Genomic DNA, 57,671 nt, shown 5'->3' with positions numbered 1-57,671 from the left:
ATATTAATAAAACCAATATTGCCATTATGTCGCTGAAATACTGTTCTGTTAGTCGGAAAAGAAAGAGTTATCTGAGCAAAAGTGGTTGTGCTGAGGAGGGTACAAATACACAAGAAAATGAATCTTTTTTTCACAACAGTAATATGGCTGAAAGGTATCTTATTTATTTACAGGTGGGTACGTTGCAAAATTAAGATTTTTGAACAATATAATTATCAATCGGGTATCATTATTAGTAAATAAATGAGTAGCGAACCCCAGCGAAAAACGCTAATTTTGCAAAAAAAAGTGAAATATTGGAAACATCATTTGCAGTAATTTTTGATATGGATGGTGTCATTTGTGACACTAACCCCCACCACTCTCTAGCTTGGAAGTCTTTCCTGAAAAAATACGAAATCGACGCTACCGAAGAAGAGTTCATTGCCCACATGTATGGCAAAAGTAACAGTTATATTCTGAAATACTTTTTGAAGCGCGATGTGATAGGAGAAGAGTTTATGCAGATGGAATATGAAAAGGAAGCACTTTTCAGACAACTGTACGAACCCGAAGTAGTGCCTATTAATGGGCTACTTACCTTTATTGATGACCTGAAAGTAAATGGCATAAAAACAGGCATAGCCACTTCGGCCCCTGTTGAAAACCTGCAACTGATTTTAAGCAAGCTGCCTTTAGCCGATAAAATGCAGTCGCTGTTGTCAAGTGCCGACGTACTTCATCATAAGCCTAACCCCGAAGTATACCTTAAATCAGCCTCGAATCTGGGTATTTCTCCTCAAAGATGCCTTGTTTTTGAAGATTCTCACTCAGGGGTATCAGCCGGAAAAGCAGCAGGAGCAAAGGTAATAGGGGTATTGAGTACTTATAAAAAAGAAGAACTCCCCGTTTGTGATGACTATATACTTAATTACGAAGGGCTAACCTTTGATAAAATAAAAACCTTATTCGATACATGAAAATTGAACACGTGGCTATCTGGGTCAAAGACCTTGAACTGATGAAAGGTTTTTATGAAAAGTATTTCGCAGGAAAAGCAAACGAAAAATACCGGAACGATAAAAAAAACTTTGAATCCTATTTTATTTCGTTTGAGTCAGGGGCGAGGCTTGAACTCATGCAAATGCCCGGCATAACTGAATCTTCTCAGGGTATTGCTCAGCAATTTATGGGGCTTACCCATTTTGCTGTTTCGGTCGGTAGTAAAGAGCAAGTGGATGCACTTACTGAAATATTCAGGAATGATAGCTTTGAAATTGTAGGAGAACCCCGCTGGACGGGTGACGGCTATTATGAAAGCGTAATACTCGACCCCGAAAAAAACAGAATTGAGATTACAGCATAAAACGCTGATTAAAATAATTCTGGTTCAAAAGCGTATTATCAGGCAACCCATAAGTATATAACAGAGTATACTTACTATGGATGCCTTTCTGTACTTTAATTTATGTTTAAACACTTATCTACTTTTTTCTTTCACCGTCAGAGCCTTGCGGTTGCTATGGTTTTTACGGCTATGGGTATTTTATTTGGTAGCTGGGCAACACTTATTCCGTTTGTAAAACAGAAATATGCCCTCGACGATGCACAACTAGGGCTTTTGTTGTTGTGTATGCCTTTGGGTGCCGCTGCCATGAATCCTTTCACAACCATTCTGATTAATCGTTTTGGAATGCGTAACACTACTATTGCAGGCTTAATTTTCATGTCAATAGTGTATGCCATGCCCGTCAGTATGGACTACCTGCCGCTAGTGGGTTTGAGCTTATTACTGGTAGGTATCAGTATTTCTACCACTAATGTAGCCATGAACACCTGTGTTACCAGTCTGGAGCATCAATATAGTATCAATATTATGTCAACTTGCCACGGAATGTTCAGCGGTGGGTTAATGCTGGGTTCTGTACTGGCAAGTTTTACACAAGGCATGAAAATTCTGCCATCTTACCACATGTGGCTGCTTGCAGGTGTTTTTATTCTGCTGGCTTTTTTTATTCGCCCTACGGTGCTGAGTATCCATGAGGAGAAAATTGAAAATAACGAGGGTGCAAAATTTGTTTTCCCGAAGGGCCCGCTACTTCTGATGATTCTGATAAGCCTTTGTACAAACATCACTGAAGGTACAATGGCCGACTGGACAGCCGTTTATATGCGGGACGTAGTAAAAACGCAGGATTATTTCATTGGCTGGGGCTTGGCCGGATACTCATTTTGTATGTCGCTGGGGCGTTTTGCGGGCGATGCGCTCATTCCGCGTTATGGTGGTAATGCCGTGTTGCGAGTAGGAGGTATTATGGCCTCGTGCGGAATTCTGCTGGCTATTGCAGCCCCGTACACGCTTACCGCCATTTTAGGTTTTGCAATGGTAGGGGCAGGGGTGTCATGCGGAGCCCCGATTCTCTACGGAAGTTCGGCAAGAGTACCCGGTATGGCAAAAGGCGCAGGTCTTGCAACCATGAATACATTTAGCATGGGGGGCTTTCTGGCAGGGCCAGTATTAATCGGGTTTGTATCAAAGAGTATCAGCTTGCCGTTTGCCTTTGCTCTGATAGCTATTTTAGCATTGGTCTGGACATTCATGGTAAATAAGGTAAAACTGTACTAACGAAAAATAAATTTTGGCACACAACCATTATGGAATGATTATTGTACTGTAAAATGCAGATAAACAACGATACACGAAGAATCTTATGACTAAATTACACACAAACCATTACCTGCCCAATTACTTATTTACCATTTAATAAAATTTAGAAGAAAAATTTTTTCTTCTAGCCAACACTCATTAATTTTATAATCGGAAAACAGAAAAAAGCAGGATTATATGAAAAAAATCATCTACTCTCTTGGAGTATGCCTTGTTGCTACTCAGCTACAAGCACAGGTAGTTAGCAATGCTGAGTTCTTTGTAAGCGAAGGGGCAGTTGTAAGCTTTAATACAGATGTAACCAACGAAGGAAAATTTACCAACAAAGGTAAAGTCCACTTTCAGAAGAATTTCGACAACCTTAGTACAGTAGAATCATCAGGAACCGTTGTTTTTGATGGCAACTCTCCTCAAATTCTTAAGAGTTCAAAAGAATTGACATTTGGTCAGTTATTTCTAGATAATGATTTAAAACTTGAAGCCCCTCTTCGTATCAACGAAGGATTATCTTTCCGTAGAGGTGTGCTTGAGTCGTCTTCATCAAGCCCACTGGTTTTCAGTAATGGAAGCAGATACAGCGGTGCTTCAGACTTTTCGCACGTAAAAGGAGTAATAAGCAAAGAAGGAAACGAAGCATTTGAGTTCCCTCTTGGCGATGGTACTAATTTCCGCTCTTTTTCAGTAGCCAGAAGCAACGAAAATCAGGTTCTAACTGCCTCATATCTTTACAGAAGCCCGCTGAATGTATCAGAACAAGTTTCGGAAGGTATTGATGACATAAACAAAAACGAATACTGGTCGCTTAAATCAGAATCGATGAAAGCATCGGCTCAGGTTTCGTTCAATAACAACTCAGACCTTGATGGCGTTGCTTATCTGAACAGAGGAACATGGGCTATTGCAGAAGGTTCAGAGCTTTCGTCGGCAACAGACCTTAAAAGCGGTACGCTTTTCACATTAGCCAGAAGCCGCAATGTTCAGGCTGCAATTGGGGTGTATCCGAACCCGACAGAGGGCGAGTTCTTCCTGAAACTTACAGGAATGGATGATACAGAAAAAATCGTTGTAGATATTACAAACCAAGATGGTGGCAAAATTATGCACAAAGAAGGTACCGTAAGAGAACTTCGTAAAGCATACTTACTACCAGAAAACCTCCCAGCTACTGAATTAACAGTAAGAGTAATGAGAGAAAACTCGAAAAAAGTTTTATTCCAGAAAATGATTCTGAACAAATAATATTTATTATTTGACCAAATAAAATATTCTTAAAAGCTGTCCTTGTAAAAGGATGGCTTTTTTGTTTTGTTAGATTCGCAATGGCTGAAAAGTTGATTTACAAAAAAACACACAATACAAAGCAGTGCAGATATTCGGAAAGCAAGAATATATGAGAGAAAATAATTTCGGGCTTCTGTGCAACCTTTTTCTATTTTTATCATCTATTGTATTGTACGTACATAAACTATACCAAAATCATGAAAAAGCTTTTTATTTTACTTGCCTTTTTTGCTTCGGCTACTTTTGCACAAGAATCGAAACGTTCGTTTGATGTTTCAGGTTTCGACAAAATTGACCTCGGAAGTGCTTTCGTTATTACTGTATCAAAATCAAATGATTTTAAGGTGGATGTTGCCGGACGTGAGCAAGACCTGAAAGACCTCATCGTAAAGGTATCGAATGGTAAATTAAGTGTTGGGTATCCTAATAACTGGGGTGGCTGGAAGAACCGTAAAGAAGTATATGTAACCATTACCATGCCTAAGCTGGTGGGTGCTAGTTTTTCTGGTGCTAGTAAAGCAAAGGTAACAGGTTTTAGTGGAGAAAAACTTGCGCTTGATGTGTCGGGGGCATCGCAGGCTACGGTTGATGTAGATGCCAAAAATCTTTCGATAGATTGTTCGGGCGCTTCGAGCCTGACCATTACGGGTAACGGAGACCATATAAATGCCGATGTATCAGGTGCATCTACCATTAACGCTTTTGACTTTAAAACAGCCGTAGCAAACGTAGATGCGTCAGGTGCCAGTGGTGTAAAATTATATGTAACCAGTAAAATTGTTGCAGAAGCCAGTGGGGCAAGTAGTGTACGCTATAAAGGCGGGGCTTCGTCGGTAGTAGCTAATACCTCCGGAGCAGGTTCGGTGAAATCGACTAATTAAAAACTTTTAAATCAATACAATTACAAGGGATGGTTAATGGTAGCCATCCCTTGTAATTTTTTATTACATTACAACTTCTCTTTCTGTCATAATTGTCAGTACTTCTGTGTCTGTCAGGCGAGTAGCCAAACCTAGCGTTTTAGGTAACTCATAATGGAAGAAGTATTTCATGGTATGAATTTTACTTTCATAAAATTCTTCTTCATCGTTATTTCCTGTGCCAGTTAATAACGCCTGTTTGGCAACAATAGCCTGTTTCAGCCATTGCCATGCTACTACGTTTAAGCTGAACATCTCCATATATAAAGTAGCATCTGACAAGAATTTTTCTATGTCGCCCGTTCCGGCAATCTCCAGTAAGTGTTTGGTTACAGCCTGTAAGCGGCTGGCGTTTTCCTGAAGCAGATTAGCGTATTTCTTTAATTCATCGTAGGCCGAAGCTGCCGTAATAGTTTTACCAAACTCCTGTGCCAGTAATTGCAGCGTTTTGCCACCAGCTAGCGTAACTTTACGCCCCAGTAAATCCTGCGACTGAATCCCCGTAGTACCTTCATAAATAGGTGTAATACGTACATCTCTGTAATATTGCTCTACCGGAAAATCTTCTGTAAAACCATAGCCACCAAAGCATTGCACCGCATCACTAATAGCTTTCATGCCGTACTCACACGGGAATGTTTTAGCAATAGGAGTAAGTAGCTCGAGTAATAAATGCGCGTTTTCTTTTTCTTCGGGGTCGTCAGAGGCTTCAGCCAAATCGAAATACCTCGATGTTTCCAGTAATAGAGATAATGACCCCTCCACGACCGACTTCTGGAAAAGAAGCATTCGTTTCACATCAGGATGCTGAATAATAGGAATCTGTGGGGTATCCAAAGCCGTTTTGAGGTTGAGGCGGCGGCTTTGCGGGCGTTCTTTGGCATACTCTAAAGCAGCGTAATATGCGGCCGAAGTAATGGCGGCCCCTGTAAGCCCTACGCCAATGCGTGCTTCGTTCATCATCTGGAACATATATGATAAGCCCTTGTTTGGCTCACCTACCAGAAATCCTATGCAGTTGTCGGCATTGTCGCCAAAACCCAAGTGCATGGCTGGCACGCCCTTTTGCCCCATTTTATGGTAAATACCCATTGAGGTAATGTCATTCTCGGTACCGTCGGCATGGTATTTTGGTACCACAAACAACGAAATACCCTTAGTGCCTTTGGGGGCACCTTTAATACGCGCCAGAAATAAATGAATGATGTTCTCGGTGGCGTCGTGGTCTCCGGCCGAAATAAATATTTTTTGGCCTCTTATTTTATAAGTGCCATCTTCCAGAGGTTCGGCAGACGAAGTAATATCTGATAACGAGCTACCGGCTTGTGGTTCGGTCAGGCACATAGTGCCTTGCCATTTGCCAGAAATCATATTATCGATATACTTTGCTTTTAATTCATCAGACCCAAAATTAGCAATCAAACGAGCTGCACCGGCTGTCAGGCCTGTATACATCATGCCGTTATTGGCTGCCATCAGAATATACCCTACGGTGCTGGTAATAGTCATGGGCATTTGGGCTCCTCCGTTTTCATAACTGAAATCGGCCCCGATAATACCCGATTCGCCCACGGCTTTCAGGTAATTTCTGATAGCGGGGTGTACCTTCACTTTGCCGTCTTTTAGTTCAGGCTGGTTTTTATCGACCTCCTTTAAAAACGGAAACATAAGGTTTTCGGCAATCTGGGTAGCTGCATCGATAGTCATATCGAAGGTTTCCCGGTTGTGGTCCGAGAAATACCCATGCTGTGCAAGGTCTTCTGCTTTGTGTACCTCATAAAGCAGAAAATTTACATTTCTTTTATTGAAAAAATTCTTTGCCATAATACACTATACCTTTAAACGAGTTCAAGACAGTTTTTTACTAATACAAAAGCCAATTACTGGCTATTACATAAGCCCTAGCATTTTGGCATATTTCATCATAGCCCCCGGATTCGATATTTTTAGTTTACCCATCATCATTGCCATCATAGGGTTCATATCTCCGCTCACTATTTTTACAAAGTCATCGGCGTCAGCTTTCACTACACATTCAGGGCTTCCTTCCAGCCCTTCTTTAAACTCGGCTTTGCCGTCAGCTACAATCATTGAGTACTGTGCATCATTGCCAAATTCAAAATGTAAAGTGGTGTTCACATCGCCAATTTCTGCCGCAGTTAGTCGGGCAGCCGTATTCTGTAAATATTCTTTTGCAGACATAGTTTTAATAAAATTTAAAAGAAGAATTGAATGCCGAAAGTTAATAAAAATAAGCAAATATTATGCAAGCATACTATTTTTATTTATAAAATATTTGTCTTTTTAAGTAAAAAAATAAATATTTGATTCATAAATGCCAATTATTTCGTAATACTTTCGTATATTCTTTTAAAAGCGAAATAAGGGTATAAAAAGCTTTTCGTTTTCTGTAATTTTATTGAGCCAAATTAAAATTCTTACCATATAGTTACTTTTTTTTAATCGCACCGTCAAAATTGAAAAACAAAGCTTTTAAAGTAGTAGCAGACGAAGAGTTAGTTCGTTTATACGTCGAGACTCAACGTAATATTTATTTTGAAGAACTTTATGACCGTTATGTTGATAAAGTTTATAGAAAGTGCCTCTCCTTTGTTAAAAATGAAGCCCATGCTGAAGACTTCACACATGATATTTTCTTGAGAGTAGTTTTAAAAATCGGTAGTTTTAAAGAACATTCTAAGTTTTCGACATGGCTGTATTCTATTACCTACAACTATTGTATGGACCAAGTGAGGCAGTCGAAGAAGCAAGCCGAAATTGCTCTTGATGAAAACTTTGACCTCGAAGACGAAAACTACGACCTTGAACTGGCTGATATGCAAACACAAGGTTTGAAAAAAGCTTTACAGAAAATCGATGCCGACGAACGCGCCATTTTATTGATGAAATATCAGGATGATTTCAGTATTAAAGAAATTTCAGATACGTTAAAAATTACTGAAAGTGCTGTGAAAATGCGTTTAATGCGAACTAAAGAAAAATTAAAGAAAATTTATAAGGAGAACATTATATTTCTGCTTATTATTATCATCAAAGCTATTTGGTTTTGGAGAAAATAGCTTAACGTCAAACGCTTTATTGTTTCAGGGAAAAGCCTATTACTAAAACCAATATCCTTGAAATGTAAATTTTATTCCTATAAAATGGTTTTGATATGAACGATACATTTCAAGAAATTGATGATGATAACGCTCAAGCCCCTGAGCATTTAAAGGGAATGTTAACAGCAGAAATAGATGCGATTCGGGATATAATGCAAATTGTGCAGATGTTTCTAGGAGAAACAATGGTGGCAGGAGTGAAGTTATTGCAGGAATTGGAACAAAAAGAGACCAAAGACGAATAGTATTGAAAATTTTGAAATAGAGAGTGTCTATGAACCAACGAGTACCCACTTTTGTAGAAACCCTGATGGAAACCTTTAATAGCCTGATTAAAAGTTTTATGGGTTTCATCTATAACTTTATTGGTGCTTTAGCCATACTGGTCATTGGCTGGGTGGTAGCCAAAATTGTAGCGGCAATTACTAAAAAAATGCTTCAACAGGTTGGAGCAGATAGAGTCGGAGAAAAACTAAATCAGATTGACCCTATCAAGAGTATGAGACTAGAGATAAAAGTAAGCACAGTTGTGTCGAAAATTCTCTATTATTTTATTCTGATATTTATCTTGCGCCCGGCTGCTGATACCTTAGGTGTACCTGCCATTTCGGACATGGTAAAACTACTTGTTGAGTTTATACCAAAAATGATTTCGGCTGGTATTATGTTATTTGTAGGTATATGGTTGGCCGATACTCTCCGTAATTTTGTGGTTTCGTTGTGTAAATCGTTTAATATTGCCGCAGGCAAGTTAATCGGAACCGCAGTTTTCTTTTTCCTGCTTATTATTTTCGTGATTCAGGCAGTAGCACAGGTAGGTATTAACACAAGCCTGTTAGAATCAAGTTTTAATTTGTTTATCGGAGGTATTATTCTGGCATTTGCCATCGGTTACGGCTTTGCCTCAAAAGAAATATTGCTTAATATTATTTCGTCGTTTTATACAAAAAATAAATACAAAGAGGGGCAGATAATAGAAATAGACGGTGTAAAAGGAGAAATTATCAGCATGGACAATACGTCTATTACGCTTCAGACCGAAGAATCAAGAACGATTTTTCCGTTACAGGTACTTCAGTCGAAGAAAATTGTAATTTTTGATTAATTACTAGTACAGCCAGCTTTTACTCTTGGCCTACAAGCTACGCAAGAGTCCTCATTAGTTCTTCCGGTATTTATCAGCCTGTTGTTTCACAGTTATACTAATCGCATAAAATGATTAGCCATACTTGTTTTTGACCAAACATAATCTAACCCAAATTTGCAATATGAATAAACTACTAAGTTTCGTCGTAGTTATGCTTACCACAACTACACTATGGGCGCAAGACACACTAAAAGTTAAAAGTCTGGCAGATGCTAAAACACGTGCCGATTCATTAAAAATTGGTTTCTGGAAACCCAGAAATACACAATTTGGTATTAATTTCAGCCAAGCGGCCTTTAATAACTGGCAAGGCGGTGGTATTAATAACTGGTCTATTGGCGCACTTTTTAATAACAGAGCCGAATATAATAAAAACAAGGGCGTTTTTGTGAGTGACATCCAGTTTCAGATTGGTACTGTTAATAACAAAGGCCAGAGAAGTGCCAAAAGCATTGACCGCCTGTTTATGGAAGCCAAATATGCACATAAAGTAAGCCCTAAGCTAAACTGGTTTGGGGGTATTAACTTTCTTTCGCAGTTTGCACCCGGGGTGGTATATGAAAACGATGGCCTGCCTACCCAACAGAAAAGAACAATATCCAGCTTTTTATCGCCAGGGTATTTATCAGAAGGTTTAGGTATTGAATATAAGCCAGTATCATATTTTGTGCTACAATTAGGTGGTGCTACCCTGCGCCAGACCTTCGTAGCGAGCAACAAAGTCTATACTGATTTTACAGAATATAACAAAGTTGAAAAAGCATACGGTGTAGCTAAAGGTAAAAAGGTATTGGTTGAAACAGGGTTTCAGTTAGTAGCAGCCTTTGATAAAGACATTGCAAAAAATGTAAACCTGAAATTCCGTTATCAGGGCTTTTTGGCATATAGCCCCAAGAAAGAAGCCCCACAAAAAAATGCTATCGACCATAACATTAACGTCATTGCCACGGCTAAAGTAAATAAATACCTGAACATAAACTTTACACTTTTAGGAATTTATGACAGAGACCAGATTGATAAGTTCCAGATAAGCCAAGGCTTTGCCGTAGGATTACTCTTTACTTTATAAAAATTAATAAACTTTTAAACGCCTGAAAAACAATGCTAAAAGAATTTAAAACTTTTATTGCGCAAGGCAATGTTCTTGACCTCGCCATTGGGGTAGTAATAGGTGCAGCGTTTGGTAAAATAACTACATCGCTCGTTGATGACATTATTATGCCTGTTGTTAATTTTTTTACTAATGGTGGTATAACCGGAGGTATAGTACTAAAAGCCGCTACCGTAGATGCCGCCGGCAAGGCTGTTCCTGCCATTGTTATCAATTATGGTAACTTTATTAGTGTTATTATTAATTTCTTTATCATTGCTTGGGTGCTTTTCCTGATTGTAAAAGCCGCCAATAAACTCAAACTGACTGATAAATAAAAAGTATAAAGCAATAGGTCTAAGTCTCTTTAAGAAATTAAATTCTTGAAGAGACTTACTACATTATAAACCATAACCGGTTACATTGATAGAAAAACCCACCAAAGAAAATTTTGTTTATCTTAATAAAATGCTAATAAAAAAGCCATTAAACAGTTAAAAAGAAGTCTTTAAATAAATTTTCATTGTTTTCTTTTTCTTTGCCGTATAAATAATTTACATTTGTTATGACTTTAATTCTGGGTAATAAAATCCCCTTTTTAAAAGTTATTATCGTGCTTATATCCTTATAATCTTTATTCGCGGTGTTTCCGCTTTTAAGTCATGGAAACGTGGTTAAAAGACAAACTGCGTGGCGACTGGCAAATCTGGTTTATTATCGCCGTGCTTTCATTGTTCAGTATACTAGTAGTATACAGTGCCAGTTCTGCTCTTGCTTACAAAAGAGCCGGTGGTAACACCGAAAGCTACCTCCTTTCACATACCGTTCATTTACTCTTAGGCTTAGGGGTAATCTGGTTTATGCACCGCATTAACTATACCAACTTTGCCGGTATTTCAAGACTATTACTCTGGATAACCCCCATTATACTATTGTATACCTATTTTTTTGGTACTACTGTGGGTGGAACCAAACGGTGGATTAACATCTTTGGTATTTCGTTTCAGTCTTCTGACCTTGTTCGGCTCGTATTAATTACCAATCTGGCGGCTATGCTGGCACGTCGGCAAAATGTCGAATACAACCCGAAAACCCTTGTAGGGCTGATTTTCTGGTGTGGGTTGCTTTGCGGAATGCTGGCTGTTACCAACTTTTCAACGGCTGTTATACTGGGCATTACCTGTTTCATTATTATGTGGGTAGGGCGTGTACCGGGCCGGTATCTGGTCCGAATGGCGGCTTTTGTTATAGGCACAATGGTAATAGTACTGGGTATCAGTATATATCTTTATACCAAAGGTGTTGACTTTGGGCGTGGGCAAGTAGTGCTTGAGCGTATTGAAGCATTTGGTAAAGTAGATTTGAATCGTGATGGCGTAATTGGAAATCCTGACAGAGATGATAGCTACCAGCGCGACCAAGCCATGATTGCCATTGCCAGAGGTGGCCCAATTGGTATAGGGCCCGGTAAAAGTTTCCAGCGGAATTACCTGCCAGAGGCTTTCTCGGATTACATCTATGCCATTATTGTGGAAGAATATGGGCTTATTGGGGCAATATTAGTAATGTTTATGTATCTTTGGTTGTTGTATCGGGGGCTAAAAAATGTCGAAAATACTAACAGGGCCTTCGGGGGCTTACTCTGTGTTGGGCTAACGTTTAGTATTGTCTTTCAAGCCTTTGTACACATGTTCATTAATGTTGGTTTAGGGCCGGTTACAGGCCAGACCCTACCATTAATGAGTATGGGAGGAACTTCAATCCTGTTTACCTCGGTAGCCATAGGTATTGTATTGAGTGTAACCAAAGGCGAACACGACGAAGGTCGGGTAGTAGCTTAACCATACTACACAAATAAACTGTTTGATTTGTAAACTTTCTGAATGAAAAAAGGTGCTAAAATAATTATTTCGGGCGGTGGCACAGGCGGGCATATTTATCCTGCTGTGGCTATTGCCAACGAATTAAAAGCAAAAGACCCTGACGTAGAAATCCTGTTTGTAGGAGCCGAAGGCAAAATGGAAATGGAAAAAGTGCCAAAAGCAGGGTACCAGATTATTGGGCTACCCATTGCAGGCATAAACCGTTCTAATATGCTGGCAAATATAGGGCTTCCATTTAAACTGATAAAAAGCCTCTGGAAAACCTACAAGGTTATCAAAGGCTTTAAGCCCGATATAGCCATCGGCGTAGGAGGGTATGCCAGTGGGCCAACGCTTATTATGGCCAATTTTTTGGGCGTACCTACGTTAATTCAGGAACAAAACTCGTTTGCAGGCGTAACTAATAAATCATTGGCCAAAAAAGCCAGAAAAATATGTGTGGCGTACCCGAACATGGAGCGTTTTTTTCCGAAAGAAAAAATAGTTCTTACCGGAAATCCCGTCAGAAAAGATATTATCGAAACAGCCTCGAAACGCGAGCAGGCTTTAAAACATTTCGGGCTTGACCCCGAACGTAAAACCTTACTCATTATAGGTGGGAGTCAGGGAGCAAAAACAATTAACGAATCGATAGCAGCAGGTTTGAACGACCTCATTGCCAATGATTTACAGGTAGTATGGCAAACAGGCAAACTGTTCATCGAGCAGGCCAAAGCAGCGGTTGAGGCCCTACAAACCAAACGAGTTTTTGTTTCAGACTTTATTTATGAAATGGATTTAGCCTATGCCGCTGCCGACTTGGTGGTGTCAAGGGCAGGAGCTTTGTCAGTATCTGAATTGTGTCTGGCGGCTAAACCTTCTATACTGGTGCCGTTTCCGGCTGCTGCCGAAGACCACCAGACAGCCAATGCACTCAGTTTGGTAAATGCCAACGCCGCATGGTTAGTAAAAGATGCAGAAGCAAGAACAATACTGGTCGACAAAGTAGTTGAGCTAGCAGCCAACCCTAAGGCCATGGATGACCTCAGCAAGAATATCCATCAATTAGGAAAGCCTTATGCAGGGCGGGAAATTGCAGAAGAAGTAATTAATTTAATCGGATAGCCTGAGACAAAAGTCTTTTATGAAAATATTCTTTTCAGAAAACAGAGTTAATTATTCAAACTATACTTTCGACTACGCGATTTACTGTTTGAAAGAATCGCAAAGCGAACTGGCAGAAATCTATGAAAAAGGTTTTTTGCCCTATACAGGCGACTTGACAATTGAAGGCGATATTTTTTATCTGGCCAGAAGCCTTAGAGTAGAACTGGATAGTTTTGATGATACCTCCGAAAACCGTCGGGTGAATCGTTTGGTTGAACCTTTACAAATAACGTTAGAAGTAATCAGAAAAGAAGATTTCGACCTGAACGACCCAGCGTTTGTAAACTTTTGTCAGGAATATATCTCACAGCGTATTGGCGATGATAACATGAGTCTCGAACGCTGGCAATATATTCTTTCAAGAGAAACAGGAACACACATTTTGCGTTTTACGTCTGAGGGTAAATTCTTAGGGTTTATTCTGGCCGCGTTAGATAACACCGTGTTGCATTACTGGTTTGCGTTCTTTGATACAGAATATATGCGCACGCACTCGTTAGGAAAATGGATGATGTGGCGGGCTATCAGGTGGGCTAAAGATAATGGCTTGCAATATGTGTATCTGGGTACTGCTTATAAACCCGGAGCACTCTATAAAATCAGAGACCACAAGGGGCTTTCTTATTTTGATGGATATAAGTGGAGTAAAGACATAGAGAAGCTGAAAGAACTTTGTAAAAATGACCTCGAATTAAAAGAAGCCGACCATTTTAAATTGCTCGATGATAAAAACACATTTTTGAAAAAATTATAATTTATCTGGAAAACATAATCCATTAGGTTCAATAATCAGATATTTATTTAAAGACAATATTACGTGCTACCTGAAATGGACAAGAAGAATAATTTCAAAAAAATAGGCAAATGGGTCATGGCCGGAAGCGCCTTGATAGCAGTTGTTGTGCTTGTAGTTTTTTCAAGCAATACTTTTTCGGCAGAGCGGTGTAAAAAAATCGAAGTAAAAATAAAAAACGCAAACGAGCAGTTTTTTATCGATACAAAAGAAATAGAAAATCTGGCAACCAGAAACGGCAGTACTCAGTTAGTAGGTGAATTGTTTGAAAAGATTGACCTTCGGGAAATTGAAAAAAGAATACTAAAAAACAAACAAGTAAAGACTTGTCAGGCATTTAGAGGCATTGAAGGAAACCTGAATATTGATATAGAACAACACATTCCGGTAGCGCGTATTCTGATGAATAATGGCCGTGAAGATGTATATGTGGATAAAGAAGGAGCCTTTTTTCCGTTATCTGAAAGATATTCCGCAAGAATTATATTGCTTTCGGGTGAATATTTCCGAAATTTGCCGAGTTTAAAACTAAAACGTCAGGAAAAATTATTAAATTTCATCAATTTAATCAACGACGATACCTTCCTGAAAGCACAGTTTACACAATTAGAGATAGATAAAACAGGAAATATCAACATTGTTCCGTTATTAGGTAAACATACAATAGAATTCGGCGAACCTGAAAATGTTCAGAACCGGCTCAACAGACTGAAAATATTTTATAAACATATTTTACCCGTGCAGGGTTGGGATACATTTACAAGCGTAAGTGTTAAGTACGATGGGCAAGTTGTTTGTAAATAAAAAAACAACTGGTGGCAATTATTAGTATATATTTATAAAGCCCTTTTAAATAGATACATACATGAAAATAAATGCCCTAAAAAAGTAACGAGATGAGTAAAGGCGTAATAGTAGGTATTGACATTGGCAGCACAAAAATATGTGCCGTTGCTGGCATTATGGATAGTATCGGGAAAGTTAAAGTTCTTGATATAGTGGAAGAGCCTACCCAGAGAGGTCGGGTATCGAACGGTACCGTAGTGAATCTTGAGTTTACAGCAAAAGACATAGACCGGATTCTGAATGTCCTTTCTGATAAAGCAGAAATAAATATTCATAATGTAATTGTTAATATCTCGGGCGAGTACGTTGAAGGAAAACCACACCAGAGTTTCCTTACCCGTGACGATAGCCGCAGTACTATCCGTAAAGAAGAAATTGAAAGATTAGCCGTAGATGTTCGTAAATCGTTTCGGCCTACTGCGGGCAATATCATTATTCATACATTCCCGCAGGAATTTATCGTAGACCGCGCCCATGTGCCAGATAATCCGGTGGGGCGTTTTGGTATTACATTAGGCGGAAATTTCTTTCTTATATCGACACCTAATGACCCTCATCTGGCTTTACGCCGCACAATTGAGAGCGTAGGTGTAAAAGTACAAAACAACAGAAGATTTGTACCTTTAAAAATTGTACATACTTTGTTTACTCCGCTGGCCGATGCTTTAGCCGTTTTGAGCGAGATAGACAAAAAACTAGGGGTAGCCGTAGTAAATATCGGGGGCGATACCACCGAAATTGCTATTTTTCATGAAAGCGGCCTACGCCACATTGCCGTTATTCCGTTTGCAGGCAAAAGTATCACAAACGATTTGGTAAAAGCCTTTCAGATACTGCCAGACCATGCCGAAAAACTGAAACTCATTATGGGGGCTGTGCCGCCTGACGAAGTAGGCAAGAACGATATTATCAAGATTCCGGGTGTAGAAGGTTTGCCAGATAAAGAAATCGTAGCCAAGAATGTCAGTATTATTATTGAAGAGCGTATGAAAGAAATTGCTTCAATGGTAATGGCTGAAATCATGCACTCAGGCTATGACGGCCAGCTAATCAGTGGTATTGTATTAACCGGAGGTACGGCCAATATTGCCATGATTAAAGAAGTTTTCACGATGGTAACCAATGGTATGAATATCCGTGTAGGAAATACAGTCAGAAACATTGGCGAAACCTCGGTGGGCCGTATTACCGACCCCAAATACTCTACGGCAGTTGGCTTGGTGCTATCAGGCTTTTTACCACTCGACGAACGCGTGCCGGAAGAAGTAATCTGGGGAGAAGTACCCGAAAGTCAGGTTTCGATGGGTAATAACCACGGATTCGACACCCGTGTGAATGGTAAAAAAGAAGAACCACCGCAAGAAGAAGAACAAAATGGGGGTGGAATTTTCAGTTGGTTTAAAAAGAAAGTCTCTTCGGCTGGAAAAATAGTCAATACCGATATGGGAGACGATAAAAATTATACGAATTAATACGATTATATCCCGAAAATAAATATATTTAAACGAAAATTAGCCATAGCTAAAAATTACCGATATTTTTACTAGACGTGCTTTATTCGCGTGCCAAACCCATAAAAATGAATTCCTCCTCGTGGAGTAAAGGTCGCGTTTACTCTAATATCTGGTTTTTTTTAACGGAAAACGAATTACTTTCCTAATTAACCTACATAAATTCATACGAACATGTCTCCAGAGCCAGAATTTGAGATTGTTTCTAGTAAGAACAAGTTTAAGAACATCATCAAGGTGATTGGTGTTGGTGGTGCAGGCTGTAATGCTGTGAAGCACATGCATCACTTGGGTGTGCGTGACATAGGGTTGGTTATTTGTAATACCGACCAGCAAGCCCTCGAATCTGCGCCGACAGAAATCCGTCGTTTGCAGATAGGGATTGAACTTACTAAGGGCTTGGGTGCAGGTACCGAAGCCAGCATGGGTAAAAAAGCAGCCGAAGAAAGCGAAAAAGCTATTCGTGAAGTGCTTAAAGAACCTACCGAAATGGTATTTATTACAGCAGGTATGGGCGGAGGAACCGGCACAGGTGCTGCTCCGGTTATAGCCCGTATTGCCAAAGAAATGAAACTGCTAACCGTGGCTGTTGTAACTGACCCTTTCACTTTTGAAGGCGAAGACAAAATAATTCAGGCCCGAGCAGGTATTGAAGAACTGAAAAAGTTTAGTGATACCGTACTGATAATCAAGAATGAACGCCTTGAGTTGCAGTACGGCGATATGGATATTGAAGATGCCTATGCCAAAGCAGACGACGTACTGGCAAATGGTGTTAAAAGTATAGCCGAACTCATTACACGCCCGGGTATTATTAATCTTGACTTTGCCGATGTAAAGAAAGTACTAGGTGGGGCAGGGCAGGCAGTAATGGGTACCGCAGAAGCCGAAGGAGATAAACGCGCAGAAGATGCCATAAAACAGGCTCTTTCGTCGCCTTTGCTCGAAAGCAATGGTATTGGTGGCGCACAAAGGGTACTTGTAAGCATTGCTTATAGCCCAGACCACAAAATCAAGTTATCAGACCAGACCCTCGTAACCAAATTTATCGAAAGCCAGATTCAGAGCAAAGCACGTTTGTTTAAACACGGCTTTGCCGTTGACGAAAAACTTGGTAAAAAAGTGAGGGTAACCATTGTGGCTGCCGGTTTTGATTTGCCCGTAGAATTACAACCGCAAGAAGGCCCTAAAACTACCAGTACAGCAGGGCTTAGAACAGAAGCAACCGTTACCAGCAAAACAAGCGAAACCGAGGTTGCTTTGCCTCCGGTTGTGCCTGAACCTCCTAAAAAAGACGATATGGAGCAAATCAGAACCATGATTCAACGCTTCATGAGAGAAGGTTACCGGAATCCGGCTCTGAATAATCCGGCTTATTCGCGTAATGGCGTAGAGTTGCAAGATTTGAAAAAACTTAAACAAAGCGGTAAAGTACTAGAATATGAGCTTGATTATTTGCTCAACATGATGGAATCTGCCAGATAATTTTTTTGTTATAGCCTGAAAAAACCTCATTCAAGTAAAATGAATAATGAACTTTTTAAGTAAATGTTCGTTATTCATTTTACTTTTTCTGTATATAAATGAATTTATCAATTAACCTGTTGTAGCTGATTTTAACTATATGATATTAGACCGCACCCTTGCCCCTCCTTCGCAGACAATTGAATATGTGACCATACCCAAAGCAGAAAAAACCTTGCTTGATAATGAGGTGCCAGTCTATATGATTAAAGCCGGCGAACAACCCGTAGTTCGTCTTGAACTGATTTTCGATGCCGGAAGCCGGTATGAAAAAAATGCCGGAGAATCGTTTTTTACTTCAAAAATGCTTTCAGAAGGCACATCTAAACATACAGGTGTAGAAATAAGTGAATTTTTCGACCAGTTCGGAGCATTTCTTGAAATCAGTCAGGCCGTTGAGCGTTTAAGCATTACGGTACATGGGCTTACCAAACACCTGTCGAAACTTTTGCCGCTATTGCAAGAAATGATTACAGACTCCGTAATACCCGAAGAAGAATTACAGGTACAGAAAAATATTACATCGCAAAATCTTAAAATTAATCTCGAAAAAAGTTCTTATGTAGCTGCACAGGTTTTCAGAGAGCAAATATTCGGTGCAACGCACCCTTATGGTAAATCTTTGAATCTGGAACTAATTGAGCGCATTAGCAGAGACAACGTTAAAAGTTTTTACGAAGGCCGTATCAAAGGTAAAGCATTCAGGGTTTTTATTTCGGGTAATTTTGGCGATTACGAAATCAGGGCTTTGAACCAATATCTGGGGCAAACAAAACTTGAAACTCAGGAAATACTATCTTCAGACGGTACAACTACCGTTCTGCATCCTGAAAATAAATTAATCGAACGACCCGACAACGTCCAGTCAACTATTCGCTTAGGCCGTCGGCTTTTTGGCCGTACCCACCCCGATTTCTTCAAATTTGTTGTAACCAACACTATTTTTGGTGGGTATTTTGGTAGCCGTCTGATGAAAAATATTCGGGAAGAAAAAGGCTTTACTTATGGTATTTCGTCGGGCTTTATTCCTCAAAAAGGTGGAGAATATCTGGTAATTGGTACAGACGTAAAAAAAGAGTTTACGCAGCAAACACTCGATGAAGTAATAAAAGAAATCAGAGTCTTACAAACGGAACCTGTGCCAAACGATGAGCTTGAAACAGCAAAAAACTATATGATTGGTACGCTGGTAGGGTCTTTGAATACACCTTTTGAAGTGGCCGACCGCCAAAAGATATTATTGCTTGATGGCCTTCCGGTCGATTTCTATGATAATTATATTCAGCGGATAAAAGCCATTACGCCGATGGATGTGATAGAAATGGCCAATACTTACCTGAAAACAGAAGATTTATGTGAAGTAGTAGTAGGAGGTAAATAAGCCTGAGCTATTAAGAGATAACACCCCCGTTCTGTTAAAAGAGCGGGGGTGTTTCGTTATAATTAAAAGCCTGCTCCAACGGTTTTGGTCTGAATACGTAACAAGTACATATCAGCCGTAATGTAAAGCGTCGAGCCATCGTTTCCCCAAGCACAATTAGCCGTAGGCACGCCTGTTTCAATTCTGCCCAGTAGTTTACCTTGTGGCGTCAGAATCAGGATACCTCCAGGGCCTGTGGTAAAAATATTACCCTTTTTGTCGATTTTTAAACCATCGGGCAAACCCTGTAAGCCTTCTTTCACCATAGGGGTGGCATCAAACAGAATTTTCCCTTTACCAACTTTTCCATCAGCCAGTACAGGATACGCCATAATATAAGCCCTGTCAGGGTCTGACTGTGCTACGTACAGCGTTTTCTCATCAGGCGAAAAAGCCAGTCCATTCGGGCGTGTCAGGTCTTTTATTATCAAGGTTACGCTGCCATTAGTGGCCCTTCTATATACCCCGAAAAGTGCTGTTTCACGAGTAGAGTCGTTTTCTTTCTGAGCCAGCCCATAAGGAGGGTCAGTAAAATAATAATCTCCGTTCGACTTCTGAATAATATCATTAGGGCTATTAAACCGTTTGCCTGCATAATTATCGGCAAGTGTGCGTTTGCCGCCTACTGTTAAAGGCATTTCTGAAATACGGCGGTCGCCGTGTTCACAAGCTACTAGCATTCCTTGCTTATTGATAATCAGCCCGTTACTACCGGGTTCGTCGCTATAAACACCCAACCCCGTATAGCCTGAAGGTTTCAGGAATGCTTTTGCTCCTTCGCCTTCTTTCCAGCGGTAAATGGTATTCATAGGCACATCCGAAAACAACAGATAATTGCCATCTTTCACCCACGCAGGGCCTTCCGACCACTCGTAGCCCTCGCTTAATACTTCAATTTTAGCGTTAGTATCAATTAAATTATCCAGAGCAGGGTCAATTCTGTTGACCTTCCCAATGGTTTTTTGCTGGGCTGCGGCAGTATAGCTCATCATAGTAAATAAAACGAATAAGGATATGTTTTTCATAGAATAGTTTTGAATAGGATAACCAGCGAAATTTAAAGATTTTTTCCTGAATGTATGTAAATTTATCTCAAGAATATCCCGAATTGTAATAGATAATTAATATTTCGGAAGTCTTTGATACAGAATCGGTTATAACTTTTCATTCTTTCTTTATCTTTGCCTCTAAGTGGGGTCAGAACCACTTCCTATTTTCAACCTTAATTTATAATACTACTTATGCGAACCTTTTTTCAGATGCGCGCCCTGCCCGTTATGGCAGCGGGGGTGCTTCTACTTTCTGCTTACAATTATGACGAAACCCCTGCCCCTGCTATTAAAGTGCCTGCCGGATTCACGGCTACTATTATTGGCAGCGATTTAGGTGCTACAAGGCACATGGCTGTTACCAGCAAAGGGGGCATTTATGCTAAATTATCGAAACTAAAAGAGGGTAAAGGCATGGTTTACCTTTATGATTCTGATGGAGATGGTAAAATTGATGCCCAAAAAAACTTAATCGATTATAAGGGTACAGGCATTGTTATCAAAAATAATTATTTGTATTCGTCTTCTAATACAGGTGTGTATCGTTACCAACTAGATGCCAATGGCGAAATCCTAAATATTGAAAACCCTGAACTGATTGTAAGCGGGCTGGTAGCCAAAGGCCGTGATGAGTCCAAATCTATTGCCCTAGATAATAACGATAATATTTACGTAACAGTAGGCTCTTATGATGAAACCTGCAAAGAAAAAGGTACCAACAAGGGAATTTCACCTTGTGCGTTGCTCGATTCGGTAGGAGGGGTATGGCGTTTCAAAACCAATAAACTTAACCAGACTTACAGCGACGGCGTAAGGTATTCGACCGGATTAAAAAATATTGTAGGTATAGACTGGAACACCAAATCTGACAAGCTGTTTGTAATGATGCACGGAAGGGGGCAGTTTCATGAGGCTTTTCCCAATTATTATACACCGGAAATGAGTACCAAATTGCCTGCCGAAACCATGTATGAATTGAAAGAAGGGGCAGATGCCGGCTGGCCTTATGTATATTATGACCATTTTCAGAAAAAGAAAATATTATGCCCCGAATACGGCGGCGATGGTAAAAAAACTGGCGGCGAAAAAGCTCTCGACCCCGTAGCAGCTTTTCCGGCGCACCTCGGGCCAAATGGCTTGTTGTTTTATACAGGCACTCTATTTCCGGCCAAATACCGTAACGGAGCTTTTATTGCTTTTCATGGGCAGTCGCCGGAGCTTAAAAAAGGCTATATGGTAGCTTTTGTGCCTTTTAAGAATGGTAAGCCTTCTGGTCCGTGGGAGATTTTTGCCGATAACTTTGCAGGTATTGACTTAGCTAAACCTACTGGCCCTGTACAACACCGCCCGTGTGGTCTGGCGCAAGGCCCTGATGGTTCTTTGTACGTTTCTGACGATTTAGGCGGTACAATTTATAAGATTAGTTATACGAAATAAACATTTTTGCCCTAATAGAGATTTGGCTTAGAAGAATCTCTATTAGGTTTATATAGACATTCTCCTTCATTTATTAGATAATTAATTAGCTCTTCAAAAGATAAGTTTTTATCCCTCTTGGCTGCATGAAGTAGGTTAAATCTAAAACTTATCATTATTGTGGGAAAAGTATAATCAAGTTTTATGTATGCCTTTTCATCAAATACTCCACTGTGAATATAGAAATTTCTCTGAGCATAAGCTTCATTAATAATCGAGTGAAAATATTCATAAATAAGTTTATATAAATTACTATCCAATTCTTGATTATATATAGAACGGATATAAGATAACTAATAATTGAGTCCAGAGATTTTTTAAAAAGGTTTTTTTGAAAATCTTGCTTTAGAGTTTTTAATTCGATTAAAAGTTGGGGGTTATCTCTAATCCAGTCTTTCTTTTGCTGAGAATTTTTTGATGTTTATATTGAATTAGGAGAGATGTTACTTTGTTGAATTGATTAAATTTGCACAAAAAATCATCATTTATGAAGTAATTGCTTTTAAAATAATCATCTATATATGGAATACACTTATCGAAATTATTTTCAATTTGAAATATTATTTTTTCGATGAGAGAAGAGGGATTATCAAGTTCAAAATCATATAATCTTCCTACTTTATTCGCATAAAATAGAAACCAGTCATGAAAAAAGTTTACTTTTTTCTCGATAAGAGGACTTGAATTTTGAAGGGAATATAGAAGTGACATTATATAATCAATTGTTTTGAATATACATCAAATATAATGAAGAAAATAATTAGAGTTTAAAAAATAGAACACTTTAGCCCTTTTCTAAAAATAGTCCTACTTTCTTTATCTTTTTTTGCTTAAAATATGGGAATTGTGAAAAATGTGTCGTACTTTTGCACCCGAAAAATGAAGGTATAAACCTGTTTTTCGAATCTACATTTAAAAACTCATCAAAATATAATATGGCATCAGTCAGACCAGATGAAGTTTCGGCTATTTTACGTGAACAACTAGCAGGTTCAAAAACCGAAGCGGAACTCGAAGAAATAGGTACTGTGTTACAAATCGGAGACGGTGTGGCACGTATATATGGTTTATCAAAAGTACAAGCCGGTGAATTGCTGGCTTTTGAAAACGGCTTAAAAGCCCTTGCATTGAACCTTGAAGAAGATAACGTAGGTGCGGTACTTTTAGGAGACGCAACAGGTATCAAAGAAGGTGCAACCGTAAAACGTACTGGCGAAATCGCTTCTGTGAAAGTAGGTGATGGTATTGTAGGCCGCGTTGTAAATACATTGGCAGAACCAATTGATGGTAACGGCCCGATTCAAGGTGAAACATACGAAATGCCTTTGGAACGTAAAGCTCCGGGTGTTATCTACCGTCAGCCTGTAACAGAGCCGCTTCAAACAGGTATCAAAGCTATTGATGCAATGATTCCGATTGGTCGTGGTCAACGCGAATTAGTAATTGGTGACCGTCAAACCGGAAAAACGGCGGTTTGTATCGATGCCATTATTAACCAAAAAGAATTCTATGACAAAGGCGAACCAGTTTTCTGTATTTATGTAGCTTGTGGGCAAAAGGCTTCAACTATTAAAGCCGTTGAGCAAACATTACGTAAATACGGTGCTATGGATTACACTGTAATCGTAGCTGCTGGTGCATCAGACCCATCTCCGATGCAGTTCTTTGCGCCATTTACAGGTGCTGCTATTGGTGAGTATTTCCGTGATACTGGCCGCCCTGCACTTGTAGTATATGATGACTTATCGAAACAAGCAGTTGCTTACCGTGAGGTGTCACTACTGCTTCGTCGCCCTCCAGGACGTGAAGCCTACCCAGGAGACGTATTCTATTTACATAGCCGTTTGCTGGAACGTGCCGCTAAAATCAATGCCAATGATTCAATTGCACAAAACATGAACGACCTTCCGCCTTCATTGAAAGGAAAAGTAAAAGGTGGTGGTTCATTAACGGCTCTTCCAATCATTGAAACACAAGCAGGTGACGTTTCTGCATATATCCCAACCAACGTAATTTCGATTACTGACGGTCAGATTTTCTTGGAGTCAAACCTATTCAACGCAGGTATCCGTCCGGCTATCAACGTAGGTATCTCGGTATCTCGCGTAGGAGGTAATGCTCAGATTAAATCAATGAAAAAAGTAGCTGGTACCTTAAAACTTGACCAAGCACAGTTCCGTGAGCTTGAGGCTTTTGCCAAGTTTGGTTCTGACCTTGATGCAGCTACTAAATTAACAATTGAGCGTGGTCGTCGTAACCAAGAGATTCTGAAACAAGGACAGTTCTCCCCTTCACCAGTAGGCGAGCAGGTAGCTATTATCTATGCTTCTATTAACGGGGTATTAGACAAAGTTCCTGTAAACAGAGTGAAAGAATACGAATCAGAGTTTGTTACATTATTAAAAGCCCAGAACCCAGAAGTACTAGATGCACTTGCTGCTGGTAAACTTGATGATGCAACAACTGCCACTATCAAGAAAGTTGGTAAAGAATTAGCTGAAAATTATGCTTAATATCATAGACTGAAGAAAAAGGCTCGCCTTTTTCTTCAGTCTTAATTTTATAGAAAAATGCCTTCATTAAAAGAAGTTAGAAATAGAATTGTCTCGGTAAACTCTACGACGCAGATTACAAAAGCCATGAAAATGGTATCTGCAGCGAAGTTACGTCGGGCCCAAGATGCAATTCTTCAGATGCGCCCGTATGCTACCAAACTAAACGAGCTAATTTCTACTGTATCGGCTAATACTGAAGTAGGAGCAAATAGCCCTTACACAACTGTACGCCAAGTAGAGAAAGTGTTGGTAGTAGTGGTAACATCTGACAGAGGACTTTGCGGTGCATTTAATTCAAATATCATTAAAGCAGCTTTGGCTGTAATTAATGAGAAATACCCTTCGCAGGCAGCTAAAGGCAATGTAGAAATACTGGCACTAGGAAAGAAAGGGGGCGAATCGCTGGCCCGTCGTAGCTTTAAAGTGAACGATACTTTCATGGGTATCTTCCAGAACCTGAACTTTGCTCATGCTCGTTCGGCTGCTGAAAGCATCATGGCGGCATTTGAAGAAGGTAAGTATGATGTAGTAGAACTTATCTACAATGAGTTTAAAAACGTAGCTACGCAGATTATCCGCGTTGAGCAGATGTTGCCATTGGTAGACAAGAAAAATGACCCATCAAAAGCCAGTAAAATTGACTACATTTTTGAGCCTTCAGAAGAAGAAATCGTATTGGAACTGATTCCTAAGGCAATCAAAATGCAATTGTTTAAGGCTGTGTTGGAATCTAACGCTTCTGAACACGGAGCTCGTATGACTGCAATGGACAAAGCAACTGATAACGCAAATGAGTTGTTACGTTCATTAAAAATTGAGTACAACCGTAGCCGTCAGGCCGCAATTACGAAAGAAATTCTTGAGATTGTAGGTGGTGCCGAAGCCTTGAAAGGAGAATAATCTCTTGATTAGATATAAAAATGAGAGGGGAGTCGTTCGGCTCCCCTCTCATTTTTATATACTGTCACGTTACATTTCTGTTACGCTCATAGCCCCGAGGCTCTCAAACAGTTTCTGCCAGTAATGTGTAACGGTTGGGTTATTTTCTTTAGACGAACTGGTAGGTTCAAAAGGAAGAATCATAGAAATATCAGGCCCGTTTAACTGAAAGTTTTTCAGTTTATCAGCATCAATCTTTGCCCATTCTTCGGCCTCTGTGTCATCTTTCGGCGGGCGTATCTGGAAATCACGACCTTTTTTTACGCTTTCAACCATATCGCTCAAGTAATACACTTTTACATTACCGGGTATTTCGGCCACTTTAGCAATTACAGGTATACTGGCCGTGATATTGGTTTCAAGGTTAGAGGCATCATTGTTCTGCGTTTTTAAACGATTAAACGACTGTTGCAATACGTAGTTCCTTTCCTTACGGATAGACAAATCATAAGAGGTCTTGATAGCTTCTAGGTCGGTCGCATTTACGCCTTCTGTATCTTCCATTTCAGTACGGCAAACCAACGAAAGCGTACGGGCTTTAGAGGTATTCTCATGGATGTAGTATATCTCAAAGGTATCGCCTGATTTCCTGAAATTTTCTTCTATAATAGAAGTTAGTGCTTGTTTGTATTTTTGTTCAACAAAGGGTTTCTGAACATCTACACTAGCAGTTTTGTCAATAAAAATAAGTGTATGAATACTTGGGCTATTGGCTTGGTTATCAGGCTTTTTTGTTTCACTACCGCCACACGAAACCAGAAGTGAGGCAAGAAAAAAAGAAGTAAATAGAGAATAAACAAATCTGGAGTTTTTCATCAAAATCGAATTATGGTAATCAAATCTTGGATATGAACCGAATACAGAACCTGAACGTAAAATACTCAACAAAAGTATAAAATCAATACTTCAAATTTAACTTTTTTCTATAAATGGTATCAGCAGGCATATTTTTCTCCCAATACGGATTTTGAATGGTAGCCTTCAAAACGGCTCTTGAGGTTAATACCTGATTCTGAGCTTGGTAGCTTTCTTCCCAGCCCGTAATTTTATGAGGGAAATGCTTCTCGAATATAATTCTAAGGCTACGTTGGCTTTCAGCATATTTTATTCTGTAATCCATCAGAGAATCTCCTTTAAAGGTAGAGTCGCCTTTATAGGGTTCCAACGTAATGTCAGCAATAGAAGGCATTGCCTTTTCGCGTCTTAGGCGCAACGATGCAAGGCCAGGGACCAGAATTACTTTTCCGACTGGTAATTCATTGCACGAAACCAAACGAATACGGTTCCATAATTCATCTTCCAGCATTGCTTTATCAATATGGTAGTCGTCCTCGATTTCTTCTTCAAAGTAAGATTTCCCTAAAACCTGATACCCGTTTTGGCGGAAATTCAGTTGCAGAAAAGTTTGTCCGCTCCAATCCTGATTGGTATTTGATACTTTCAGGGTAGACGAAAAAACGGTTGTTTGTACGGGAGTAAACACAGACGTATACATCGAAAAATCATGTATCCCCGTCACGAACCGTTTAATAAAGTTAAGTTTCAACACCTTTATGGCTTTATCTCTAGCGTCAGACTCTAACTGTACATGTTTATCTTTTCTGAAGTCTTCGGTAGCGAACACCATAATAGCTTCGCCGTTATTAAGATGCCCGAACTGAGCCTGCTGTAAACTGTAACTGCTTATTTCGGCATTGCCTCTGTTCCAATATTTTTTAAAAATGTCACTATCACAAAGCTGTTCTTTACTATCAGATTTACTGTCGTTGCAGGAAATAAAAAATACAGCAACAGCAAGCATACACATATACCTCATAAGTATCAGTTTAATGAAAATATTCCTCAAATTTATGAATTAAATCTCTTTTAGATGTTTCGTTTACATTATTTTTTCCCTTTCCAGCTTACCATAAATACGCCTGCCAGTACCAGAATGGTACCAATAATCTGTTCGAGCCAGATGGGTTCTCCCAAAAATAGAGTTGCCAGAATAATGGTAAAAATAGGGCCTATACTGGCAATAATGGAGGCATTGCCAGAACCTACACGCTTAATACCTTCCGAAAATATATAAGTTGGCAGTACCGTAGAAAAAATGGCCATCGATAAAGAAATAACGTAGACCTCAGCAGGAAATTGGAAAATATTTAATCGGTTATAGAAAAAACTATGGATAAGTGTAGGCACTAAAGCCGATAACATTGCCCATGAAGTAAAGCGTGTTGTGCCTAATTTACTGATGAGTTTATCGCTCCCGACCAGATAAAACGAATAAGTAAGCCCACTCAGAATAACAAAAAAAGACCCTAAAGCAATGTTTTTTTGCTGGTGTGCCTCAAAGTGTTTCATAAAGGCAACCATAATACCTGCATAGGTAATCAGCAAAGCCAACCATTGCAGACGTGTTACTTTTCTTTTAACCAGAAAAGCATTAATCAGTAATACAAAGGTCGGATAAATGAAAAGCAGGATACGCTCCAAACTGGCTGAGACGTACTCTAAACCCAGAAAATTAACATAAGCCGAAATATAATAGCCAATAAAACCTACAAAGATTACCTGCCACCAGATTTTTTTCGGAATATAAGGGTGTGTTGCTTCTTTGGCACGTGTGCGTAATATAATAATAATGTAAAAAGGAGCTGAAAACAAAAATCTCAGGGCAAGTAAGGAAATGGAATCTATGCCATATTGGTATGCCGACTTAATAAAAATACCCTTTAAGGCAAATCCAAAAGCCGCACCAAAAACCAAAAAAGCCCCGATTAAATATTTTGTGCGGTCTGTCATAAAAAATAACGTACCTTCTTGTTAGCCAAAAGGTAAAAATGATAGTTTTGTTTTTATTTTTTACACCTGATACAAAGGTTTAGTTCAGGGATATTTGAAAAGTTAAACTTTTTATTGCTATTATTAAAAATTATACACTAATTCACTCTTTCGGAACAGATTAAATAAATAACCCACATGGTAACGTCCAAAAAACTTAAAAAAGAATCAGAAGAAACTGTTAGTATTCAGCCTCGTGAGCAAAAAAAACCTTTATTAATGGAAATAGCATGGGAAGTATGTAATCAGGTTGGAGGAATTTATACTGTTATCCGTTCAAAGGTGCCATCAATGGTAGAAGAATGGGGTGAAAATTATTGTTTGATAGGCCCTTATTTTCATAATACCGCTGTGGTTGAATTTGAGCCGATAGAAGACCTAGAAGAATCATACTTTGGCCGGATTGTGAAACGAATGCGTGAAATGGGTTATGATGCACATTACGGACGCTGGTTGGTAACAGGAAAACCTAAAATTGTTTTATTAGACTTCAAAAACTTATTATATAAAAGCAACGACCTGAAACATAACCTTTGGAACAGGCATCAGATTTCGACCCTGAATGCTGAAACACTGGTAGACCAAGTAATAGTACTGGGCGAAATGATAAGGGTTTTTCTGACAGAATTTGGTGAAACCTACGGGCATAAAAATGATATAATAGCACATTTTCATGAATGGATGGTGGCAACAGCCCTGATTGATATTCGTACAGATAACGTGCCGGTTTCAACCGTTTTTACTACACACGCTACCATGCTTGGCAGGTACATTGCTGGAAATGAGGGTGACTTCTACGAAAAACTGCCACATTATAACTGGGAGCAAGAAGCGCAGCATTATGGTATTGAAGCACAAGCAAAAATTGAACGTCTGGCTGCTCAGAAAAGCCATGTACTTACTACCGTAAGCGATGTTACGGCTAAAGAATGTGAGGTGTTTTTTGGGCGTAACTGTGACCTGATTTTACCTAACGGCCTGAATGTAACCCGCTTTGCTGCTACGCATGAGTTTCAGAACCTGCATTTGAAGTATAAAGAAAAAATACACCAGTTTGTAATGGGGCATTTTTTTCAGAGTTACTCATGGGATTTAGACAATACGTTGTACTTCTTTACTTCGGGGCGTTATGAGTTCAGAAACAAAGGCTATGACCTGACACTGGAGGCACTAAAACGTTTGAATTTTAAAATTGTGCAGGCTGGGCTCGATACCACAATTGTAATGTTTATTATTACGAAGAATCCGGTTTATTCTATTGACCCCGAAGTGTTGCAGTCAAGGGCTGTAATGGAAGAGATAAGAGAAACCTGTGAGTCGATAGAAAAACAGGTAGGAGAACACCTCTTTCATGCTTCTGCTGCAAATGAAAATCCTAATCTGCCTGATTTGAATGAGTTTGTAGACGAATACTGGCGTTTAAGATTACGCCGTACTATTCAGACCTGGCGAACCAAGAAACTCCCTCATACAGTTACTCACTTACTAAAACAGGAAGACGAAATTACCCGTTACCTGAAATTTACAAACCTTCAGAACCACCAACAGGACCGTGTGAAGTTTGTGTATCATCCTGACTTTATTTCGCCTACCAACCCATTGTTTGGAATGGAATACAGCCAGTTTGTAAGAGGTTGCCATCTGGGTATTTTCCCAAGCTACTACGAACCGTGGGGGTATACGCCGCTAGAATGCGTTGTAAGGGGAATTCCGACTGTTACGAGTGACTTGTCGGGCTTTGGTGATTTTATGATTCAACTCATGAAAGATTACGACAGCGTAGGGGTATATGTGGTTAATCGGAAAACCAAAACTTATGACGAAGCCGCCGACCAACTGGCTGATATATTGTTCAATTTCGTAACCATGAATCGCCGCGACCGTATCATGCAACGTAATAGGGTTGAAAATATCTCTGAGATTTTCGACTGGACAAACCTACGTTCTTACTACGATACCGCCCATGACTTGGCTCTGAAACGTAAAGGCATTAGCCGGCTCTGATAAACAAAAGAGGGAAGATTTTTAAAAATCTTCCCTCTTTTGTTTTACTTCCCTGCTTCGTCTATCCACTTCGTCATTTCCTGAACTATCAGCTCGCTTGAGCCAAGAAATCCAGTACTTTTAAATTTGATTTTCCCTTCTTTGTCAATGCAGAATTTAGCCGGAATTCCATTTACCCCATAACTGCCAGCCACTGTGCCGCCAATATCTAAAATAATAGGGAAGGTATTAAACCCGCGTTGATTAACAAACGAATTAACGGTTTCTTTCCATTGACCCTGCTCAACTCTTTCGTAAGTATTTACGAATAAAAACTGCACATTAGGGTTGTTTTTATATTTGTCCATTGCTTGTTTCATGCCCGGAAAAGACATAATACAAGGCCCACACCAAGTAGCCCAGAAATCCAGAATTACTACTTTCCCTTTCAGGTCTGATAGCTTTACGTTTTTGCCGTTCATGTCTACTAACGAAAAATCAGGAGCTATTGAACCTACCGAGCCCGCACTTCTGCGTTTTACATCTTGTATAAATAACTTGGCAAAGAAATGGTTTTGGCCATCTTTTTCTAATTGCGCGGCAGCGTTGGCAAAAACTTCGAAGTCTTTCTCAGGATTCAGAAAATTATTGATAGCTATTAAACCCGCCAATGATGTACCCAATTCGGCTATCATGGGTTTAATGGTGTTATAGTAGCTTTCTTCTGCGGTTACGTATTGTTGTTGTAGCTCTTTCTTCCTTTTTTCGTCTTTTTTCTTTACAACTGCACTGAATTGCTCCTCAAGGTTTACCTGTACTTGGCGAAACTTCTGTGCTTCGGCAACAATCTGGTTAAATTTAGACATTTTTGCCGAACCATCAACGCTGAAAGAAGCAGCCTTATCAGGAGTACTTACGCCGTCGGCTACGATACTGAGGTTTTCACCGCCATCTAAAATAAGACCTATTAATTGTTGATTGGCAATATTTACCTGATAGATACCCGGTTCTGGAATATCGCCTTTAAATGAGAATGTCTGGTCAGCAGCAATAGTAACCGAATCTATTTTCATAGGAATGTTTCTGTCGTTCATCCTTTCCAGATAAACTTTTCCCGAAACCTGATTATTCAGCTTCCCTTTAATAGTAAAAGTTTTTTCAGTTGAAGTGCTTGCTGTTGCTTTGGCTGCACCTTGTGGCTGCGATTGGCAGGCAAGGCCGAACACCAAAAAGCATATAGCAATAATTGACTGTTTCATATATTGTGTTTATTGTATTGTTCTTTATTAAATACTGGCTTATTTCAATGCTTCCAGTAATAACTGGTTGGTAAGTTTAGGGTCGGCAGAGCCTTTCGATTTTTTCATTACCTCTCCAACAAACATGCCAAGTAAGCCTTTTTTTCCGTTCTTAAATTCTTTTACTTTATCAGGGTAGGCAGACAGAACCTCGTTGATTAACGTTTGTAAGGTATCAGTATTGCTTTGCTGAATTAAATTGTTTGCTTCTGCGAGTGCCAAAGCACTTACGGCAGGTTGTTCAACTAATAACGGAAATAACTTTTGTGCTGCTGCCGAGCTACTCACTTTATTGGCATCAACCAACGAAATAATTTCGGCTAGTTTATTTGGTTTTAGCGGTAACTCGCTTATTTCGATACTTTTTTCGTTGAGGTATCCCTTAATAGTTGAGGTCAACCAATTAGCAATAGCTTTATGGTTTTTAATAAACTGGGTTGTTTTCAAGAAATATCCCGCTAAGTCTCGTGTGTCGGTAAGCACAGCTGCATGTTCTTCCAGTATACCATATTCTTTTGTAAACTGCTGATATAACTCATTTGGCAAGGCAGGCATCTGATTTTTAATTTCCTGCATCCATGCTTCTGATATGCGTAAAGGAGCAAGGTCTGGTTCAGGGAAATAACGATAGTCGTTCATTGTTTCTTTTACACGCATTCCATAAGTTTCGCCGGTATCAGCATCAAACATACGTGTTTCCTGAATAATGGTTTCGCCAGCTTCAAGCATTTTTACCTGTCTTTTAAACTCAAACTCTACGGCTCTTTGCAGGTTCCGAATCGAGTTCATGTTTTTGACTTCTACTTTGGTACCTAGTTTTTCAGAGCCAACAGGGCGAATCGAAATATTGAGGTCAGCACGCATTGAGCCTTCTTCCATGTTTCCGTCGCAAATATCCAAATACCGCACTATTTTTCTGATTTCTGTCAGGTAAGCACCTGCTTCTTCGGCACTTCTCATGCAAGGTTCCGACACAATTTCAATCAATGGCGTACCGGCACGGTTATAGTCCAGACGAGTATATGCGCTTTCGCCTTCATGCACCGATTTCCCTGCATCTTCTTCTAAATGAATATGGTGTAATTCAAGAAACCTTTCTTTAAAACTTTTGCCGTCTTTGATACGCACATTTACACCGCCCCCTTTGCAAATGGGGTACTTATCTTGTGAAACCTGATACCCTTTTGGCAGGTCAGGATAAAAATAGTTTTTTCGGTCGAAATAATTATTGCGGTTTATTTCGCAACCGCAAGCCAAGCCCATTTTTATGGCATATTCAACGGCTTTTTTATTTAGTTTAGGCAAAACACCAGGGTGCCCCAATGTAATTACACTAATATTGGTATTTGGCTCGCTGCCAAACTGGTTTGAATCTGAGGCAAATATTTTGCTTTCGGTCGAAAGCTGGCAATGCACTTCTAATCCTATAACGATTTCGTATTGCATGAACTAAGGTTAAAATATGAAGGCTTTATTCGTCTAAGCCCGGTCTTACAAATTTACGAGCATTAGGGAAATCTTTCTCAATTTGTCTGCGTAGTTTTTCAAGTTGAAACAAGATTTCGGTTATTTTATTAACTTTTTCAGGAAAATGCACCTGCAATACCAGCCATGCCGCTATGCTACGGTCAATGCTAATGAGTGTTAGCTTGGCTTTTCCGGTGTAATACTCTACCATGAAGTCGCTCAGGTTTTCTTCAAAAAACAGCTGGCAAGCGTTACGTATTTTGATATAAATCAGGCTCTGATACCAGTTAATGACCTCGAAGGCATCTTCAATCTGTGCCAATGCCTCTTCGGCTTCGTCAACCGAAATAATACCTTTGTTTAAATCGTTCTGAAACTCAACTCCTTTACCTTTCATGAAGCCCTGTTCGTTTTTTAAGAAAGACCCATACAGATGAGTATATTCCTGAGCGGTTCTTACATTTTGGTGTTTATCGGCTTCTTTATGAGGGTCAACCTGAGGGGTTTCGGGTTCTGTCTGGTTTACAACTTCTTCCCAGCTTATGCCTTTGGCTTCAATAATCTGCTTGATTATATCGGTAGTTTGCCTGAATACCTCTGATAAACTATCTCCGGTTTGCGGGTCAGTTTCAATGTTTTCTTTGTACTTGCGCATGGCAAAATTCATGCACTTGGAAGTAAATGCACAGCGTTCGCACCAACTATCACAATAGTTGTAAATCCCGTCTATGAAGTCAGGATTCTTCAGAATTTTCAACATATTTTCTGATGTCTGGCTGCTCATTTTCAGCGGCTTAATTTTGCAGGAACCAATTTTACTTCAAACTTAAGGCTATTTTTCAAGAAGTTCAAACCCTAAAGAGGTAAGTCTAAACTTTAATAAAACCGTTTATCCATTTCTTGTAGCAGGCATATAAAATTGTTTCGTAAGATTGTCTTATCAAAACTCGTATAAAGCCTTATAAGTTTCATCGAACTGATTCATAGTAAATGAAAAAATTTTTCCCTCATGAAATTTGTTAAAATCTTATTACCTACGCTATTACTAGTTAATGTCTTTGTGCAGGCACAGCAAACCACGGCTGTCAGTACCAGTAGCAATGATAGTCCGTCAGAAAAAGTCGGATTACAGGAAGCTATCGACGTAGCACTAAGAAACAATCTTTCTATCAGACAGAGCGGGCTAACAGTCGAAAACAGTCTGAACACCCTCGACCAGTCCAAATGGGCAAGATACCCCAACCTTAATGGGTCTTTTAATCTTAACCTTTTTTCGGGTCGTAATATTAACCCCTATACCAACGGTATCATTACCAATACGGTAGGGTCTAATAACATGGGGCTTTCGTCGGGAGTAACGTTATTTGACGGTTACCAAACCCGTAATAACATTGCTTTTAACCAGACAAATCTGGAAGCATCAAGGCTCGACTTGCAGGCCATGAAAAATCAGGTTACTTTAAACGTAGTAGTGGCTTACCTGAATGTGCTTTCGCAGGAAGATTTACTGGCTATTTCTCAGCGGCAGGTCGATGTGTCAAAAATCCAATTGGAGCGCACACAGAAACAGGTAAATGCGGGGTCGGTTCCAGAGGTTAATTTATATGATATACAAGCCCAACTGGCTAATGACGAGGTTCAGGTAGTAAATGCCGAAAATGCTATTTTATCGGCTAAACTGACTTTAAGACAATTAATGAATATTCCTGCCGATAAAAATATCGACGTAGTAAGAATAGAAGTGCCTAACCCAAATATTCAGCCTTATCCGAACTCGCCGGAAGAAGTTTACCAGATTGCACAAAGTTTTCTGGCCGATGTACAGGCTGCTGATATGCGTGTAAAAGCTGCACAAAAAAGTGTTGCTATTGCAAAGGGCTTGCGGTCTCCGGTAGTTACAGCTTTTGGCAACATCAATACCTCTACTACAACAGCAGCAGAAAAGGTGCTGGTAACGCAAAAAATAATTGAACAAGAGGCTGGTTACGTAAATGTGGGCGGAGTAAGGTATCCGGTTATTGCGGTGCTTCCTAGTACCTCAACCACTTCCGAAAAAATAGGCTATTTCCGTCAGTTGGGGGGTAACATAAATACTTCGCTGGGAATAAGTGTGAGAGTTCCGATTTTTAATGGCTATAATGCTAAATTCCGTACAACAGGGGCAGTTATTCAGCAAAAACAGGCCGAAGTGCAAGCCGAAAACGTACGTTTGCGTTTACGTCAGGACATAGAGCAGGCTTATGTAAATATGAGCAACTCGGCTAAAAAATATTCAGCGTTAAGTAATCAGGTTCGTGCTTTGGAAGAATCATTCAGAGCAGCAGAATCGAAATTTAACGTAGGCTCGTTGAACTCTCTGGATTATAGCATCTCTAAAACGAATCTTGACCGCGCAAGAGCTAATCAGATTCAGGCGAAATATGACTACATATTCAGAATCAAGATTTTAGATTATTATCAGAATAAACCACTTAACTTCTAATCCTGCGCTTACTTAGGATAAGAACCCAATAGTTACCTATATTACCAATTGTTACAAAATATTTTCTCAATGAAAAAATCAAATAGAATCTGGTGGATTTTGGGCGGTACAGCAGCCCTGATTATTATATTTCTGTTAGTCGCTAAATCGGCAGGCTGGATAGGTAAAGAAAAACCTACCGAGGTTGAACTGGTAAAAGTAGGCAGAACAGACATTATTGAAACGGTTTCGGCATCGGGTAAAATACAACCAGAAGTCGAAGTGAAAATTACACCTGACGTACCCGGTGAAATTATCGGGCTGTATATAAAAGAAGGTGACTCTGTCAAAAAAGGGCAACTTTTATTGAAAGTTCAGCCTGAAAACTATATTTCTATTACACAACGCGCCGAGGCCGTTGTGAACCAGTCAAAAGCAAGTGCAGAACAGGCCAAATCGGCTATTTCACAAGCAGAAGCTCGTTTAATCAGAACACAAGCTGAGTATACACGTCAGAAAAAACTTTTCGATGATAAAGTAATTTCAGCCTCTGACCTCGAAATTGCAGAAACCAACCTGAAAGTTGCCAAACAGGATGTGGCCGCTGCTAAAGCTAATCTGGAAGCCTCAAATTTCAGTATCAAAAGTGCAGAAGCAGGCTTGAAAGATGCTTCCGAAAACTTGCGTAAAACAAGCATATATGCGCCAATGAATGGAATAGTTTCAAAATTGGGTGTTGAACTCGGAGAGCGCGTGGTGGGTACGTCACAAATGGCGGGTACCGAAATGCTACGTATTGCTAACCTGAATAACATGGAGGTAAGAATAAATGTAAACGAAAACGATATTGTACGCGTAAGCCTCGGCGACACTGCCAATATCGATGTAGATTCATACAGCCTTACAGGTAAAAAATTCAAAGGGGTGGTAACTGAAATTGCCAATACAGCCAATGGTGCTGGCGGCACACTGGCAGCGGCATCGACCTCGACCGACGCTGTTACGGAGTTTGAAGTGAGAATCAGAATCCTGCCGGAATCATACCGTGATTTGGTTGATAGAAAATCGAAAAAAGTGTATCCGTTCAAACCCGGTATGACCGCAACTGTTGATATTATCACCGATAAGAAAACAAAAGCCCTGAGTGTTCCGATTGCCGCTGTAACTACCCGTGACGGTAACACAGAAGAAAAGAAAGAAGGGGAGGGAGATAATAGCCAGAATCAACCTGCTAAACCTAGCAAAAAAGAATTGCCAAAAGAGGTTGTTTTTGTGCTTGACAAAGACAATAAAGTAAAAATGCGTCAGGTTAAGACGGGTATTACCGATACTATGGCTGGCACTATTGAAATCTTAGATGGTTTGAAAGAAGGAGAAGAGGTTGTGTCGGGGCCATACATTGCCGTTTCTAAAAAGCTGAAAGAAGGCGATTTGGTAGCCAAAAAAGTAGAAGGGAAAGACAAACCTAAGAAATAAAAACTGCAAATATATAGAGTTAGATTATTGCCTTAAAAAGAGACCGCCGGTAAGGGGTCTCTTTTTTTATTCAGGGCTTTTGGTTTACTTGCATGATAAAACCTGATTCAGCAACAGATAAACTTTTAAAAAAAGTCGATGAAAATAACAATTATAGGCGGCGGAAGTTGGGCAACAGCTATTGTGAAAATTCTGAGCGAAGGAAATGTACATATCAAATGGTGGATGAGAAGCAGCGAAGATGTAGAGCATATAAAAAAGCTACATCATAATAAAAACTACTTGAGTAGTGTCGAGATTCATCCGTCAAAAGTGAAGCCCTACACCAACCTGAAAGAAGCCCTCCGAGATACCGAATGGGTAGTTTTGGCTGTACCGGCGGCTTTTCTTACTGATGCCTTAAAAACCATCACTAAAACTCATTTGCAAGGTAAGAAAGTGATTTCGGCCATTAAAGGAATGATACCTGAAACAAACCAGCTCGTAACCGACTGGATAGAAGAAACATATCAGATTCCGGCACAACAGATAGGAGTAATTGCAGGCCCCTGCCATGCAGAAGAAGTAGCACTCGAAAAACATTCTTACCTTACTATTGCTTCGCCTAACCTTCAATTGGCTAATGATTTTGCTGCACTTCTACGTTGCAGGTTTGTGAGTACCTCGGCCTTAGGAGATTTGTATGGCGTAGAATACGCCGCCGTTATGAAAAATATTGTAGCTCTTGCCTGTGGTATTACTCATGGTTTGGGTGGCGGCGATAACTTTCAGGCTGTAATGGTGGCTAATGCCATGCAGGAAATCCGCCGTGTGGTTGATGTAATTGCCCCAATGGAACGAGACTTGAGTGCTTCGGCGTATCTGGGCGACTTACTTGTAACGGCTTATTCGCAATTTAGCCGTAATCGTACTTTCGGAAACATGATTGGGCGTGGATATAGCGTAAAAGCCGCTCAACTCGAAATGAATATGGTGGCCGAAGGCTACTATGCCGTGAAATGTATTTACGAAATGCTGAAAGGATACAAGGTTGATATACCTATTACTAATTTTGCTTATGAGGTATTATATGAACAGGCTCCTTTGAAAAGAGAATTTGAAAACCTGAAAGCAAAACTTAAATAATAGGGGCCTGATACACAAACAGGCCCTTTAAAGTACCTTCGGATTGCCCCTATATATTACTTTACTTATGTGTTGCCACAAACCAGCGCGCCATCACTTTTGCTAGTTCGTAGTTATTAGGGGTATTTTCACAAACCCACGCAATAATTCCATCGGGGCGTACCAGCACAGTGCTTAAACCCATCTGTTCCTTTGCTTTGCCTGCCACATATTTTATTTGAGGCTGATATATTTCTGCCAGAGATTTTAGTGAATCGTTTACAGCGAAATCAAGCAGTAAGCCCTGCCCGCTGTGCATTAATGTGCCAATGCGGGAGCCATCTTCTAATTCAAAGTCAGGAACACTACGCCCTATAATAGGGTGCTCGTAGCCTAAATCGTATTTTGTATAAAGGCCCCATATTCTTCCGGCTATGTAGGTAGCGCCGTCAGGTGTATGTATTAGGTCGGCAATAATTGCATTCAGCGCACGGGCTTCGGGGGTGGGTTTCATGGCTGCCACCTGAGCACGCGACCATTCAAGCACTTGCACACCAACGGGGTGTCGTTCGGTATGGTAGCTGTCCAGCAAACTCTCAGGAGCTTGATTCCGAATAGTTGAAGCGAGCTTCCAACCTAAATTCATGGCATCGCCTAGTCCTAAGTTCAATCCTTGCCCACCCAGTGGCGAATGAATATGGGCTGCATCACCAGCCAGCAATATCCGCCCATTACGATACCTTGTGGCTTGTCTTGCGCGGTCTGTCCAAGTAGTGGCAATATGCAATGCGTTAACGGTTACGTCTGTTTCTGAAACACGGCGTAGTAATGCCTGAATATATTCAGATGTAAGGGCTTTACCTGAATCATGGAAGGCCCCGCCATCAAATTCCTGCATAAGCACATATCCGGGCTGTGACTGTACGTACATTCCTGTTGAGGTCATGTTCCGCCCTGATTTTAGTTTTTCAGGGTCGGCTATATCTAGTTGGGTGGTATATCCGGTAAATTCCGGTTCGGTTCCGGCAAACTCAAAACCACCTTTCTTACGGATAGCACTTCGGCTTCCGTCGCAGCCTACCAGCCATTTACCCGCATAAATATGATTCTCCGACCATACAATTACACCTTCTTCGGTCTGCTGGAAGTCAGTAACAGGCATTTCTCTTTTAATGGTTATGCCTAGAGTAGCGGCACGGTGGGTCAGTATTTTTTCTAGTTCATCTATCTCAGAAATAAGACTTGTTTCGGTTGAATCAGGCAGCCGATACGGCCATTGTGATGTGTCAATATCGCCCTCATACAACGGGATACCCGCAAAATGCCCTATCTGGCGGCTTGTTCCTTTTCCGGCGTGCTGGTGCGGGCTTTTAATGTGTTTGTGTAGATCAAGTTCATTAAGCAGGCCACGGCGATAAAGTGTTTCAATGCTGAGGCTTGAAAGGCCGCGTACTCCAAAGGGAAGTTTTTTTAATACTGATTCAGGATTTTTTGCCTTTTCAAGTATCAGAACTGAACATCTGGCAAGAGCTAGTTCGCAGGCGAGAAATAACCCCACAGGCCCTGCACCGGCAATAATTACATCATAAATAATATGATTTTGTGCGAATAATGTGCTTTTAACTAGTGTTTTCATACGGAAAAATTAAAGCACAAAATTCTGGAATCTTTAAAAGTCAGGCTTGTATAAATGCGACAAAATCGTTGTTGATAATCTTTTTCCTTTGCTTTGTTTTTCTGGCAAAGGCTGCTGGGGTAGTACCGCTGTACCGCTTGAACTCTCTGCTCAGATGGGCTTGGTCGGTATACCCGAAGTCATAAGCTAAACCAGCCAGACTAGCCTCAGGATACTGCCATAGGTGGTTTCTTACCTGCTCAAAACGCATCAGGCCAGCCACATCTTTAATGGTATGGCCAGAAGAATGTTTAAACCTTCTTTCTAAAGTACGTATGGTGGTATGGGCTGCCTCAGCTATCTGGCTCACAGGCATAGTGCCGTTTGTGTTTCTCATGGCACCTCCTGCCCTTAGCAACATTTTGTCGGTTTCAGTTCTTAGCCAAATATCCAGAAAATACTGTTTTACTAGTGTTATTGCTTCTGACAGTTGGTTTTTATGCACGTATTGGGCCAGAGTATCCTGAAGGCAGGCCACAGGATGCTCAAACGTACGAATACCCTCTTTACCAGCCGGAAGCCCAAGTAAGTCGAATACTGTCCACGGAAAACACCTGATGCCAATCACTGTTAAATGGCGTTTGGTATAAAAAAGCACAGGCTGGTTAAGTAAACCTACCAGAAAAGGCGAAGGCAATGGTTGTAAAATACCATTGTAAAAAATACTGCAAGAGCTACCGAAATGAAAAGTAATTTCAGCATAACCATCAGGAATTACTTCAAAACTTGATTCTTCTTCTGCAAAATCCATGCGGGTGTACCAGAAACATTTAATGAGGTGTTGTAACTCGTCTGGAGATTCAAATTCTTGATGTTGCATTTGCAAAGGGAGATTTGAAATAGGTTTTGCAAGACACGCACGGCTCACAGCCTGATAAATACTTTCAAAAAAACTCTTTCTTAAACCACTTAACGCAAAGGTTTCAAGAAAGAGTTCGTAAAATGTTGTATACCTGTTTTAATGTATGTCAGAGTTTACCTAGAAATCGGGTTACCATAAATACCACGCCCGACATAATCCCTTGCACGCTTGTTAGTACTCCTAAACTCATATTCGATTTTTTTGCAGTTTCATCGTTCATGAAATGGTGGATACTTACGCTGATAGATACAATAATAATTCCGCAAAGAATTGCAATAATAAGGCTTTTCATGAAGTCGGAAATCTTCGGGTTGCGTCTTAACAAAAATATGCACCTGATTGATAAAAACAGAGGCAAAAAACAGATGATTGCGGCATAAATAATTTCCATATCAGTCTAAAAAACTTCTGATTTTTGCAGCGGTTTCAGCCAGTTGCTCCTGCGAAACCTTCAATTTATTATTAAAATTCATGTCGCTCATGCTATTCATCGGAATAAGATGCAAATGTGCATGAGGCACTTCTAACCCTATTACTGCTATACCAATACGCTTGCAAGGCACGGCTTTTCTGATGGCTGGCTCTATTTGCTTGGCAAACTTCATGAGCCCGATGTATAGCTCATCGTCTAGGTCGAAAATATAATCTATTTCTTGTTTCGGAATTACCAATGTATGCCCAATGGCGCAAGGAAAAACATCAAGAAAGGCCAGATATTGGTCAGTTTCTGCAATTTTATGGCACGGAATTTCTCCTGCCACTATTCGTGAAAATATTGAAGGCATAATTTTATCATTGAAATTATTGCGCAAGGTAAGAAATTTTATATTTCCTACCTGTGGAAATCCTGAAAATTGGCAACCAACAAGCACACTTGCTCCAAATCTATACTAGTAAATCTTGTAATGCACCCTCAAGAGTTGGGAACCGATAGATAAATGAGGTTTCTTCGGCCAGTCGTTTGTTTGCTACATAATTGCCGCCAAGAATGGTAATAGATAACTCACCAAAAATAAGTTTCAATACAAATGCCGGAATATTCGGTAGCCACAAAGGTTTTTTCAGGACTTTGGCTGCTGTTTGGGTAAATTCTTTGTTTCTGACAGGCGTAGGGGCAACAGCATTATAGGCTCCTTGCATGGTAGAATCTTCAATAGCTTTCAGGTATAACTGGCATATATCATCAATATGAATCCACGACATCCATTGTTTACCACTCCCTAGCGGGGCACCAACCCCCAGTTTAATGGGTTGTAGTATTTTGGGTAAGGCTCCGCCAGTAGTCGATAGCACAACACCAGTTCTGATGCTTACTTTGCGGTCAGCCTGACTAAATTTTTTGGTTTCAAGTTCCCATATCTTCGTACATACAGCCAGAAAATCGTTACCAGCGGGGCTGTTTTCATTTACTTTGGTTTCGCCTGTATCACCGCCATAATAGCCAATACCCGAAGCCGAAATAAAACTTTTGATTTTTATTTGCTGTTTTTGTAGTTGCTCGTTCAGTAACTGAATGGGTTTTATGCGAGAGTCGATAATTTCCTGTTTTTGTTTCTCTGTCCAGCGTTTATCAGCAATACCAGCCCCTGCCAGATGCACAATTACCTCAATATCTTTTAAAGCATCGGCTTCTATTACACCTGTTTCCAGATTCCACGTATATACTTTTACATCAGGAATGTTTTCTTTTTTTCTACTTAGGTATGAAACCTTATGGCCATTTTGCAACAGTATTTTTGTCAGCTGTCGACCAATCATTCCAGTTCCTCCGGTAATTAAAATATTCACGGTTTTTGTATTATTTAGTTTACAAGCTATACAACACATAACATAAGCGGGTTGTTTATTTTGTTTTTTTATTGCAACCGATAAATGCTTACCTTTGGGTTCTCCTGAACCTGACTTTTATACCCTAAACCATGGCAAAACCATTACCAAAAGATTACCTTAAACTTCACCTCATTGTGGTCATATTGGGTTTTACGGCTATTCTGGGCCGGCTTACCGAGGTATCTGCCTTAGGTGTTGTTTTTTATCGGACCTTTCTGGCCTCAGTCGGGATGTATCTGGTAGCACGATTTCAGAAAAAGAACATACTCATTCCGTTTAAACAAAGTTTACCCTTGTTAGGCGTAGGAGCTATTATTTCGTTACACTGGATGTGCTTTTTTGGTTCGGCACGTGCGTCTACCATTGCCATAAGTCTGGTTACATTTTCGGTTACCTCTTTTTTTACCAGTATTCTTGAGCCATTAGTTAAAAAAACAAAAATCAGTTGGGTTGAAGTGCTGTTGGGTGTACTGGTTGTGCTAGGTATGTACTTCGTTTTCAAGTTTGAATATAAATACCTGACAGGAATTATCATTGGTATGATAGCAGCTTTTCTTGCCACTGTTTTTTCTGTACTGAATGCACAGCTAACGCATAAATATGAAGCACAAACCATTACTTTTTACGAAATGGTAGGAGCTTTTGTAGCTTCTTGGTTTTTTATACCTATAATTATTTATGCCTCGCCTGATACACATTTTCAACTGATTCCTACTAAACAAGACTGGCTCTGGATTGCTATTCTGGGTTTGGTATGTACAGTATACCCTTATAACGAAATGGTGAAGTTATTGAAAAAAATATCTGCTTTTACGCTTAACCTTTCTATCAATATGGAGCCTATCTACGGAATTTTGCTGGCATATTTTATATTCGGAGAGAAAGAGCGCATGACCACCGGATTTTACATAGGAGGGGTGCTGATACTGCTATCTGTAATTTTGCATCCGTTGTTAAAATCAGCAAAGCCATAATAAAGTGCTCTTGCAAGGCTTGCTTTCAGAAAGTACTGAGAAGTATGGATAAACAAAAAAGGTCTTTTAGCAGAACTAAAAGACCTTTTTTGTACGTATAACTGATAATTATTTTTTACCGTAACGTTTGTTGAATTTATCAACACGACCGGCTGTATCAAGCAATACATTTTTACCAGTATAGAATGGGTGCGAGTTAGAACTTACCTCAACTTTGTAAACAGGGTATTCTTTGCCATCTTCCCAAACGATGTTTTCTTTTGTATTAACACAAGAGCGTGTTAAAAATTTGTAATCTGACGACAAATCCCAGAAAACAACTGGTCTATAATTTGGATGAATATCTTTTTTCATTGCTTTATTTTATTGAACTTCTAATAGAATCTCTGAAATGGGTTGCAAAATTAGAAATATATAATCAAAAAACAAAGTATATTTCTTAAAAAATGGATTTTTCTTCTATATTTTACACTAATTCACACAGGTTTTAATTTCAGCTTTAAAAACCGTCTGGCTATCGGCGGTGAATCCGGCTCCTAAAACGATGGCATTTCCGGCTTGATAGATTACATTTGAAGGCGAAAATACCTTATTGCTGGCATTAATAAACTGCCCTGCTTTTCTGTTTATGCTTCCACCGTAGTAATCGTCTCCCGGACTTAACAGGGTAATATTGCTTGACGAAATGCTGAGCATAGTGCCATTAGAACCACCGTCAATGGTGGGTTCGGTAGATACAACCCTTAGTTTATATTGGCTACCAGCAATAACATTAGCCGGAATAGTGCAAGATACATTGCCCGCCGTATTTGAAGTGCCAATTACTACGGGGTTGTCAAAAGAACTGTAAAGGTCTGATAATTGCACCTGAAACTGATTATTCATGCCAAATGTGCCATTGGCTGCAAAATTCACCTGAAAAGTGTTGGTGCTTCCGGCACAAAGCGAGGTAACATCAAAAGTAGGAGTGCTAATGGTAGCGTTGCTGGCTACAATTGTAAAATGCAGCACCGTGGGCCCATAAGCTATATTGCCTTGTGCATTGGTCTGGCTATAAGCAGTAATAGTAAGGGTATAGCTACCCACCGGCAGGTGTCTGCCTAAAACATTAGTGCCGGTGTTATTAAATAGCACATAAACCGGAACGCTCTCGATGGTTTCATACGATTCATAAGGTGCTGGCCCCTGAAGCAATAAACGAAAACTCTGGATGGTAACCGACGGACAAATAGGGTTTACCAGAATGGAAGTTTCTTCGGGTACTTGTGCTATTACCATATTATCTACTAACGGGAACTTGTAATCAAACGGATTCCCCGCCCTTATATAATCAACATCTACTATTTTAATACAGGCGTTGTCTTCATTTATCAGCACATAAGTGGTGGCGGTAGCCGTACAGCTATTATTAGTAACGGTAACGGTGTAGATACCTGTCATGTTGGTTGTAGCGTTACTGATTGTAACAGGGTTTGCCGTACTGCTAAATGCGTTGGGGCCTGTCCAGCTATAAGTACTACCGCCCGAACCCGTCAGTATAATTGTTTGTCCGGCATCGTAAGGCCCTGTATTACTGGCTGTGGCATTAATTGTGGTTACGGTAATAGTAGCAGGAGTAGCGTTTGATACCGTGCACGAGCCATTCTGTACTACTGCCCTGAACTGGGTTGTTTGCGTTAAATTACTATATGCTTGCGAGGCCGTAGTATTGCTGATAGTAGTAATATTAGCAAAATTATCTGTTGATGACTCCCACCGTAAAATATTACCCGAATAACCCGTAAGTAATAAAGTACCGTTATTTTTACCTGCACAAACCTCAGTACTCGTATTTACTGCACCTGCCTGTGTAACACAGGCTTCGCTAATAGTCAGGGTAGCGGGTTTTCTGATACTGGTCTGGCAACTTAAGCCGCTTCCTGCACAGGTTGCTTCTGCATAGTAAGTATAAGTGCCGGGGCTTGTATCAGTTGGGAGGTATTCACTACCAGTACCAACTTGCGTACCTCCTGAGGCACTATTCCACCACGTAATGCTACTACTTGCCCCAGGTGCGTCGGTATAAACTGTTACAGAAAAACTCTCTACACAAAGTGGGTCCGAAGTAGCACTATCATTAGCTAGCAATTTCCATGTTCCATTCGGGCTTTTTCCGTTCAGAAGGGCCAGACTTTGGGCAGGATTAAAGGTGCCTGAAACTGGCACAACATCAAAAGCACTGCCGCCATCTTCAAAGTTGGTTACAAGAGTACCAGCATAACTTGCTAAATAAGAGTAAGTATCGGCATAAAGTAAGTTAACGGTAGTATTATCGGGCGATACAATTTTAAACGATACTTCATCATAAAAAGGGTTGTTGCTCCCACCGGTTGTTCCGCAGTCGTTAATAGTTCCGCCACTTCTTTTGCGCCATGTTACAGAAACCTTGACAAAGGAAATATTTCCGTTAACACCACTAAAAACAAGGCTGGGGTCTGCCCCGCTTTTGGTGCCGTTGTCATAACCAATTGTAGGCCCCGAATAGGTAACAGTTTGTTGTATATGACAATTGCTGCTAGCTTGTAACCCATTGCCTGTGGTAAGGGTGGTACCTTGTGTAATGGTGCGGCTGATAGTAGCAGGTGGCGGAACGCCCAACTTTGCATTAACCTTGATAGGAGACGACGAAAGTGTACAATCAATATTAGTAACAGCTACTGTGTACGTACCTGATTCTTTTACAACCAGTTGTGACTGTGTTTTGCCGGGTAAGTCGGTATTATTGCGTTTCCACTGGAAAGTATAACCCGGGCTGGTGTTTACATCAAATATGACTGAATCTCCCTCACAGAAAGTAGTAGGGCGAGTAGTGGTAACAGTAACCGACGGGCAATTCGCATTTAAAGTACTTAAGACGGCAATATCAGCCCTGATAAGGCCGTTGCCAGTGGCATAGTCAAAACCTATGTCAAAGTCAGGTGTATTAGCGTCGTCCATGTCTACACATGAATTAATGAGAGCGGTTTTAATTCCGGTAGGAGTCAGGCCCAAATTGCCCTGTAACATTAAAGCTGCTACGGCTGCTGCGTGGGGTGCTGCTGCCGATGTTCCGTTAAAGTTGGGTTTGCCATCATTTTCATAATCGTACCCGCTGATAAAAAACGAAGTATTGGCGTTATCTGGGGCTACTATTTCGGGTTTTTGTCGGGTAATAGGGGTAGGGAGTAAAGCTCCAGAAATTGAACGATAAATAGTAGTACCTCCGCGTGAGGTGAAATATTCAGGTTGTGGCGGTGTTACGCTATAAGCTGGTGTCTGGTCATAACTGGCGGCTCCTACGGCAATAGTATTGGTTGCATTATGGTGGCCTATAATGGTTGAGGCCTTGATACCTACGATGTCGGTCGGAGTAGGCGACCAACTCAAACCCCTGAAACCAAGAAATTTAATATTACGAGGGTCGGTACCCGCTTTTTTTGTAATCAATACGTAGAGAGTTCCTGTTCCGGTAGCACTCAGTATTTCGTTAGGGTCGGCCCCGATGTTATTATCAGTGCCGGACGCAATTAACTGAAGACTCTGCCCACTACTAACCAGAAAATAAATGTTCAGGTCGGAGGTAGCACCCGCCGAGCTATTGCCTGTACTGAAATAAGGGTCGTCCCATTCTAATGTCATAGTCATTGAACCTTCTACACGAATAGGAAGTAAATAAACAGGATTAGAACTCGTGCCGAAATTGTGTGCAGTTTCGTTGCTATTCGTAAAAGGTTTATAAGACGATGCCTGATAAGGGGCCTCATAAGAGCCATTACTTGAGTTACCTGCCGACGAAAAATAAGAAACACCATAGTTGGCTGTTACTTCATCAACAGCCTGTGCAATTAGGCCATCCTGAAAAAAAGGCTCCAGTAAATACGTAATGTCATCTACAATAACTTTGCAACCAGCCTGCGCCAAGGCCCTGATACCGTTGGCAAAATCGGCTTCACCATTAAAGGCAGAATAATAATATAACTGGGCACCCGGTGCAACATCATGAATAATTTCTAACATGGCCCGACCTTCGTCGGCCCCACCATTGCGCGATTCGCTCAATACCGTTACCGGATTAGTAAAATTGTTTGGGTTTCCAGTACCGGGTAGTTCACCTGCCGATACCCCTGCTGCTGCTCCATTTAATAAGTTATAGCTATCCGATAAAACACCTACTTTTATTCCGGCTCCGTTAAGCCCTGTCATTTGTCTGGCAATGTTCGACCGTTGTGCCGAGTCGCCTTGTGACAACACAGGTCCCGAATTATTTAGGGGCTTTAAAACGGGTTGTATCCAAGCAATCTGGCTCGATTTATCAGCCAGCGCATTTATTTTCTGAATTTCTACCCAACAGGTAAGCCTTCTGGATGATTTCCCTACCATTTCGATATTGGCATTGTTCAGTTCTTTTTCCAATGCGTTTATATCTTCACTGGCAATAACATCAACCAGTATTTTTTTATTGGCATCTTTCAGTTTGTAAAGCTGATAATTGGTTACATTATTGGCATCAATTACCTGATTATTATTGGCTAAAGCCACTACTTGGGCAAGGCCTAGTTTTAATTTGGGCTTGTTAGATGATTCGGGAAGTGTAAGTTGTTGCGAGTAGCCTTGAAAAAATGCACATAAGGGTACAAAAAGAATCAGTAAAGATTTTTTCATAGCGTATAAATTCAGATTATAAAAGACAAAAATGTAGATTTAATGATTAGAAAACAATATAGATAGAAATGTATTTATTAAACGTATTTTAGATAAAACGGGCAGTATAAATGATAAATCTGACAAATTTAGCAAATAATGGGTAGAAGGCTTAAAGTGAGGGCATTATTCAAAAAATTACTACTTTGCGTTAGTTTAATACTTCGCGCAGAACCTGCAATGATTTTACCTCTCCGAATTCTTCAAAATGTAGCTGATAAAACAAAATAATAATTTCAAGTAAATGATTTCGCGCGCCTCGGTTTATAGCAACGGGGGTTTGGTAGTCTGCCAGAATAAGCCGATTCATTAATTGCTGATAGTCGGAGTCAAACGGAATCATGATGTTGGCTTCTCTGAACTGTATGAGCATTTCGTTGGCATCCTGCGGTGAAAATCCCAGAAAAAAAGCATATTTTAGTAAAAAAATCAGGTGAAAATTCTCGAAATGTTCTTCTGTCTCATCTAAAAATATTAGTGAGTGATAAAGGAAATCGAACAGAACAGAATTCTCATTACTTTCTTTGAGTGTTTTGTTTAACACCTCATCCAGAAACATGGCAATGCTCGATTTCAGAATATCATAGGGCAGACTTTTAAAGGGGTATCCGGCTTTAATTTCTGAAATCCGGTGAATTTCCTTCTTGTCGTCATGATACAACACAAGGTCGAGTAGGGTAAGCGGCTGAAACAGCGCAATGCGGTTTTTACCTTTGCTACTCCTTACACCGTTTTCTATGTATGACTGTATCCCAAATTTTTCGGTATAAATTTTGGCGATAATAGACGTTTCACGATAACGAATGTAATTAATGACTATGCCTCGTGTTTTATGCAGCATGATACAGTAAAAAAAGAAACAGAATTACCCATAGGGCATCAATAAAATGCCAGTAGATGCTTATTAACTTGAGCTTTAACTGGTTGGGCGGATTAACGCTATATACATAAGAGTCGATGTATTCCATGCGTTTGAAAGCATCTCGGTTGGCAACACCTAAAGCAATGATACCCCCCAGTGCATGAAAAATATGCAAGCCCGACAATATGTAAATAAACATACCGCCAGTATTATTGCTCATCGTAATGCCTTGCATGAACATCTGCCGCCAGCCAAAGGCTTGTAATAGCATAAAAGCAATACCAGCCAGCAGTGTAAGGCTTATGTTGAGGCGGTAACTGCGGAAACGTTCTTCCCGAAAGGCTTTATTAGCCCAATGCAGGGTAGAACTACTCGCAAGTATTACCCATGTACTTGCCCAGAATACCTTTGGTATACTAATAACAATTGCCTGATTACTAACTTCTTTGTTAATAAAAACAACAATAATGAAGAAAAACAGCAAACTACTGCCTAAAATGCCCAAGTACAGCATAAAAGAGAGAGGTTCGCGGCGTTTTGTTAAATTCTTCAGCATTTCTTTAATAGCGGGACATCGGTTAAGTTAAATATCCTTGCCATACCATAAAATCAGCAAACATAGACTTTAAATCAGTTTCTTGCTCAAAAATACCATATACGGTTGACCCTGACCCTGTCATGGAAGCATAGAGTGCTTTTTGTTCGTAAAGTGTTTTCTTGATTTCGGCAATGGCCGGATACTTCCATAACAAATTTTCTTCAAAATCGTTTTTAATAAGCCCCTCCCATTTATTCAGTGGTAATTTTAAGGCTTCTTTTATCGAAACCTCAGGCTTTTTCGGCGTTACACCTCCATACGCTTCGGCCGTAGAAATATGAATAGCCGGATTCACCAATACAATAAACTTGCCTTTTAAGCTCAGAGGATATTCTTCAAATTCATCTCCTTTATTGAAACAAAAAACCGGACGGTTCTCTATAAAAAAAGCACAGTCGGAGCCTAAGCGGCGAGCAAAATTTTGTAGTGCTACTGTGCTAAGATTTAATTCAAAAATTTCGTTCAGCATTTTTAGGGCAAATGCGCCATCTGCCGAGCCTCCTCCCAACCCCGCACCCATCGGAATCACCTTGTGTAAATGAAACAACACTGAGCCAGTATTTAACACTGGGTACTCGTTTCTGAGTAAGTGATATGCTTTTACACACAGATTACTGGTTTGGTCGCCCGGAATAGCCAAGCCCGAACTCTGAAAACCAAATTGTGTCGAAGGAATAATCTCGAGGGCATCGCACCAGTTAACGGGGTAAAACACAGATTCAATATTATGAAAACTATCTGGCCGTTTTTCGGTGATATTTAACCCGATATTTATTTTAGCATTAGGAAATGTTAGCATCTGTTCATCTAAGAAAATTCAAAGTTAACAGCCCTTATTAAAAAAATAGCAAATCATTTTTTGTTTTTCAAAAAGTGGCTATATTTCTTAAAATTTTACCCTTTACTAAAATATACATAAAACATGAAAACTTCCCGATTGCTATTGGCCTTACTGGCTGCTACGCTGTTATTGTCGAACTGCGGTGGTAAAAAAGAAGAGAAAGAAGAGCCTAAAAACGACCTTGAATCTTTACAAGAGATGGCCGAAAAGGTAGGTAAATCCTCAGATGAAGCACCCAAAGAAGCCGTAGATGCCAAATTGTTAAAAGAATTGTTGCCGGCTGATGCAGACGGAATGCCCCGCAAGGAGGCCTCGAGCGAAAAAGCAGGTGCTATGGGTTTTCAGGTGTCAACTGCGCAAGGTACTTACCGTGAGGGCGACAGTTCTATTGAAGTAGTCATAGCAGATGTGGCAGGCACCGGAGCCATTATGGGTATGGCTGCCTGGGCAATGGTTGATATTGACAAAGAAACAGACAATAGTTACGAAAAAACTACTACCTATAAAGACAATAAAGCCTTTGAAAAATATGATAAAAATAACAAAGACGGAGAAATAGCCGTAATTCTGGCTAACCGCTTTGTGGTAACAGTCAAAGGCAATAATGTTGAGATGGATAAAGTCAAATCTACGCTTGATGCCATCGACCTCGGGAAACTCGCCGACCTGAAATAAGGTAAAGCCTGCTTGTGTTGTCCTGAAATGGGCTTTCAAAAAATATTATTTCATTATTTGAAAACTTCTTTCCGCTGGTTGACGTTTACTCGTTAACTTTGTGTGAATATTTTATTTTTCTGAATGTCGTCTCATCATATCGTAAGAGAAAAACAAGAACCTGCGCTTATTATTGCAAACGGTGAAGCGTGTAGTTTCGAGTTGTTGGGACAATTGCTGGAGTGGAGCCCTTTCATTGTTGTTTTAGACAACGCCATTCATCGTGTCATAGAATTAGGGATAAAAGTTGATGTCCTTCTGGGCGATTTTGACCATAACATTAACTTAACAGAAATCGAGCAAAACCAGTACCCGATTGAGATAATTCATGCGCCTGACCAAGAAAAAACCGACCTTGAAAAAGCGTTTGATTTGTTGATAACCAGGGGGTTTCCAGCGGTAAATGTAGTATGGGCAACAGGCCGTAGGGCCGACCACTCCATTACCAATATGACTAATATTGTCCGTTACAAAAGTAAACTTCATATAGTATTAATCGATGATTACTCTGTAATATACCCTCTTTTGCCCTCGCCGGCTGTATTTGAGAAGTGGTATAGCAAGGGTACGCCGGTATCGTTGATACCTGTTGGTTCGGCTGTGGGTATACGAACCGAAAATTTACTTTATGGTCTTGATAATGAGGAGCTTACGCTAGGATACAGAGCAGGAAATAGCAATGAAGCAGCCAGCGATGGCGTAGTGAGGATAACTTATGAGTCTGGCGACCTATTATTGATGGAGTGCCACGACTAGCAAGGAATTTTCAATGTGGATAACTTTTTCAGAAATATTTTTTTTTTCTGAAAATTAAATATTTACATTTGTTAATGAAACCTTCCTAACCACTACAGATATAAAATTGCTTTGGTAAAGTCACAAAAAGTGTGCACAAATTTGTGGATAACTTTTTAATTTGATTTTTTCTACCTCATCCTAAAACTAACTGGTTGATTATTAGGTCTTAACATTTTCTTAATATTAGACTTTTTTACTGTTGCTAAAATGGTATAGAAGTAGGGTTTTTTGAAGCCTTTAGAATTTGTTAATTTTACATACTCATTACACACTGCTAACAATCAGAAAAACGAAGTGAGACTGCTTTGTAACCCAAGAGCAATTAACCCAAAAAGTGACTGGCGGTCACTAGAACTATAAAATTTGTATTTGTTCTTTTAAAGCGTGCCGAGACCATACGTGCTTGGTCCAGAAAATGAATTTTTGAATCCAAACCCCTTACTAGAGAGACTGCCTTATGTATGTAATCAAACGAGACGGACGCCGCGAGTCGGTAAAGTTCGACAAAATCACAGCTCGGATTGAGCGTCTATGCTATGGCCTTGAGCCAGCATTTGTCCAACCCGTTGAAGTAGCCATGAAAGTTGTAGCAGGTATCTATGATGGAGTTAGTACCTCCGAACTAGATAATCTTGCTGCTGAAACCGCCGCTTCGATGACAACCAAGCACCCCGACTATGCTATACTAGCTGCTCGGATTGCTATTTCAAACCTTCATAAAAACACTTTGAAGTCTTTTTCGGGAACAATGAAAATGCTTTATCAGTACGTTGACCCGAAAACGAATCAGAATGCTTCATTGATTGCTAAAGACACGTGGAAGGTGATTCAGAAACACGCCGCAACGCTTGATTCTGCCATTATCTATGACCGCGATTTTGGGTACGATTATTTCGGTTACAAAACACTTGAAAAATCATATCTTCTAAAGCTGAACGGTAAAATCGTTGAACGCCCCCAGCACATGCTTATGCGCGTAGCAGTGGGTATTCATGGCGATGACATCGACCACGTATTAGAAACCTATGAGCTACTTTCAGAACGTTGGTTTACACATGCTACACCAACTTTATTTAATGCAGGTACACCAAAACCCCAACTTTCATCGTGCTTCCTGCTTACGATGAAAGACGATAGTATTACCGGGATTTATGATACATTGCGCCAAACTGCGCAAATTTCACAGTCAGCAGGTGGTATAGGGCTTGCTATCCACAATGTACGTGCAACGGGTTCTTATATTAAAGGAACCAACGGAACATCGAACGGTATTGTGCCGATGCTTCGCGTGTTTAACGACACAGCGCGTTATGTTGACCAAGGTGGCGGAAAACGTAAAGGCTCATTTGCTATTTACCTTGAACCATGGCATGCCGATATTTTTGATTTCTTAGAACTAAAGAAAAATCACGGAAAGGAAGAATTACGTGCTAGAGATTTATTTTATGCACTCTGGATTTCTGACTTGTTCATGAAGCGTGTGGAAGCCAACGATACTTGGTCGTTGTTCTGCCCTAACGAAGCTCCTGGGTTGTCAGAATGTTACGGAGAAGAATTTGAGAAACTGTACCAGAAGTACGAATTAGAAGGGAAAGCCCGTAAAACTATTAAGGCGCAAGACCTCTGGTTTGCTATTATGGAGTCGCAGGTAGAAACAGGTACACCATACATGCTATACAAAGATGCGGCCAATAAGAAATCAAACCAAAAGAACTTAGGTACAATTAAATCATCTAACTTGTGTACCGAAATTATTGAGTACACTTCACCAGACGAAGTAGCTGTTTGTAATTTGGCCTCAATTGCTTTGCCAAAATACATTATTAAAGATGCTAAGACTGGCTTCTTGAAATTTGACCATCAGAAATTATATGAAGTTACGAAGGTAATTACCCGTAACCTGAATAAAGTAATTGATGTCAATTACTATCCTGTTCCTGAAGCAGAACGTAGTAACCTTCGCCACCGCCCAATTGGTTTAGGTGTGCAAGGGCTGGCAGATGCCCTCATTGTTTTGAGAATGCCTTTTGAGTCAGACGAAGCTCGCCGACTAAACAAGGATATTTTTGAAACCATTTACTTCGCCGCTATGGAAGCATCGATGGAATTGGCAATAAAAGAAGGCCCCTATGCAACATGGGAAGGTTCGCCGATTTCGCAAGGGATTTTCCAGTTCGATATGTGGGATGTTACCCCAGACTCAGGTCGTTGGAATTGGGAAGAACTGCGCGGAAAAGTGAAACAACATGGTGTACGTAACTCACTTTTGGTGGCTCCGATGCCAACAGCATCAACTAGCCAGATACTTGGTAATAACGAATGCTTTGAACCATATACTTCAAATATCTATACCCGTCGGGTACTTTCGGGCGAATTTGTGGTAGTGAATAAACATTTGTTAAAAGACCTCGTAAAAATTGGACTTTGGAACGAGACCATGAAAAACAAGTTAATTGCTGCCAATGGTTCGGTACAAGGTATTTCTGAGATACCTCAGAATTTAAAGGATATCTACAAAACAGCATGGGAAATTAAGCAAAAAACCATTATTGATATGGCAGCAGACCGCGGCGCATTTATCTGCCAGAGCCAATCGCTGAATATCTTTATGGAGAATGCCAATTTCGGTAAACTTACCTCTATGCACTTCTATGCGTGGAAAGCAGGTTTAAAAACAGGTATGTATTATTTACGTACCAAAGCTGCTACGGATGCCGTTAAGTTCACGGTAGACCGTCAGGCCATTGCCGAAGTAGTACCTGCCGTTACTACGGTAGAAGAAAAACCATTGGATTACGCCAAATATGCAGAAGAACAAACCGCAAAAGCGGCAGCCGCTTCGACATTTAAAAGTGATGATGAATATCAATACGCTGCTATGCAGTGCTCACTCGACGACCCAGAAGGTTGCGAAATGTGTGGCTCATAGGGATTCCGACTTCTTTCTTTCTTAATCTTTCACAGAAACCACCTCACCAGAGGTGGTTTTGCTGTTTTATATAAACAGCTAATAATATTTTTCTCTAAACCATTTCTTTAAGGCTTTATAGTCGGTATTGTCTTTGGCCTTAAACCAAGCCTCTTTAAATACCTGCGCTGCCTGTGCTTTTTCGTTTGTCAGTGCGTCAGTATCTTGTGGTAATATTGGGTTAGTTTTATATTTGCTCCCACTTGAATAAGGATATTCGGGGGTATTCTCACGGGGTTTTACCTGCGCATATTTTTGTCCGCTGGCATGATTAGCGTAGCGGCGGGCCCTTGTAAAACCCATTTGCAGATATTTACGAGCCATATCGGCCCCAACAAAGTCTTTTTCTTTCAGGTAGTTTTCAAATTGTGTGTAAATAGCTTGGCTTGATTCCTGCGCTAATGCTACGGTTTTAAATCGCCATAAAGGAAGAAGCTCAGATTTATAAGGCTCTACCAACAATACACCCTGCTCGCCTATGCCAATCCGATAAAGCTCAGGGTTTTGTCGAAAATCAGTCTTTTTAAAATCTAGGTTGTAATTGAATTTATTCATGGTTTATAAGAGGTCTTTTGTAATAAACCGTCATGAAGCCTTATTGGTTATGGCAGATAACATCAGTACTATGTATTTTTTCGGCTGAAAAATAATTTTCCTTTCAAGTGGTTTTTTAATAATATTTGTGTCTTGACACCTGATTTTATAATATAACGCTGTTACTAAGCAGTTCAGCTATTGAACACACTCTATGAAAAAATTTACATTTCTGTTGTTGACTTTAATTTCTTCTATGCCTTTGCACAAAAAAAACTTCGTTCAAGGCTTTATTATTCTCAAAAACCAGAAAGATACCCTCAAAGGTACTATTGATGACCAAGAGTGGGTCGTAAACCCAACAATTATTAGCTTTAAGAGTGCTGCTAATATTGAAAAATCGTATGCTATTGAAGACCTCAGTTCTTTTGGTATTACAGGTAAAGAAAGTTATCTGATAGCAAAAAACGATTTAGATATTACGCCTTTTGCTAAAAGCCGATTACAGTCTTTTATATGTAAAATATGCCACCGACAAAGAACATTTCTTTTACAAAGATAACCAGAAAGTAACCGAGCTAATTAATCATAAATTTTTGCAGGAACGGCAGGGCAAGACATTTGAGATTCATAATAAACTTTCAGTTTTCGCTGACATACTTGCTTTACAATTCGGCTAAATAAGGGCTAATGATTATTACTTTAGCCCAAAGTCATATCTTTCGTGTACAATTCGTTTCAAGATAGCCAGTTGCCCGCAATGCCACATGGTATGTTTAATATTCCAGTCTAATGCTTCAAATTTAGTTTTGGCAACAGGGTGGGGCATAGGGGTAGTTACTAGAGGCTTTTCGAGTTCTTCGGCAGGTAATGACCGAATAATATTGATAGATTTCTGGGCCATTAAATTCAATTGTTCTTTCAGCAATTGCGGCTGAGTTTGCCCAACGCAAACCTGCGCAAGGGTATTATGAAAAAGTTGCGAGTAGTCTTTCATGGGTATTTGTTGTAGTATATCTGTCTGATGCCCCGTAATTACCATCACCGAATGGTAATAATAACTGATAATTAAATGCCCCACCTGCCAGCTTACATTTGATTCGACCCCTTCTGGAATGAAATCCCACTTTTCATAAGGTATATCGGTAACCAATTTATAAACCCACGCGTAGGCTCCTTCGGTTTGTTTTACTAATAATTCGGTTTCGCTCATGGTTTGATATTATTAATTTTTTACAAACCTATTAAATTTTGTAGGGGTGTGTCATTGACCTAAGTCAATAAAGTCTGATTTCTGATTTTTCGTCTGATACGGCTGATAGTTTCGGGTTTCACGTGTAGATAAGAAGCAAGCATATATTGAGGAATACGTTGGGCGAGGTCTTGCCGTTGGGTAATTAGTTGCTCGTAACGTTCGGTGGCGGTATCGAGCAATAAAGATTTAACTCTGTTGTGTGCCCTCAGAAACAACTTTTCGTTCATGAGCCTACTCATTTTTTCTATGAAGGCGTATTTTTTTCCGAGAGTCTCTAAACCATGCCGGTTAATTACATGAAGCGTAGTAGGCTCAAGGCACCTGATTTCTTTTAAAGATGGAGTTTCGGTAAGAAAACTATAATAATTACTAATAAAACTATGTTCAAAGCCAAACTCATCAATAATTTCATCGCCATTTTTATTATAAACACATACCATTAAGCCTTTTTCTATTAATCCGACCTGATTACAAACCTCACCTTCTGTTAAAAAGAATTCATTTTTTTGTAGCTCTTTTTTCTTGAACTCAGCCAGAAAGATGTTGGCTTCTTCTTCGCTTATATCAAAAAGTAGCCTGATTTGTTCTTTTATCTTTTCCACAGAAAACAGATTTATAAATATCTTTTCAAAGCTAAAAAATCTGTACTGAATCTGTGATAAAAACTTGTTTTTTAATCAGCAAACTAAGCGTATCAATCTTTTACTGTGCCTGTAACACATTGAAATAAAGATTGCGAGAGGCCACCCCAGAGTGTTCCGAAGAAAGATTTTGTAGGAACTCGGGTATATTTAATAGTTCCTGTTCGGAGTTTGTTCTTTTTACTTGGGTTTGAGTCTTTCAGAACAAGGTTATTAACCAGAAACGTAGGAACAGGTCGTTTTTTAAACAGACGAAAACGGCGTTTGGGTGCTTCTTCGTCGGGTGTTTTATCAACTTTTAAAATATTGGCTTTCAGGTTTTCATAATATAATATGCCCGTACCTGTAACGTAATTGTCGTTGCCTTTCATATTAAATACATATTTGTTAACCTGCAAAGACTCAACCCCGACTTTGGTTAAAGCAATGGTAA

At 40.0% G+C, this 57,671-nt stretch carries 53 protein-coding genes (2 of these 53 only partly in view); 29 read left to right on the top strand and 24 right to left on the bottom strand.

What is annotated here, in order from left to right:
• Nucleotides 1-134, bottom strand: the 5' end (the start) of a protein-coding gene (locus tag WAA15_RS05755) for a T9SS type A sorting domain-containing protein (protein WP_337041637.1). It extends 2,407 nt beyond the left edge of the window; only the first 134 of its 2,541 coding nucleotides appear in the window; it begins with the start codon at nt 132-134; its stop codon lies beyond the left edge, outside the window.
• Between the two features lie 162 nt (nt 135-296).
• Between WAA15_RS05755 and WAA15_RS05750 the strand changes: the two genes are divergently transcribed.
• The 5 genes from WAA15_RS05750 (at nt 297) to WAA15_RS05730 (ending at nt 4,809) form a co-directional block, all read left to right on the top strand.
• Nucleotides 297-959 (top strand): HAD family hydrolase, encoded by a 663-nt coding sequence (locus tag WAA15_RS05750; RefSeq protein ID WP_337041636.1) that lies wholly within the window; start codon nt 297-299, stop codon nt 957-959.
• Nucleotides 956-1,345 carry a VOC family protein gene (locus WAA15_RS05745; protein ID WP_337041635.1) on the top strand — a complete coding sequence of 130 codons (390 nt, stop codon included), beginning with the start codon at nt 956-958 and terminating at the stop codon, nt 1,343-1,345. Before WAA15_RS05750 ends, WAA15_RS05745 begins: the two co-directional genes overlap by 4 nt.
• A gap of 102 nt (nt 1,346-1,447) precedes the next feature.
• Nucleotides 1,448-2,605: an MFS transporter gene (locus tag WAA15_RS05740; protein ID WP_337041633.1), complete on the top strand. Its 1,158-nt coding sequence runs from the start codon at nt 1,448-1,450 to the stop codon at nt 2,603-2,605.
• Between the two features lie 219 nt (nt 2,606-2,824).
• Nucleotides 2,825-3,886 carry a hypothetical protein gene (locus WAA15_RS05735; RefSeq protein WP_337041632.1) on the top strand — a complete coding sequence of 354 codons (1,062 nt, stop codon included), beginning with the start codon at nt 2,825-2,827 and terminating at the stop codon, nt 3,884-3,886.
• Nucleotides 3,887-4,125: 239 nt separating this feature from the next.
• On the top strand, nt 4,126-4,809 hold the full coding sequence (locus WAA15_RS05730) for a head GIN domain-containing protein (protein ID WP_337041631.1): 684 nt from the start codon (nt 4,126-4,128) through the stop codon (nt 4,807-4,809).
• A 63-nt stretch (nt 4,810-4,872) separates the two neighbouring features.
• On the opposite strand, the gene WAA15_RS05725 is transcribed toward WAA15_RS05730, so the two are convergent.
• Entirely contained in the window at nt 4,873-6,672 is a 1,800-nt protein-coding gene (locus tag WAA15_RS05725) for an acyl-CoA dehydrogenase (protein WP_337041630.1), read from the bottom strand.
• A 66-nt stretch (nt 6,673-6,738) separates the two neighbouring features.
• Entirely contained in the window at nt 6,739-7,050 is a 312-nt protein-coding gene (locus tag WAA15_RS05720; protein WP_337041628.1) for an SCP2 sterol-binding domain-containing protein, read from the bottom strand.
• Between the two features lie 275 nt (nt 7,051-7,325).
• Between WAA15_RS05720 and WAA15_RS05715 the strand changes: the two genes are divergently transcribed.
• The 12 genes from WAA15_RS05715 to WAA15_RS05660 all read left to right on the top strand — a co-directional run bounded on the left by WAA15_RS05715 (nt 7,326) and on the right by WAA15_RS05660 (nt 19,291).
• Entirely contained in the window at nt 7,326-7,928 is a 603-nt protein-coding gene (locus WAA15_RS05715; protein ID WP_337041627.1) for an RNA polymerase sigma factor, read from the top strand.
• A gap of 95 nt (nt 7,929-8,023) precedes the next feature.
• Nucleotides 8,024-8,215 (top strand): hypothetical protein, encoded by a 192-nt coding sequence (locus tag WAA15_RS05710; protein WP_337041625.1) that lies wholly within the window; start codon nt 8,024-8,026, stop codon nt 8,213-8,215.
• A 29-nt stretch (nt 8,216-8,244) separates the two neighbouring features.
• Nucleotides 8,245-9,075, top strand: coding sequence for a mechanosensitive ion channel family protein (locus tag WAA15_RS05705; RefSeq protein WP_337041624.1), 831 nt, complete (start codon nt 8,245-8,247; stop codon nt 9,073-9,075).
• A 163-nt stretch (nt 9,076-9,238) separates the two neighbouring features.
• Complete coding sequence (locus tag WAA15_RS05700; RefSeq protein ID WP_337041623.1) at nt 9,239-10,186, top strand: DUF3078 domain-containing protein; 948 nt, start codon at nt 9,239-9,241, stop codon at nt 10,184-10,186.
• Between the two features lie 32 nt (nt 10,187-10,218).
• A complete protein-coding gene (gene mscL, locus WAA15_RS05695) occupies nt 10,219-10,545 on the top strand; it encodes a large conductance mechanosensitive channel protein MscL (RefSeq protein WP_337041621.1) in 327 nt (108 codons plus the stop codon).
• Nucleotides 10,546-10,869: 324 nt separating this feature from the next.
• Entirely contained in the window at nt 10,870-12,048 is a 1,179-nt protein-coding gene (locus tag WAA15_RS05690; RefSeq protein WP_337041620.1) for an FtsW/RodA/SpoVE family cell cycle protein, read from the top strand.
• 42 nt (nt 12,049-12,090) lie between these two features.
• A complete protein-coding gene (gene murG / locus WAA15_RS05685) occupies nt 12,091-13,194 on the top strand; it encodes an undecaprenyldiphospho-muramoylpentapeptide beta-N-acetylglucosaminyltransferase (protein WP_337041619.1) in 1,104 nt (367 codons plus the stop codon).
• Between the two features lie 19 nt (nt 13,195-13,213).
• Nucleotides 13,214-13,990 (top strand): GNAT family N-acetyltransferase, encoded by a 777-nt coding sequence (locus WAA15_RS05680; RefSeq protein ID WP_337041618.1) that lies wholly within the window; start codon nt 13,214-13,216, stop codon nt 13,988-13,990.
• Between the two features lie 75 nt (nt 13,991-14,065).
• The gene (locus WAA15_RS05675) at nt 14,066-14,833 is read left to right on the top strand and encodes a cell division protein FtsQ/DivIB (protein ID WP_337041617.1); all 768 of its coding nucleotides are present in this window, start codon (nt 14,066-14,068) and stop codon (nt 14,831-14,833) included.
• Nucleotides 14,834-14,925: 92 nt separating this feature from the next.
• On the top strand, nt 14,926-16,347 hold the full coding sequence (ftsA, locus tag WAA15_RS05670; RefSeq protein ID WP_337041616.1) for a cell division protein FtsA: 1,422 nt from the start codon (nt 14,926-14,928) through the stop codon (nt 16,345-16,347).
• Nucleotides 16,348-16,560: 213 nt separating this feature from the next.
• Nucleotides 16,561-17,871, top strand: a complete 1,311-nt coding sequence (gene ftsZ / locus WAA15_RS05665) for a cell division protein FtsZ (RefSeq protein ID WP_337041615.1) — start codon at nt 16,561-16,563, stop codon at nt 17,869-17,871.
• A 139-nt stretch (nt 17,872-18,010) separates the two neighbouring features.
• Complete coding sequence (locus tag WAA15_RS05660; protein WP_337041614.1) at nt 18,011-19,291, top strand: M16 family metallopeptidase; 1,281 nt, start codon at nt 18,011-18,013, stop codon at nt 19,289-19,291.
• Nucleotides 19,292-19,353: 62 nt separating this feature from the next.
• Here WAA15_RS05660 and WAA15_RS05655 read toward each other — a convergent pair whose 3' ends face one another.
• Nucleotides 19,354-20,355: an SMP-30/gluconolactonase/LRE family protein gene (locus tag WAA15_RS05655; RefSeq protein ID WP_337041613.1), complete on the bottom strand. Its 1,002-nt coding sequence runs from the start codon at nt 20,353-20,355 to the stop codon at nt 19,354-19,356.
• 252 nt (nt 20,356-20,607) lie between these two features.
• Here WAA15_RS05655 and WAA15_RS05650 point away from each other — a divergent pair, with 252 nt between their 5' ends.
• The 3 genes from WAA15_RS05650 (at nt 20,608) to atpG (ending at nt 25,310) form a co-directional block, all read left to right on the top strand.
• On the top strand, nt 20,608-21,816 hold the full coding sequence (locus WAA15_RS05650) for a PQQ-dependent sugar dehydrogenase (RefSeq protein WP_337042167.1): 1,209 nt from the start codon (nt 20,608-20,610) through the stop codon (nt 21,814-21,816).
• 974 nt (nt 21,817-22,790) lie between these two features.
• Nucleotides 22,791-24,368: a F0F1 ATP synthase subunit alpha gene (gene atpA, locus WAA15_RS05645; protein ID WP_337041611.1), complete on the top strand. Its 1,578-nt coding sequence runs from the start codon at nt 22,791-22,793 to the stop codon at nt 24,366-24,368.
• A 57-nt stretch (nt 24,369-24,425) separates the two neighbouring features.
• Nucleotides 24,426-25,310: an ATP synthase F1 subunit gamma gene (atpG, locus tag WAA15_RS05640; protein WP_337041610.1), complete on the top strand. Its 885-nt coding sequence runs from the start codon at nt 24,426-24,428 to the stop codon at nt 25,308-25,310.
• A 69-nt stretch (nt 25,311-25,379) separates the two neighbouring features.
• Here the strand turns inward: atpG and WAA15_RS05635 are convergent, their stop codons facing one another.
• The 3 genes from WAA15_RS05635 to WAA15_RS05625 form a co-directional block, all read right to left on the bottom strand.
• Complete coding sequence (locus WAA15_RS05635) at nt 25,380-26,165, bottom strand: hypothetical protein (protein WP_337041609.1); 786 nt, start codon at nt 26,163-26,165, stop codon at nt 25,380-25,382.
• 82 nt (nt 26,166-26,247) lie between these two features.
• Nucleotides 26,248-27,165, bottom strand: coding sequence for a hypothetical protein (locus WAA15_RS05630; protein WP_337041607.1), 918 nt, complete (start codon nt 27,163-27,165; stop codon nt 26,248-26,250).
• 68 nt (nt 27,166-27,233) lie between these two features.
• Entirely contained in the window at nt 27,234-28,139 is a 906-nt protein-coding gene (locus WAA15_RS05625; protein ID WP_337041605.1) for a DMT family transporter, read from the bottom strand.
• A 177-nt stretch (nt 28,140-28,316) separates the two neighbouring features.
• On the opposite strand from WAA15_RS05625, the gene WAA15_RS05620 reads away from it, so the two are divergent.
• Nucleotides 28,317-30,182: a glycogen synthase gene (locus tag WAA15_RS05620; protein WP_337041604.1), complete on the top strand. Its 1,866-nt coding sequence runs from the start codon at nt 28,317-28,319 to the stop codon at nt 30,180-30,182.
• Nucleotides 30,183-30,226: 44 nt separating this feature from the next.
• Here the strand turns inward: WAA15_RS05620 and WAA15_RS05615 are convergent, their stop codons facing one another.
• Genes WAA15_RS05615 through WAA15_RS05605 form a run of 3 tightly spaced genes read right to left on the bottom strand, consistent with a single transcriptional unit; the run spans nt 30,227 to nt 33,686 of the window.
• Entirely contained in the window at nt 30,227-31,420 is a 1,194-nt protein-coding gene (locus tag WAA15_RS05615; RefSeq protein ID WP_337041602.1) for a redoxin domain-containing protein, read from the bottom strand.
• Nucleotides 31,421-31,459: 39 nt separating this feature from the next.
• Nucleotides 31,460-32,905 (bottom strand): Asp-tRNA(Asn)/Glu-tRNA(Gln) amidotransferase subunit GatB, encoded by a 1,446-nt coding sequence (gene gatB / locus WAA15_RS05610; protein WP_337041600.1) that lies wholly within the window; start codon nt 32,903-32,905, stop codon nt 31,460-31,462.
• Between the two features lie 25 nt (nt 32,906-32,930).
• Nucleotides 32,931-33,686, bottom strand: coding sequence for a hypothetical protein (locus WAA15_RS05605; RefSeq protein ID WP_337041598.1), 756 nt, complete (start codon nt 33,684-33,686; stop codon nt 32,931-32,933).
• Nucleotides 33,687-33,935: 249 nt separating this feature from the next.
• Here WAA15_RS05605 and WAA15_RS05600 point away from each other — a divergent pair, with 249 nt between their 5' ends.
• The 3 genes from WAA15_RS05600 to WAA15_RS05590 all read left to right on the top strand — a co-directional run bounded on the left by WAA15_RS05600 (nt 33,936) and on the right by WAA15_RS05590 (nt 37,988).
• Nucleotides 33,936-35,408 (top strand): TolC family protein, encoded by a 1,473-nt coding sequence (locus WAA15_RS05600; protein ID WP_337041596.1) that lies wholly within the window; start codon nt 33,936-33,938, stop codon nt 35,406-35,408.
• 69 nt (nt 35,409-35,477) lie between these two features.
• Entirely contained in the window at nt 35,478-36,863 is a 1,386-nt protein-coding gene (locus tag WAA15_RS05595; RefSeq protein ID WP_337041594.1) for an efflux RND transporter periplasmic adaptor subunit, read from the top strand.
• A gap of 138 nt (nt 36,864-37,001) precedes the next feature.
• The gene (locus WAA15_RS05590; RefSeq protein WP_337041593.1) at nt 37,002-37,988 is read left to right on the top strand and encodes an NAD(P)H-dependent glycerol-3-phosphate dehydrogenase; all 987 of its coding nucleotides are present in this window, start codon (nt 37,002-37,004) and stop codon (nt 37,986-37,988) included.
• 61 nt (nt 37,989-38,049) lie between these two features.
• On the opposite strand, the gene WAA15_RS05585 is transcribed toward WAA15_RS05590, so the two are convergent.
• The 5 genes from WAA15_RS05585 to WAA15_RS05565 all read right to left on the bottom strand — a co-directional run bounded on the left by WAA15_RS05585 (nt 38,050) and on the right by WAA15_RS05565 (nt 42,292).
• Entirely contained in the window at nt 38,050-39,603 is a 1,554-nt protein-coding gene (locus WAA15_RS05585; RefSeq protein ID WP_337041592.1) for an FAD-dependent monooxygenase, read from the bottom strand.
• A gap of 40 nt (nt 39,604-39,643) precedes the next feature.
• Nucleotides 39,644-40,462 (bottom strand): helix-turn-helix domain-containing protein, encoded by an 819-nt coding sequence (locus tag WAA15_RS05580; protein WP_337041590.1) that lies wholly within the window; start codon nt 40,460-40,462, stop codon nt 39,644-39,646.
• Nucleotides 40,463-40,610: 148 nt separating this feature from the next.
• Entirely contained in the window at nt 40,611-40,796 is a 186-nt protein-coding gene (locus WAA15_RS05575; protein WP_337041589.1) for a hypothetical protein, read from the bottom strand.
• 100 nt (nt 40,797-40,896) lie between these two features.
• Nucleotides 40,897-41,289, bottom strand: a complete 393-nt coding sequence (locus WAA15_RS05570) for an HIT family protein (RefSeq protein WP_337041588.1) — start codon at nt 41,287-41,289, stop codon at nt 40,897-40,899.
• A gap of 100 nt (nt 41,290-41,389) precedes the next feature.
• Nucleotides 41,390-42,292 (bottom strand): TIGR01777 family oxidoreductase, encoded by a 903-nt coding sequence (locus WAA15_RS05565; protein ID WP_337041587.1) that lies wholly within the window; start codon nt 42,290-42,292, stop codon nt 41,390-41,392.
• Between the two features lie 131 nt (nt 42,293-42,423).
• On the opposite strand from WAA15_RS05565, the gene WAA15_RS05560 reads away from it, so the two are divergent.
• A complete protein-coding gene (locus WAA15_RS05560) occupies nt 42,424-43,308 on the top strand; it encodes a DMT family transporter (RefSeq protein ID WP_337041585.1) in 885 nt (294 codons plus the stop codon).
• 108 nt (nt 43,309-43,416) lie between these two features.
• Here WAA15_RS05560 and WAA15_RS05555 read toward each other — a convergent pair whose 3' ends face one another.
• The 5 genes from WAA15_RS05555 to ispE all read right to left on the bottom strand — a co-directional run bounded on the left by WAA15_RS05555 (nt 43,417) and on the right by ispE (nt 50,286).
• The gene (locus WAA15_RS05555) at nt 43,417-43,662 is read right to left on the bottom strand and encodes a type B 50S ribosomal protein L31 (RefSeq protein ID WP_337041584.1); all 246 of its coding nucleotides are present in this window, start codon (nt 43,660-43,662) and stop codon (nt 43,417-43,419) included.
• A gap of 117 nt (nt 43,663-43,779) precedes the next feature.
• Nucleotides 43,780-47,988 (bottom strand): 3-coathanger stack domain-containing protein, encoded by a 4,209-nt coding sequence (locus WAA15_RS05550; protein WP_337041583.1) that lies wholly within the window; start codon nt 47,986-47,988, stop codon nt 43,780-43,782.
• 190 nt (nt 47,989-48,178) lie between these two features.
• Nucleotides 48,179-48,868, bottom strand: a complete 690-nt coding sequence (gene recO, locus WAA15_RS05545; RefSeq protein ID WP_337041581.1) for a DNA repair protein RecO — start codon at nt 48,866-48,868, stop codon at nt 48,179-48,181.
• Nucleotides 48,858-49,445: a cytochrome c oxidase subunit 3 gene (locus WAA15_RS05540; RefSeq protein ID WP_337041580.1), complete on the bottom strand. Its 588-nt coding sequence runs from the start codon at nt 49,443-49,445 to the stop codon at nt 48,858-48,860. Before WAA15_RS05540 ends, recO begins: the two co-directional genes overlap by 11 nt.
• Nucleotides 49,446-49,467: 22 nt before the next feature.
• Nucleotides 49,468-50,286 (bottom strand): 4-(cytidine 5'-diphospho)-2-C-methyl-D-erythritol kinase, encoded by an 819-nt coding sequence (gene ispE / locus WAA15_RS05535; RefSeq protein WP_337041579.1) that lies wholly within the window; start codon nt 50,284-50,286, stop codon nt 49,468-49,470.
• A gap of 123 nt (nt 50,287-50,409) precedes the next feature.
• On the opposite strand from ispE, the gene WAA15_RS05530 reads away from it, so the two are divergent.
• The 3 genes from WAA15_RS05530 (at nt 50,410) to WAA15_RS05520 (ending at nt 54,769) form a co-directional block, all read left to right on the top strand.
• Entirely contained in the window at nt 50,410-51,003 is a 594-nt protein-coding gene (locus tag WAA15_RS05530; protein WP_337041577.1) for a transposase, read from the top strand.
• 123 nt (nt 51,004-51,126) lie between these two features.
• A complete protein-coding gene (locus WAA15_RS05525; RefSeq protein WP_337041576.1) occupies nt 51,127-51,798 on the top strand; it encodes a thiamine diphosphokinase in 672 nt (223 codons plus the stop codon).
• Between the two features lie 499 nt (nt 51,799-52,297).
• Nucleotides 52,298-54,769 carry a ribonucleoside-diphosphate reductase subunit alpha gene (locus tag WAA15_RS05520; RefSeq protein ID WP_337041575.1) on the top strand — a complete coding sequence of 824 codons (2,472 nt, stop codon included), beginning with the start codon at nt 52,298-52,300 and terminating at the stop codon, nt 54,767-54,769.
• Between the two features lie 78 nt (nt 54,770-54,847).
• Here WAA15_RS05520 and WAA15_RS05515 read toward each other — a convergent pair whose 3' ends face one another.
• Complete coding sequence (locus WAA15_RS05515; protein ID WP_337041573.1) at nt 54,848-55,363, bottom strand: DUF4385 domain-containing protein; 516 nt, start codon at nt 55,361-55,363, stop codon at nt 54,848-54,850.
• A 193-nt stretch (nt 55,364-55,556) separates the two neighbouring features.
• On the opposite strand from WAA15_RS05515, the gene WAA15_RS05510 reads away from it, so the two are divergent.
• Entirely contained in the window at nt 55,557-55,904 is a 348-nt protein-coding gene (locus tag WAA15_RS05510) for a hypothetical protein (protein WP_337041572.1), read from the top strand.
• A 135-nt stretch (nt 55,905-56,039) separates the two neighbouring features.
• Here WAA15_RS05510 and WAA15_RS05505 read toward each other — a convergent pair whose 3' ends face one another.
• The 3 genes from WAA15_RS05505 to WAA15_RS05495 form a co-directional block, all read right to left on the bottom strand.
• Complete coding sequence (locus WAA15_RS05505) at nt 56,040-56,555, bottom strand: DinB family protein (RefSeq protein WP_337041571.1); 516 nt, start codon at nt 56,553-56,555, stop codon at nt 56,040-56,042.
• A gap of 59 nt (nt 56,556-56,614) precedes the next feature.
• A complete protein-coding gene (locus WAA15_RS05500; protein ID WP_337041570.1) occupies nt 56,615-57,199 on the bottom strand; it encodes a Crp/Fnr family transcriptional regulator in 585 nt (194 codons plus the stop codon).
• A 92-nt stretch (nt 57,200-57,291) separates the two neighbouring features.
• Nucleotides 57,292-57,671 carry the 3' end of a hypothetical protein gene (locus tag WAA15_RS05495; protein ID WP_337041568.1) on the bottom strand. It continues 1,324 nt past the right edge of the window, so 380 of the gene's 1,704 nt are visible here — the last part of the coding sequence; its start codon lies beyond the right edge, outside the window — the gene reads right to left on this strand; its stop codon occupies nt 57,292-57,294.

The organism is Emticicia sp. 17c (genome assembly GCF_037153985.1).
Taxonomy (GTDB): Bacteria; Bacteroidota; Bacteroidia; order Cytophagales; family Spirosomataceae; genus Emticicia.
The sequence above is the reverse complement of the archived record's forward strand: the minus strand, read 5'-3'. Positions and strand labels throughout refer to the sequence as shown.

What these genes read in the sequence shown, in the direction of transcription:
- WAA15_RS05745 (WP_337041635.1), top strand. Translation starts at nt 956, where the DNA reads ATGAAAATTGAACACGTGGCTATCTGGGTCAAAGACCTTGAACTGATG.
- WAA15_RS05740 (WP_337041633.1), top strand. Translation starts at nt 1,448, where the DNA reads ATGTTTAAACACTTATCTACTTTTTTCTTTCACCGTCAGAGCCTTGCG.
- WAA15_RS05735 (WP_337041632.1), top strand. Translation starts at nt 2,825, where the DNA reads ATGAAAAAAATCATCTACTCTCTTGGAGTATGCCTTGTTGCTACTCAG.
- WAA15_RS05730 (WP_337041631.1), top strand. Translation starts at nt 4,126, where the DNA reads ATGAAAAAGCTTTTTATTTTACTTGCCTTTTTTGCTTCGGCTACTTTT.
- WAA15_RS05725 (WP_337041630.1), bottom strand. Translation starts at nt 6,672, where the DNA reads ATGGCAAAGAATTTTTTCAATAAAAGAAATGTAAATTTTCTGCTTTAT.
- WAA15_RS05720 (WP_337041628.1), bottom strand. Translation starts at nt 7,050, where the DNA reads ATGTCTGCAAAAGAATATTTACAGAATACGGCTGCCCGACTAACTGCG.
- WAA15_RS05710 (WP_337041625.1), top strand. Translation starts at nt 8,024, where the DNA reads ATGAACGATACATTTCAAGAAATTGATGATGATAACGCTCAAGCCCCT.
- WAA15_RS05705 (WP_337041624.1), top strand. Translation starts at nt 8,245, where the DNA reads ATGAACCAACGAGTACCCACTTTTGTAGAAACCCTGATGGAAACCTTT.
- WAA15_RS05700 (WP_337041623.1), top strand. Translation starts at nt 9,239, where the DNA reads ATGAATAAACTACTAAGTTTCGTCGTAGTTATGCTTACCACAACTACA.
- mscL (WP_337041621.1), top strand. Translation starts at nt 10,219, where the DNA reads ATGCTAAAAGAATTTAAAACTTTTATTGCGCAAGGCAATGTTCTTGAC.
- WAA15_RS05690 (WP_337041620.1), top strand. Translation starts at nt 10,870, where the DNA reads ATGGAAACGTGGTTAAAAGACAAACTGCGTGGCGACTGGCAAATCTGG.
- murG (WP_337041619.1), top strand. Translation starts at nt 12,091, where the DNA reads ATGAAAAAAGGTGCTAAAATAATTATTTCGGGCGGTGGCACAGGCGGG.
- WAA15_RS05680 (WP_337041618.1), top strand. Translation starts at nt 13,214, where the DNA reads ATGAAAATATTCTTTTCAGAAAACAGAGTTAATTATTCAAACTATACT.
- WAA15_RS05675 (WP_337041617.1), top strand. Translation starts at nt 14,066, where the DNA reads ATGGACAAGAAGAATAATTTCAAAAAAATAGGCAAATGGGTCATGGCC.
- ftsA (WP_337041616.1), top strand. Translation starts at nt 14,926, where the DNA reads ATGAGTAAAGGCGTAATAGTAGGTATTGACATTGGCAGCACAAAAATA.
- ftsZ (WP_337041615.1), top strand. Translation starts at nt 16,561, where the DNA reads ATGTCTCCAGAGCCAGAATTTGAGATTGTTTCTAGTAAGAACAAGTTT.
- WAA15_RS05660 (WP_337041614.1), top strand. Translation starts at nt 18,011, where the DNA reads ATGATATTAGACCGCACCCTTGCCCCTCCTTCGCAGACAATTGAATAT.
- WAA15_RS05655 (WP_337041613.1), bottom strand. Translation starts at nt 20,355, where the DNA reads ATGAAAAACATATCCTTATTCGTTTTATTTACTATGATGAGCTATACT.
- WAA15_RS05650 (WP_337042167.1), top strand. Translation starts at nt 20,608, where the DNA reads ATGGCAGCGGGGGTGCTTCTACTTTCTGCTTACAATTATGACGAAACC.
- atpA (WP_337041611.1), top strand. Translation starts at nt 22,791, where the DNA reads ATGGCATCAGTCAGACCAGATGAAGTTTCGGCTATTTTACGTGAACAA.
- atpG (WP_337041610.1), top strand. Translation starts at nt 24,426, where the DNA reads ATGCCTTCATTAAAAGAAGTTAGAAATAGAATTGTCTCGGTAAACTCT.
- WAA15_RS05635 (WP_337041609.1), bottom strand. Translation starts at nt 26,165, where the DNA reads ATGAAAAACTCCAGATTTGTTTATTCTCTATTTACTTCTTTTTTTCTT.
- WAA15_RS05630 (WP_337041607.1), bottom strand. Translation starts at nt 27,165, where the DNA reads ATGAGGTATATGTGTATGCTTGCTGTTGCTGTATTTTTTATTTCCTGC.
- WAA15_RS05625 (WP_337041605.1), bottom strand. Translation starts at nt 28,139, where the DNA reads ATGACAGACCGCACAAAATATTTAATCGGGGCTTTTTTGGTTTTTGGT.
- WAA15_RS05620 (WP_337041604.1), top strand. Translation starts at nt 28,317, where the DNA reads ATGGTAACGTCCAAAAAACTTAAAAAAGAATCAGAAGAAACTGTTAGT.
- WAA15_RS05615 (WP_337041602.1), bottom strand. Translation starts at nt 31,420, where the DNA reads ATGAAACAGTCAATTATTGCTATATGCTTTTTGGTGTTCGGCCTTGCC.
- gatB (WP_337041600.1), bottom strand. Translation starts at nt 32,905, where the DNA reads ATGCAATACGAAATCGTTATAGGATTAGAAGTGCATTGCCAGCTTTCG.
- WAA15_RS05605 (WP_337041598.1), bottom strand. Translation starts at nt 33,686, where the DNA reads ATGTTGAAAATTCTGAAGAATCCTGACTTCATAGACGGGATTTACAAC.
- WAA15_RS05600 (WP_337041596.1), top strand. Translation starts at nt 33,936, where the DNA reads ATGAAATTTGTTAAAATCTTATTACCTACGCTATTACTAGTTAATGTC.
- WAA15_RS05595 (WP_337041594.1), top strand. Translation starts at nt 35,478, where the DNA reads ATGAAAAAATCAAATAGAATCTGGTGGATTTTGGGCGGTACAGCAGCC.
- WAA15_RS05590 (WP_337041593.1), top strand. Translation starts at nt 37,002, where the DNA reads ATGAAAATAACAATTATAGGCGGCGGAAGTTGGGCAACAGCTATTGTG.
- WAA15_RS05585 (WP_337041592.1), bottom strand. Translation starts at nt 39,603, where the DNA reads ATGAAAACACTAGTTAAAAGCACATTATTCGCACAAAATCATATTATT.
- WAA15_RS05580 (WP_337041590.1), bottom strand. Translation starts at nt 40,462, where the DNA reads ATGCAACATCAAGAATTTGAATCTCCAGACGAGTTACAACACCTCATT.
- WAA15_RS05575 (WP_337041589.1), bottom strand. Translation starts at nt 40,796, where the DNA reads ATGAAAAGCCTTATTATTGCAATTCTTTGCGGAATTATTATTGTATCT.
- WAA15_RS05570 (WP_337041588.1), bottom strand. Translation starts at nt 41,289, where the DNA reads ATGCCTTCAATATTTTCACGAATAGTGGCAGGAGAAATTCCGTGCCAT.
- WAA15_RS05560 (WP_337041585.1), top strand. Translation starts at nt 42,424, where the DNA reads ATGGCAAAACCATTACCAAAAGATTACCTTAAACTTCACCTCATTGTG.
- WAA15_RS05555 (WP_337041584.1), bottom strand. Translation starts at nt 43,662, where the DNA reads ATGAAAAAAGATATTCATCCAAATTATAGACCAGTTGTTTTCTGGGAT.
- WAA15_RS05550 (WP_337041583.1), bottom strand. Translation starts at nt 47,988, where the DNA reads ATGAAAAAATCTTTACTGATTCTTTTTGTACCCTTATGTGCATTTTTT.
- recO (WP_337041581.1), bottom strand. Translation starts at nt 48,868, where the DNA reads ATGCTGCATAAAACACGAGGCATAGTCATTAATTACATTCGTTATCGT.
- WAA15_RS05540 (WP_337041580.1), bottom strand. Translation starts at nt 49,445, where the DNA reads ATGCTGAAGAATTTAACAAAACGCCGCGAACCTCTCTCTTTTATGCTG.
- ispE (WP_337041579.1), bottom strand. Translation starts at nt 50,286, where the DNA reads ATGCTAACATTTCCTAATGCTAAAATAAATATCGGGTTAAATATCACC.
- WAA15_RS05530 (WP_337041577.1), top strand. Translation starts at nt 50,410, where the DNA reads ATGAAAACTTCCCGATTGCTATTGGCCTTACTGGCTGCTACGCTGTTA.
- WAA15_RS05525 (WP_337041576.1), top strand. Translation starts at nt 51,127, where the DNA reads ATGTCGTCTCATCATATCGTAAGAGAAAAACAAGAACCTGCGCTTATT.
- WAA15_RS05520 (WP_337041575.1), top strand. Translation starts at nt 52,298, where the DNA reads ATGTATGTAATCAAACGAGACGGACGCCGCGAGTCGGTAAAGTTCGAC.
- WAA15_RS05515 (WP_337041573.1), bottom strand. Translation starts at nt 55,363, where the DNA reads ATGAATAAATTCAATTACAACCTAGATTTTAAAAAGACTGATTTTCGA.
- WAA15_RS05510 (WP_337041572.1), top strand. Translation starts at nt 55,557, where the DNA reads ATGAAAAAATTTACATTTCTGTTGTTGACTTTAATTTCTTCTATGCCT.
- WAA15_RS05505 (WP_337041571.1), bottom strand. Translation starts at nt 56,555, where the DNA reads ATGAGCGAAACCGAATTATTAGTAAAACAAACCGAAGGAGCCTACGCG.